The organism is Aeromonas sp. MR16, assembly GCF_022549315.1.
In the GTDB taxonomy this organism is placed as follows: domain Bacteria; phylum Pseudomonadota; class Gammaproteobacteria; order Enterobacterales; family Aeromonadaceae; genus Aeromonas; species Aeromonas aquatica.
On sequence record NZ_JAKZFK010000009.1, the window covers coordinates 1 to 55577 of the forward strand.

A 55577-nucleotide genomic window follows, 5' to 3' on the forward strand; every position below is an offset into this window, starting at 1 on the left:
AGGTGAGCAGTGGGAAGAGAGACAGCAGGTGTTGAAAGGCTTGAGTATCCATGATGGTGGCCTTCAGGGGGATGACCTATTTCAAGGTTAGCCTTTCAACACGTAATTGGGACAGCGCCATAAAAAAACCGAAGCCCAGGGCTTCGGTTTTTCGTTGCGGCAGCTGGCACAGGCCAGCGGCGCATTATTTCTTGATGCGGATCACCGGAGTCTCGCCCACGGTCACGGCGCCAGTCATCTTGATCAGCTCTTTGATCTCATCCATGTTGGAGATGACCACAGGCGTCAGGGTAGACTTGGCTTTCGCTTCCAGAACGGCCAGATCGAACTCGATGATGGTATCACCGCGCTTGACCTTCTGACCTTCCTGAGCGATACGGGTGAAGCCTTCGCCTTTCAGCTCGACGGTGTCGATACCGAAGTGAACGAACAGCTCGATACCAGAGTCGGATTCCAGAGAGAACGCGTGGTTGGTCTCGAAGATCTTGCCGATGGTGCCGTCGCACGGGGCAACCATCTTGTTGCCAGCCGGCTTGATGGCGATGCCGTCACCGACGATCTTCTCGGCGAAGACAACGTCAGGCACGTCTTCGATCGGTACGATTTCCCCTGACAGGGGGGCAAAGATTTCGATGCCACCGGTGTCAGAGCTGTCATCGGAAACCAGTTTCTTCAGTTTATCAAACAGACCCATAGTAAAAGCTCCTAGAGATGATTGTCGCTGTTTGCAGCCGATCTTAGCAGACTGCCTTCTGCTTAATAAAGTTATCTACACAGGCTTCGATTTCGGCGGCGGTCGCATAGCTCAGAGCCTGGTCTGCCATTGCCTTCACATCTTCGAAGTTGGTGTTACGGATAAGCTTCTTGATACGCGGTACAGAGATGGCGCTCATGGAGAACTCATCCAGACCCATACCCAGCAGCAGCAGGGTGGCACGTTCGTCACCAGCCAGTTCACCGCACATACCTGTCCACTTGCCATTGTCATGGGAAGCGTCAATGACCATCTTGATCAGGGTCAGGACGGAGGGTGACAGCGGGTTGTACATGGCGGAAATCATCTCGTTACCACGGTCGACGGCCAGGGTGTACTGGGTCAGGTCGTTGGTACCGATGCTGAAGAAATCCACTTCCTTGGCAAGATGATGAGCCATCACGGCGGCGGCCGGGGTCTCGATCATGATACCTACTTCGATGGATTCATCAAAGGCTTTGCCGTCGGCACGCAGTTCGGCCTTCAGCTGCTCCACGGTGGCCTTGAGGCTGCGGAACTCTTCGACGGAGATGATCATCGGGAACATGATGCGCAGTTTGCCAAAGGCAGAGGCACGCAAAATGGCCTTCAGCTGGGCGTGCATGATGTCTTCGCGATCGAAGAAAATGCGCACGGCACGCCAGCCCAGGAAGGGGTTCATCTCTTTCGGGAAATTCATGTAGGGCAGTTCTTTGTCGCCGCCGATGTCCATGGTACGGACGATGATCGGCTGATCCGGCATGGCCTCTGCCACTTCTTTGTAGGCCTTGAACTGCTCGTCTTCGGTCGGCAGCGCATCACGGTCCATGAACAGGAACTCGGTGCGGTACAGACCCACGCCTTCGGCGCCATTACGGATGGCACCCTCGGTATCCTTGACGGTACCGATGTTGGCACACACTTCGACTTGATGACCATCCAGAGTGATGGCGGGCAGGTCTTTAAGCTTGGCCAGCTCGTCTTTCTCGGCCTGGAACTGAGCCTGGAATTTCTTGGCTTCAGTCAGCTGCTCGGCGGTCGGATTGATGATGAGCTGGTTGTTGATCGCATCCAGTATCAGCATGTCACCATTGTTGACACGCGCTGTGATGTCGTTGGTGCCCACGATAGCCGGCAGCTCCAGGGAGCGGGCCATGATGGAGGTGTGAGAGGTACGGCCACCGATGTCGGTGACAAAACCCAGCACGTATTTCAGGTTGATCTGAGCGGTTTCGGACGGGGTCAGGTCTTTGGCGACCAGGATGACCTCTTCGTTGATGGTGCTCAGGTTGACAACGGCGATGCCCAGCACGTTCTTCACCAGACGGGTTCCGATGTCACGGAAGTCGGTGGCGCGCTCACGCAGATAAGGGTCATCCAGATCGGCCATCATCTTGGCGTACTGTTCGATCACCTCATAGATGGCTTTGTCGGCGGATGCCTTGTTGTCTTTAATGAAGGATCTGATATCCCCTTCCAGCTCCTCATCTTCGAGCAGCATGATGTGGCCTTCGAAGATGGCCTCTTTTTCCTCACCAAAGGTGCGACCGGCCATCTCTTTGATGGCTTCCAGCTGTGTGGCTGACTTGGTGCGGGCTTCGAGGAAGCGGTTGATTTCGGCGTCAATCTGGTCAACAGAAATCTTGCCCTGATTGATAACGATTTCATCTTCTTTCAGAAGAAGCGCCTTGCCGAATGCGATACCGGGGGACGCAAGAATGCCAGATATCATAATCCTTCCTATTAAAACGACTGTGGGGGAGGAATAAAGCCGGATTACTCCAGCTCGTCCATCAGGGCAACCAGCTTCTCAACGGCTTTCTGAGCGTCCGGGCCGTCGGCCTGGATGGTCACGTTGGTGCCTTTGGTCAGGCCCAGGGTCTGCAGCTTGAACAGGCTCTTGGCGCTGGCGGACTTGCCACCGGAGACCACAGTGATCTCGCTTTGGAATTCTTTGGCTTCTTTCACGAACTGAGCTGCGGGACGGGTGTGCAGGCCGTTTTCAGCAGTAATAACAACAGACTTCTCGTACATGGTTTCACCCCATATTATTGATATTGTGTGGAGAGATGGTCGCTTATGAGGCTACCTGTCTCACCGTGTCAGTATGGATATGTTGTAAAGTAACGAAATCAGACCCGCAATGGTTTAATCCAGGTCAATTTTCTGTGCAGTATTCGGCGTCCTGGCTAAGTCTTTTTCGTTATCGGGCTACAAGCCGCGTCAGGACTGGCCTGAAATTAATTTATAACGAAAAATAACACTTTGTTACCTTGTGATACCTAACCGGCAAACACCTCGTGACGCCGCACAGGATATGAGATTTATCACAGAATGTCTGCTTTTTTTGTCACTCTGAAATTTGTTATTTTACCCCAAAAAATAAGGGGTCGACTGAAACTAATGACGACTGAGTTTAGCTCATAAAGAAAAACGGCGCCCCGAAGAGCGCCGTTGTTTTGATGTAAGGAGATCAATTACTGCTGCAGTTCCTGCTCGCTGAACACACCGGCGAACAGCGCGCTGGAGAGGTAACGCTCGGCGGCGCTCGGCAGTATCACGACTATGGTCTTGCCCTCGAACTCCGGCAACTCGGCCAGACGAGCGGCGGCCACCACGGCGGCGCCAGAGCTGATCCCCGCCAGGATGCCTTCCTCTTCCATCAGGCGACGAGCCATCTCGATGGACTCCTCGCTGCTCACCTGCTCGACGCGGTCGAGCAGGGTCAAATCCAGGTTGCCCGGGATGAAGCCGGCGCCTATGCCCTGGATCTTGTGTGGACCCGGTTTGATCTCGAGACCGGCCAGTCTCTGGCTGATGACGGGGGATTCTGACGGCTCGACCGCCACCGAGACGATGGCCTTGCCCCTGGTCTGTTTGAAATAGCGGGAGACCCCTGTGATGGTGCCACCGGTGCCGACCCCTGCCACGAACACATCCACGTCACCGTCGGTGGCGTCCCAGATCTCGGGGCCTGTGGTCTTCTCGTGGATCTCGGGGTTGGCGGGGTTTTCGAACTGTTGCAGCAACACATACTTGCCCGGCTCGGATTCGAGGATCTCGTTAGCCTTGGCGATGGCACCCTTCATGCCGAGGGGACCTTCGGTCAGCACCAGGTTGGCGCCGAGCGCCTTGAGCAGCTTGCGGCGCTCCAGGCTCATGGTGGCCGGCATGGTCAGGGTGATGGGATAACCACGGGCGGCGGCCACGAAGGCCAGAGCAATGCCGGTGTTACCGCTGGTGGGCTCGATGATCTCCTTGCCCTTGGTCAGCACGCCGCGTTTTTCGGCATCCCAGATCAGGTTGGAACCGATCCGGCATTTGACGCTGAAGCTCGGGTTGCGGCTCTCGATCTTGGCCAGCACGCGGCCCTTGGTAACACGGTTGAGACGAACCAGCGGGGTGTTGCCTATGGTCTGGCTGTTGTCCTCAAAAATTTTGCTCATGGTGTTATCCCTGTGTTTGTTAAGGCGATGAAACCAGATTACCCTGTGATTTCTGAATGAGAAGTGACGAATCGTTATAACAATATGTTATTAGAACATATAGAACTTATTCTTTCTTACCGGAGCCCCGGCCGGGCCCTGTGCTACCAAAGGAATGGACCTCATGGGATTTGCAGGAAGCGATCGCTATCTCGCCTCAACGGCACTGAGTATGGCCGTCAATGCCGCCATCGTGCTGGAAAAGCCGCTGCTCATTAAGGGCGAGCCCGGTACCGGCAAAACGGTGCTGGCGGAGGCGGTGGCCGAATCCCTCGGCGCCGAGCTGATATCCTGGCACATCAAGTCCACCACCAAGGCCCAGCAGGGGCTCTATGAATATGACGCCGTGGCGCGGCTGCGGGACTCCCAGCTCGGGGATCCCCGGGTGGGGGACATCAACCACTACATCCGCCGCGGCAAGCTGTGGCAGGCCTTCGGCGCCGAGCAGAGACCCGTGCTGCTCATCGACGAGATCGACAAGGCGGACATCGAGTTTCCCAACGATCTGCTGCTGGAGCTGGATCGGATGGAGTTCGACGTCTACGAGACGGGCGAGCGGGTCAAGGCCCGCCAGCGCCCCGTGGTCATCATCACCTCCAACAACGAAAAAGAGCTGCCGGATGCCTTCCTGCGCCGCTGCTTTTTTCACTACATCCGTTTCCCCGACAAGGCCGAGATGCAGGCCATCGTCCGTCTGCACTATCCCAAATTGAAAGAGGCGCTGCTGGACGAGGCCATGGCGCTGTTCTTCGAGCTGCGGGAAGTCGAGGGGCTGCGCAAGAAGCCCTCCACCTCGGAGCTGCTGGACTGGATCCGGCTGCTGCTGGCGGATGGCATCTCCCCCGAGGCGATGCGCAATCGCGAGCCGGGCAAGCTGGTGCCGGCGATCTATGGCGCCCTGCTCAAGACCGAGCAGGACTTGCATCTGTTCGAGAAGCTCGCCTTCCTGGCCCGGCGCGGCGGCTGAATGCTGATCGACTTTTTCCTCCATCTGCGTCGCCACAAGCTGCCCTGCAGCCTGCGGGAATTGCTGGACCTGCACGGGGCACTCGCGGCCCGGCTCGTCAGCCTCGACATGGATGCCTTCTACCTGCTCGCCCGCTGCCTGTTGGTGAAAGACGAGGCGCACCTCGATCGCTTCGATCGCGCCTTCGCTGAGTATTACGACGGCTTGCAGGCCAGCCCCTTGTTGCCGGAAACCTTGCCGGATGACTGGCTGCGCCGGGAACTGGAGCGCTTGTTGAGCCTGGAAGAGCGAGATTTGCTGCGCTCCTTAGGGGGCCTCGACAAGTTGCTGGAGACCCTCAACCAGCGCCTGGCGGAACAGAAAGAGCGTCACGCCGGCGGCAACAAGTGGGTAGGCACGGGCGGCAGCAGCCCCTTCGGTCACGGCGGCTTTCACCCGGAAGGGGTGCGCATGGGGGGCGAGGGGCGTCACGGCCGTGCCGCCAAGCTGTGGGAGGCGCGCCACTATCGCAACTTCAGCGACGATGACTCTCCCTTGGGCCAGCGGGCTATCCAGCTGGCCCTGCGCAAGCTCAGGCGCTGGGTGCGTAAAGGGAGTCTCGACGAGCTGGATCTCGACGACACCATCCAGAGCACCGCCCGCCAGGGCTGGCTCGATGTGAAGCTGAGGCCCGAGCGCCACAACGGGGTCAAGCTGCTGGTGTTCTTCGATGTGGGGGGCTCCATGGACAGCCACGTGGCCGAGGTGCAGCGACTGTTCTCGGCCCTGCGCCACGAGTTCAAGCACCTGGAGTTCTTCTACTTTCACAACTGCCTCTACGACTTCGTCTGGCGGGACAACGCCCGCCGCTTCGAGGAGAAGTTCGATACCTGGCGCCTGCTGCGCACCTACGGCCACGACTACAGGGTGATCCTGGTGGGGGATGCCAAGATGGGACCCTACGAGATAACCTGGCCAGGGGGCGCCGTCGAATACTGGAACGAGGAGCCGGGTCAGTTGTGGCTCGCCCGCCTGCAGCAACAGTATCCGAAGCTGGTGTGGATCAACCCTCTCCCGAGGCGGGAGTGGCTCTGGCATCCCTCCATCAAGTTGATCAACGAATTGATCGGCGGGCGCATGCACCCGCTGACCCTGGCTGGTCTCGCCCAGGCGATCGATCAGCTGTAATCCTCTGACCCTACAAAACAGACAAGCCGGGATTGCACCCGGCCAGGAGCAAAGATGACTTCCATCGTAATCAGCGGCTCAGGCCTCTATACCCCGCCCTTTGCCGTCAGCAACGAAGAGTTGGTGGCTGCCTTCAACCAGTATGTGGATCTCTACAACGAGGAGAACGCCTCCGCCATCGACGCCGGCCAGCTGGACGCCAAGCAGCATTCGAGCTGCGAGTTCATCGAGAAGGCCTCCGGCATCAAGAGTCGTTATCTGGTGAGCAAGGAGGGGGTGCTGGATCCCGATATCATGCAACCGCTGCTCCCCGAGCGTCCCGATGACAAGCCCTCCATCATGGTGGAGATGGCGGTGGCGGCCGCCGAGCAGGCACTGATCGCCGCCGGTCGCGAACCCGGCGAGATCGATCTGGTGATAGTGGCGGCTTCCAATATGCCGCGCCCCTATCCGGCGCTCTCCATCGAGCTGCAGCACTATCTCGGTGCCGGTGGCATGGCGTTCGACATGAACGTGGCCTGTTCCTCCGCCACCTTCGGCATCAAGACGGCGGCGGATCTGCTGGCGGCGGGCACCGTCAAACTGGCGCTGGTGGTAAACCCGGAGATCTGCTCGGGTCACCTCAACTTCCGCGACCGGGACAGCCACTTTATCTTCGGCGATGCCTGCACCGCCGTGCTGCTGGAGCGGGAGGCCGACTGCAAGGTGGCGGCCCCCTGGCAACTGGTGGCCAGCAAGCTGGTGACCCAGTACTCCAACAACATCCGCAACAACTTCGGCTTCCTGAACCGCTTCAGCCCGCGCACCCGCTACGGCGATGACAAGCTGTTCCGCCAGCAGGGGCGCAAGGTGTTCAAGGAGGTGTTGCCCCTGGTGTGCGAGCAGATAGATGGTCAGCTCAAGGCGCAGGGCTGGGAGGCGGATGAGTTGAGCCGGCTCTGGCTGCATCAGGCCAACCTCACCATGAACCAGTTCATCGGTCGCAAGCTGTTGGGCCACGATGCCAGCCAAGCGGAGGCGCCGGTGATCCTGGACAGCTACGGCAACACCAGTTCGGCGGGATCCATCATCGCCTTCCACCTGTTCAATCAGGATCTGCCGAGCGGCGCCCGCGGCGTGCTCTGCTCCTTCGGCGCCGGCTACTCCATCGGCAGCCTGCTGCTGCAGCGCCGCTAAAGGCTCCGACCTCGTTCTTACAATGAAAAAACCACCCGCTCGGGTGGTTTTTTACACTGCATGACTCGCGTTTTTCATGTCGGTTCTATGGCTATAACGACACACTCTGGTTCCTTTATCTGGAACCTGACGTTCAAGTCGAACAATCTCACTCCGTACTCCTTCTCGTCCGGCTTGCCCTTCTTGTAGGCGGGACGGGGATCCTGGGCCAGCACCTCGCTCACCAGTTGGCGCAGCTCGGGATGGTGGCTCATGAGTTGAGCGAGCTGCTGCTCGGCCTCTTGGCCGAAGCTCACCGTCAGCGGCGGGGTGGGGGCATCCGGGGCGAAGCCGCCACGGGCGGCCGGCAGGCTGTCCGCATAGGGGATGTAGGGCTTGATGTCGACGATGGGGGTGCCATCGAGCAAGTCCACCGCACCGAGTTCGAGCCACAGCTTGCCCCGCTCGCGCCCCACCCCGTGCAGCTCGACCACCGACAGGCCCAGCGGGTTGGGGCGGAAGGTGGAGCGGGTGGCGAAGACTCCGACCCGCTCGTTGCCACCGAGGCGCGGCGGGCGCACCGTCGGGTGCCAGCCCTGGGCCATGGTCTGGTGGAACACGAAGCTGAGCCAGAGGTGGGAGAACTGCTCTATGCCGCGCAGCACGTCCGGCTGATCGTAGGGAGGCAGCAACTCGAGCCGGGCGCGGGCCGATTTGACCAGGCCGGGCTGGCGGGGGATGGCAAACTTCTCCTTGTAGGGAGAGTGGATGATCCCGAGGGTGTCGATTTCGAACTTCATGGCGGACTCGTGACTAAAAACCCCGGCAATTTAGCACAAGCGGCCCCAAAACGCAGGCTCCACCTCGCTCCGCTCATCTGCATCGCCCTGCCGTGATCCCTGTCTCATCCCGGCACTATGGCGGCTGTGCCACGGCGTCGACTTGCGTAGGCTGGGGCGAGAGTCATGTCGGCATGGCACTCGCACCTCATTCAAGGCAAGCGATCGCGCCGCATAGGGGGACAGGGATGAAACTGCTTGTTATCGGCGGCACCGGCTTTTTGGGGCGCCATCTCACCGCGCTGGCGCTGGATTGGGGCCACGAGGTGACGCTGTTCAATCGCGGCCACCGCCAGCATCCGGACTGGCGCGAGCTGACCGCGCTGCGAGGGGACAGAAGCCAGGATTTGAGCGCGCTGCTGGGGAAGGGATTGCACTGGGATCTGGTCATCGACACCTGCTGCTATCGACCCGAGCAGGCGGCCAGCCTCTCCGCGGCCCTGCTCGGGCGCTGCGAGCGGCTGATCTTCATTTCTACTATCAGCGTCTATCGCGACTTCGCCCAACCGGGAATGGACGAGTCGGCGCCGCTGCACCGGATCCCCGCAGGGGAGATGCCGGATGACTACGGCCCCCTCAAGGTACTGTGCGAGCAAGAATACCTGGCCCGCTGGGGGGAGCGGTTGTGCATACTGCGCCCCGGGGTGCTCTGTGGCCCCCATGATCACACCGGAAGATTGGCCTGGTGGGTGAAGCGGGTAGAGCGCGGCGGCCCCTGGCTGCTGCCGGGGGCGGGGCAGGACAGGCTGCAATATCTGGACGTGCGGGACTGCGCCGAGTTCGTGCTGCGGGCCGCCGAGCAGCGGTTGGGAGGGGTGTTCAACCTGCTCAAACCAGGCATAGCGCTAGGGGACTGGGTGGAGCGCCTCGCCGCGCGGCTGGCCCCGGCGGTGCCTATCCAGCCCGAGTGGCAGCCCTGGCCCGCACTGCTGGGGGCCGGGGTAGAGTCCTGGCAGAGCTACCCCACCCTGCTGCCGAGCGAGCTGGCGGAGTATGCAGGTTACGGCCGGATCAGCGCCGAGGCGGCCATAGTGCAGGGGCTCAACTTCCGGCCGCTGGAGGAGACGGTGGCCGATCTCGCCCAGTGGCTGGCAGAGGGAGGGCAGGGGGCGGTGACGGGGATGACGGCGCAGCAGGAGGAGGCCCTGCGTCAGCGCCTGCGGGTCAGCGCTCTGCCATAGGCTGTGGTTGGTCTATGTCATGCGATAAAGGGCGTCCCACGGGACGCCCTTTATCGCAATGAAACCACGAGATTTAGCGCAGGCTGGCGCCGCAGCCGACCAGCAGCTCTTTCAAGATGCTGCGATGACAGCGGGACTCCTGCTCGCAATAGCAACCCACCGACAGGTTGCTGTGGTGGGAGAGGGCGGCCAGCAGCGCGAGATCGTGCCTCGCGGCCGGGGTCGCCATCTCTGCCTTGTACTGCTTGCAGAAGGTGGCCCACTGAGCGGGGGTCTCGGCGCCCTGGCCCAGCTTCATGGTCTCGGGGCTGGGGGCCAGGTTGGGGAACCAGACGTCGTACCAATCCTGGTTAGCGAATTCGCTCTTGGGCACGCCACGGGGCGGGCGACGGACGGTGCCAATGCGCAAGCCCTCATCGGGCAGGCGGGGGCTGCCGAGCCGGACTATGGCCAGCGCCATTTCTGGTTACTTCTCTTCGGCCACTTTCAGCGCCTGGCCGTAGCAGATCACCTGCTTCAGGCAGCCCGGCACGTCGCTGAATTCGGCGCACTTGTCGAAGCTGACGCCGTTGCCGCCCATGTCGGCCACGCGGCGACGGGCCAGGGTGCGCGCCTCCCCTGCGTTGGGCACCGCCTGATTGGCGTCGCTCTGGCAGGATTCCCCCTCGACGGTGCCGAGGTAGAGGTAGTTGAGGTCGGCAAGCTGGCTCTGTTCATAGATCCGGACGCCGCCCGGCTTGAAGTAGTCGTCGAAGTTTTCCTTGTCCAGATTGCTGTTGAAGGAGAAGTAGGCGCAACCTGAGGTAAAAAGGGGCAGCAGCAATAGGGTCAGGCGTTTCATGTCGGCATCTTGTTGAACGGTGAGGGGGTCATTATAGGGGCCAGTTGCTGCCCGGGACCAGCCCCATTTTTAGCCAGCAAGACGGGGTGTGACGGGGATCGGGCCTGTGCTGGTCTTTGGGGGCTGGCGACGTTCGTCGTCATCGGACCGGCATTTTTTCAAAAGAGACAAAAGAGTGAGGGGGCATGAATGCCCCCTCTTGGGTTCATAGCGTTCAGGCTGGTGTGAGCCGCTGATGCAGGCTGCGGTAGTCGTCATCGGCCAGCAGCTCGGGGAGGAGGGGGCGCACAGGCGGCTTCCCCCTTCTTTCGTGCTTTTTCTGGCACGGGAATCAGATCGGCGCCAACCGCTGATGCAGGCTGCGATAGTCGTCATCGGCCAGCAGCTCGGGGAGGAGGGGGCGCACAGGCGGCTTCCCCCTTCTTTCGTGCTTTTTCTGGCACGGGGATCAGATCGGCGCCAACCGCTGATGCAGGCTGCGATAGTAGTCATCGGCCAGCAGCTCGGCGTGGGGCGCGCACAGACGGATCTGTCCTTCTTCCATCAGGGCTATCCTGTCCATCTGCTCCAGCCCGATCAGCCGGTGGGAGATGAGCAGCAGGGTGCGCTCGGCGCCGAGCCTGAACAGCAGCGCCATGATCTCCCGCTCGGTCTGGCTGTCGAGCCCCTCGGTCGGCTCGTCCAGCAGCCAGAGCGGGGCGTCGTGCAGCAGGGCGCGGGCGATGCCGATACGGCGGCGCTCGCCACCGGAGAGCGGACGACCGCCATCCCCGAGCCAGGCGTCCAGCCCGGCATCATCTTCCAGCCCAGAGTCATCTTCCAACAAAGTGCCGAGGCCCACCTGCTCCAGCACCTTGATGAGCCGTGCATCGTCGGCCTCTGGCGCGGCCAGCTTGAGGTTGTCCCGCAGGGTAGCGGCAAACAGGTGCACCCGCTGGCTCACTACCGAGAAGGAGGTGCGCAGTGCCGCCTCGCTGTACGAGGTCAAGGGTTTGCCACCCAGCAGGATCTCCCCCGCCTGCGGGTTCCACTCCCGGGTCAGCAGCCCCATCAGGGTGGACTTGCCACAGCCGGTCTGGCCCAGCAGCGCCAGCTTCTCACCGGCCTGCAGTCGCAGGCTGCAACCCCGCAGCACGGGCTGAGGGTTGCCGGGGTAGGCGAAGTGGAGATCGGTGATCCGCAGGGAGCCATCGTGGGCAGGCTGCTGCTCGTCACCCCAGTCGGGGGCCTTGGCCTCCTGCAGGATCTCGTTGAGACGACGGGCCGAGGTGAGGCTGGTGGAGAGGTGCTGGAAGGCCCCCGCCAGTGGCAGCAATGCCTCGAAGCTCGCCAGGGTGGCGAACACCATGAGCGCCGTGATGGGATCCGGCAACGCGCCGCCGACCCCGTGGCCGGCCAGCCACAGCATCAGGGTCAGGGTCCAACCACTCAGCAGCTGGACGCTGGCATTGGCCAACCCGCTCACCCTGGCCATGCGGGCCTGGGCGCGGATCAGGGCCTGCTCGGCCTGTTGCAACTCATCGAGCGCCTTGGGAGCGGCGGCAAACATCTGCAACTCGGCCTGGCCGTCCAGATAGTCCACCAGCCGGGTGCGCAGGCTGGATTTCTCGGCGATCAAGGCCTGGCCCGGCTTGCGACCGGCGAAGTAGAACACCAGCGGCAGGGCAATCATGCCGAGCAGCAGTATGGCGCCCAGGGTCAGTGCCAGCTGGCTGTCGAAGAAGGAGAGGAAGAACACCAGCCCGGCGCAGCTCAGCAGGGCCGCCCCTATGGGGGTGATGAGGCGCAGGTAGACGTGATCCATGGCGTCTATGTCGGTCACCAGCCGGTTGAGCAGATCCGCCTGGCGGAACCCGGCCAGGGTGCCGGCGGAGAGCGGCGAGAGTTTTTGCCAGAACCAGACCCGCAGCCGGGTCAGTACCCGGAAGGTGGCGTCGTGGCTCACCACTCGCTCGCCCCAGCGGCTGGCGGTGCGGATGATGGAGAAGAAGCGCACCCCACCGGCCGGGGTCATGTAGTTGAAAGTGTCGCGGGTGGCGGCGGCCAGTCCGGCCACCGCGGCGGCGGAGAGGAACCAGCCGGAGAGGGACAACAGCCCCATGCCCGCCACCAGGGTCACCAGCGCCAGCAGCAGGCCGAGGGAGAGGCTGAGCCAGTGCTGGCGATAGAGGCGCAAAAACGGCAGTAGATCACGCATCGAGAGAGTCCCCTTGGGAGAGGTGTTGTGACAAGAGGCGGGCAAAGGGCCCCTTGGCCTCACTGAGTTGCTGGAAGCTGCCTTGCTCCACCAACAAACCGCGTTCCAGCACCAGGATATTGTCCATCTTGGTGAGCTGATCGAGGCGGTGGGTGATCATCAGCAGGGTCTGGCCTGCCGCTGCCTGCTCGAGCGTGCTCATGATGGCGCGTTCCGAGTGGCGATCCAGGCTGGCGGTAGGTTCATCCAGCACCATCAACTGGGTCGACTTGAGCAGGGTGCGGGCCAGGGCGAGACGCTGGGCCTGACCGACCGAGAGGCCGCCCGCCTGATCACCGACTCGATAGTCAAAGCCCTTCTCCCTGGCAAACTCCCAGGCCTGGGCCCGTTTCAGCGCCGCTTCCAGCTCGGCGTCGCTCGCTGAGGGTTTGGCCAGCAGCAGGTTGTCGCGCAAGGAGGCGTGGAACAGCTGCGGGTTCTGGGATAGCCAGCCCAGTTGCAGGCGCCACTGGCTCATGTCCAGCTCGGCGAGTTCCTGGCCATCGACTTTCAGTTCACCGCGATAGGGGGCGAAGCCGAGCAGGGCGTTGACCAGCGAGCTCTTGCCCGCTCCGCTGATGCCGACCAGGGCCGTACGCGAACCGGCTGTCAGCTGGAAGTCGAGTGGGCCGACCAGCACCTTGCCCTCGGCGCTCAGCACCTCAAGCCCACGGGCTTCCACCCGGATGGGGTTATCTGCATGGAAGGGAGCATTGCCGGAAGCCGGTTCGCTGACCTCGGCCTCCAGGAACTCCAGCAACTGCTCGGCGGCGCCGATGGCCTGTGCCTTGGCGTGATAGTGGGCGCCAAGCTCCCGCAGCGGGGCATAGAACTCGGGGGCGAGGAAGAGCACGAACAGGCCGGTAAAGAGCGTGACCTTGACGCCATAGTTGCCAAAGTTCAGGTGATCTATGTAGGAGAAACCGAAATAGACCGCCACCAGTGCCACCGCGATGGCGGCGAAGAACTCCAGCACGGCGGTACTCAAGAAGGCGAGGCGCAGCACCTCCATGGTGCGCTCCCTGAAGTCTTCCGAGGCATCGCGGATGGCCTCGCCCTCGGCCTGGGTGCGCAGGAAGAGTTGCAGGGTGCGTAATCCCTTCAGGCGGTCGAGGAAGTGGCCGGAGAGGCGTGCCAGCGACTGGAAGTTGCGGCGGTTCGCATCGGCGGCGCCGACCCCCACCAGGATCATGAACAGCGGGATCAGGGGCGCCGTGCCGAGCAAGATGATGCCGGCGGCCCAGTTGACCGGGAACACGGCCACCAGGATCACCAGGGGGATGAAGACGGCAACGGCCATCTGCGGCAGGTAGCGGGAGAAGAACTCCTGCATGTCTTCGATCTGTTCCAGCAGCAGGCTGGCCCAACTGCCAGCGGGGCGGCGCTGGATGTAAGCCGGACCCAGGCGACCGAGGCGGGTGAGCACCAGCTCACGGATAGCCTGGCGCACCGCGCTGCCCGCCTTGAAGCTGGCGACCTCGCGGCCATAGGCGAGCCCGGCCTTGGTCAGCGTCACCAGCAGCAGGCTAATGAAGAGGGGAATGGATTGCTCGGGGGTCGTTCCCTCGATGATGAAGCCGTGGAGCAGGGTCGCCAGCAGCCAGGCCTGGGCCACCATCATGATGCCCTGGCCCATGCCAAGGCCGATGGAGAGACCGATCCAGCGTCGGCCATGGCTCGACTGCTTGCGCAACCAGCCATAGAGATGTTTCTGCGTATTCTTGTCCATTACCACCCTCCTCAAACGAGTGGCGCAAGACTATCGTCGCCCCCTGTGCTTGGCAACCTTGCCGTGCCGGGAGCCTGAGACTGTTTGCTTGAAAAACGACCTCCATGCTCATTAGTTGGTCGAACAGCTTGATTTACGGCAAAAAACACCCTGGCGGTGATTGCGCTCACCGGCAAAATGCATATAGTAGAGGCCACTGACGCGGGTGTAGTTCAATGGTAGAACGGTAGCTTCCCAAGCTGCATACGTGGGTTCGATTCCCATCACCCGCTCCACATTCCGATATCCGGTAGACGACCCGTCTCGTTATTGCCTCTGCCTAGCACGCTACCCCAGACGCAGATCTATCCCCGAATATCGACAGCAGTTTCTGAGCCTTGCGGGCATCGTATAATGGCTATTACCTCAGCCTTCCAAGCTGATGATGCGGGTTCGATTCCCGCTGCCCGCTCCAGATTTCATGCAAAAAGCCCACTCAATCGAGTGGGCTTTTTGTTTTCCGGCTCATTGGATGGGCCAGCTTCGCTTGCCTCGATCGCCGGAAACAGAAGAGGCGCCAACGGCGCCTCTTCTTACCACACAGGGATCTGACGAACAGGGATTATTCCTGCTCCAGCTCGCCGCAGAAGCGGTAGCCTTCGCCATGGATGGTGGCGATGATCTCCGGGGTGTCACCCACGCTCTCGAAGTGCTTGCGGATACGGCGGATGGTGACATCCACGGTGCGATCGTGAGGCTTGAGCTCACGGCCGGTCATCTTCTTGAGCAGCTCGGCGCGGGTCTGGATCTGGCCCGGGTTTTCGCAGAAGTGCAGCATGGCACGGAATTCGGAGCGCGGCAGTTTGAACATGTCGCCCGCCGGGCTGACCAGTGCGCGGCTGTTGATGTCCAGCGCCCAGCCGTTGAACAGGTAACGTTCGACCAGCTTCTTCTCTTCACCGCCCGCCGTCACGTTCATGGTGCGGCTCAGCAGGTTGCGGGCACGGATGGTCAGCTCGCGGGGGTTGAACGGCTTGGTGATGTAATCATCGGCGCCGATCTCCAGACCCAGGATCTTGTCCACCTCGTTGTCACGACCGGTCAGGAACATCAGGGCGATGTTGTCATCTTCACGCAGCTCGCGTGCCAGCAGCAGGCCATTCTTGCCCGGCAGGTTGATGTCCATGATCACCAGATTGATGGTATGAGTGGTCAGGGCCTGGTGCATCTCGTCGCCATTGTTGGCTTCAAGCACTATATAGCCTTCGGCCTCAAAGATGCTTTTGAGCGTATTGCGAGTGACCAGTTCGTCTTCGACGATCAGAATGTGCGGTGTTTGCATTGAGTATTCCCAGATTCTTATCAGTTAATTTTCGAAATTTTAACACTCTTTGGCGTTATCCGACCGGTCCTGAAAATTTATTACGTCATCCTGGATATGAAAATCAGGTCGAATCATCGCGAATGTGGTATCAGCGTTGGCAAACATCCCTGTGCCATGCATAGGCACTCATCAAGTCTGAGCGAGCAAAGCCTGAAAAGTCATCCATTACAAAAGTGGCTGCATTTTATCAGTTAACAGGCGCATAACAACACTCTTTGCCGTCAGATAGCAACTTTTTAACTCAGGTTTGATATAAGTCAATCCCTGAGTTCGCTGCATGATACTTGGGCTAGCCCGCTTTTTCGCCCCCATGAAATGTAATGGGATGTAACATGTGGTTGACATGGATTTGTGGGAAAACTACAGAAAACTGTGTCTTATTGCCCCTCGGTACCACCATCCAGGCCTGCCTGTGCCATGGTCAAGGCCCAGAATGCAGCCCATGTTCGAGCCTGGGTCGTCAGCGCTGCCTCTCTCTGGATTGTCAGCATAGCGGCTTGATGAAAGAATGAGCGGACTTACTCATTCCACGGAAGGATGCTGAATATGCTGGATTTACTGCCCGATCTTTGCGACCAACACGGTGATGCCCTGCAGGTGGCGCAGCCCCTGTTTCACGACTATGGCGGCAAGTCGCTGTTTTACGGCGAGGCGGTCACCCTCTCCTGTTTTGAAGACAACAGCCTGGTGCGTGAACTGGTTACCCGTCCCGGTCAGGGCAAGGTGATGGTGATCGACGGCGGTGGTTCCCTGCGCCGGGCGCTGCTGGGAGATCAGCTGGCCATCAAGGCGGTGGAGCAGGGATGGGAAGGGATCCTCATCCACGGCGCGGTGCGGGATCTGGGTACCCTGGCGACGTTGGCGTTAGGCGTCAAGGCGCTGGCGGCCTGTCCAGTCAAGACCGAGAAGCTGGGGCGGGGTGAGCTGGATGTCGTGGTCTCTTTTGCCGGGATGACCATAGCGCCGGGCGACTATGTCTACGCCGATCTCAATGGCGTGCTGGTGAGCGGCGCCCGGCTCCTCTGAAGGATCAGAAGTTGAGGCCCACCCCCAGGATGAGAAATTGCTCGGCACTGAAGGCGCTGACACCGTAGTTGGCGGTGAGGGCGAGCTGAGGGGTCAATAACAGGCTGCTGTTGAGCTCCACCAGGGTGCTGGGCTTGCTGGTTTCCAGTTGTTTGAGCTGGCTGCCGATGTTGAGCGAGGGGGAGAGCTGGTAGCGCACCCCTGAGCTGATATTGAAGCCAGCCTGTTCGCTGCGGGCGCCGATGGCGGGCCCTGCCTCCATGTAGAGGCTGACATTATCCTCGACCGGATATTGGTAGCCGGTGTTGATGAGCCAGAGATCGAAGTTGTCGCTGTGGTGGGTCTGAGTACCGAGCAGTACGCCGGAATAGCTTTTCACGTAGAGCTGGCTGTCTGATTCGTTCTGGAGAAAGCTCCAGTCGGCTGCCTGGGCCGAAAGCGCAAGGCTGGATGTGAGCACAATAATCAGAGACTTGACCATTCGTTTCCCCTCCCTGGGTCCGAACAGGACTACAAGCATGGCACAGGACTGCGGGGAGTAAAGGCAACCTCGCTCACAATAAAAGAGTTTTAATTGGCGCCACGCTCGTGGTACACAGGCCCCTCATTCCGCGTCTTCACGCTTTTTTCCATCGGGAGATGAACGCATGAACAAGAAACTGACCCTGCTGGCCGCCCTGGCCCTGGGAGGCTGCGCCATGGCAACGGGTTCCAATATGGCAGAGCTGCAGGCATCGAACTGGCAACTGCAAGGGGCAAGCGGCGACGCCTTCACCCTGCAGGTCGCCGGTGACAAGGTGGCCGGCAAGGGCGGCTGCAACCGCTACTTTGGCGCCATCACCCAGCAAGGTGACGGTGTCCTGGTGCTGGGCCCGCTGGGGGCGACCCGCATGATGTGTATGGGGGACTTGGCCGGTAAGGAGATGAGTTATCTGCAGACCCTGGAGAAGGTCGCGGCCTTCCAGATCAAGGGCCAGCAACTGGTGCTGAGCGATGCCAACAAGGCGACGCTGCTCACCTTCGATGCCGTGAAATAACCGGCACTGCCGTCAGCGTCTGTCGCAATCGGACGCTCGCATCGGTATTAGAAAGGGACGCCATGGCGTCCCTTTTTTGATGGTCATCGGGATGAGATGACTCATCCCCCCCGCTGAAACCGGAAGCGTTTCTTGCGTCTGTAGGGATAGACATCCTCGAACACCCCCTCCTTGATGTTGCCCTGCAGCATCTTCCAGTAGCTGGCATCGAACAGCTCCTTGTGCACCTGCATCATGATCGTTCGCACCTGGGGCTTTTGCAGCAGGAAGGTGGCGAATTCCTCGGGGAAGATGTCGTTGGGGGCGACCGAGTACCAGGGCTCGGCGCTCCACTCGTCCTCGGGATAGCGCGGCGGCGGGATCTGGCGGAAGTTGCACTCCGTCATGTAGCAGATCTCGTCGTAGTCGTAGAACACCACCCGACCGTGGCGGGTCACGCCGAAGTTCTTGAACAGCATGTCGCCGGGGAAGATGTTGGCCGCCGCCAGTTGCTTGATGGCGTTACCGTACTCCTCCAGGGCGAGCCGGGTCTGCTGCTCGTCCGCCCTGTCCAGGTAGAGGTTGAGCGGGATCATCTTGCGCTCGGTGTAAAGGTGCTTGATCACCAGCTTGTCACTGGTGATGGTGAGCGCCGAGGGGGCCACCGCTTTCAGTTCGGTGAGCAGCTCCGGTGAGATGCGGTCCAGCGGAAACTCGAAGTTGGTGAACTCCTGGGTATCGGCCATGCGGCCCACCCTGTCGTGCTGTTTCACCAGCCGGTATTTCGCCTTCACCTGCTCGTGGCTCACATCCTTGGGAGGGGTGAACTCGTCTTTGATCACCTTGAACACCACATCGTAGGAGGGGAGGGTGAACACGCTCATCACCATCCCCTTGATGCCGGGGGCGATGACGAACTGCTCCCGGCTCTGGGCCAGGTGCTGCTGGTAGTGGCGATAGAGCTCTGTCTTGCCGTGCTTCTGGCAGCCGATGGCGTTGTAGATCTCGTAATCGGGCTTGCGGGGCATGATCTGGCGCAGGAACAGCACGAACAGCGCCGGCACCGGGGCATAGACCATGAAGTAGGCGCGGGCGAAGCCGAATACGATGGAGGCCAGCTCCGGCTCGAAGATGACGGTGTCCACATAGATGCTCTGGCCCGTGCTGAGCAGGGGCAGGATGAAGGGATGCACCTCGCCTTTCACCCGAATGAGCCCCACCAGATAGGCCCCCTTGTTGCGGTAGAACACCTCCTTGAGCAGCTCGATGGCGAACGGCTCCTCGTGCAGAATGCCCGGGCCGTTCTCGGCCAGATGACGGTGGATGTCGACGATGTCCCGCTGTTTGTCCTCAAAGGGCAGGGTGAAGCTGTAATCCCCCAGCAGTTGGCTCAGGGTCTGCGGCAGATGGGCGAGATCGGTGCGATAGACCCGCAGCAGTGCGCTCAGATCGGGGTGATCCCCCCGGCTGCGGAACGGGTGTATGTAGAGGTTCTCGTCGCGGATGTTGCGATGGCGGAAGATGCGGCGGTAGACGGAGTTGAAGAAGGACTCCGCCACCTCGAAGTTGTCACAGCGGGGAAGCAGATCGCTGAAGGCTCCCTTCACCTGCTTGAGCAGCGCCTGGCTCGGCAACTGCTCCCCCATCATCTGCTTGATCAGGGCCGTGGTGGCGCCGACATGATGATCGTAGAGGCGGATGCGCTCGCGCCCGGCGAGCTGCACCCCCAGCCAGTCGCCGTGCTCGAAGCGGCTCTTGCTGCCCTGGGTGATTTCGAGAAACCGGCTGTAAAACGACTCGAAGCGCTGCAAGATCGTCTCGGCGACGGCCTGTTCCAATGGCTGCTGCATCTCTCTCTTCCTTGTGATGAGCCGGCCCGATAGCACGGCGGTGGTGGCCTGTCTGCCGGCTCGTTCCCGATCCGCACACCGCAGTTCCATCGCGGTATCTTTGCGGATCATTGACGGCAAGTTGGCCACCTATTGGGTCACTATGGCAACATTCAAACGTCTGTTCAAGTGGCAATTTTCGAGGATAAACGGTAGATTGCGCCCCTGTTTTGCCGATGCTTTACCCTTGATGAGAGAGGTCGGCCCTGCCCAAGAGGAAACCCAATGAAACTCTATTTTGTCCTGGTGGCACCAGCCCGGGCGGCCAACGTCGGGGCGGCCGCCCGCGCCATGAAAACCATGGGCTTCGATGCCATGCGCCTGGTGGCCAGCCGGGTACACGAAGAGGAAGAGGCGAGTTGGGTCGCCCACGGGGCGCAGGAGATCCTGACCGAGGCTGAGGCCTTTGATACCTTGCCTGAGGCCCTGGCCGACATGGATCTGGTGGTCGCCACCACGGCCCGCCAGCGTGGCCGCTATCAGCACTACCTCACCCCGGCCGAGATCCGCGATCAGATCCGCGCCAAGCCTTCCCTTGGGAAGGTGGCCATCGTCTTTGGTTGCGAGGAGTCGGGTCTCTCCAACGAGCAGCTTGCCCAGGTGGATCTCATCAGCTACCTGCCCCTCAAGGTGAGTTATCCCTCTTTGAATCTGGGGCAGGCGATCATGCTGTATGCCTACGAGATGAGTCCGCTGCTGGACGAGCCTCAGGCGGTAGCAGAAAATTTTGATGGTGCCGGGCAGGTTCGCGTACTCAAATCAAAAACAGCAGAATTACTTGGTGAACTCGGAGTTTATCAGGATGAAAAACTGCATCAATGGGTGATGGACCGAGTGCCCATGCTGCCGCAGCGGGATCTGAATATGCTGCATCTGCTCTGCAAAGACCTTGCGCGCCGATTTGGGCGTGAGTAGCAAAGAGGTTTAGGTTGACAGCCCAAGGTCCGGCAAGGTATTGCTAACAACCAGTTTCGTTCAAGAGTGTTCGTCATGCAGCTATTCACCAACATCATCACCACCACCATTATTACCGGTACCACCACAGGTGGCACTGGGGCCGGTTGATGCGCTGACGAACAAGCACAGAAATCTTAAAAGGCCCGTACCCACCCAGTACGGGCCTTTTTGTTGGATTGGTTTTTAGATTGAATTTCATAGATTTACAGGGAGAGAAAGCGATGAGAGTGTTGAAATTTGGCGGGTCGTCACTGGCCGACGCAGAGCGTTTCTTACGGGTCGCCGATATCGCGGTGAACACCCACGGCCAATCCCAGGTTGCCCTGGTGCTGTCGGCACCGGCCAAGGTGACCAACCACCTGGTCGCCCTGGTGGAGCAGACCAGTCGCGGCATGGATGCCAGCGCCACCCTGTTCGAGATCAACGGCATCTTCTCCCGTCTGCTGGCGGGCTTGAAGGCGGCCTACCCGGCGCTGGATGACAAGGCGCTGCAGTCTCGTCTCACCAATGAGCTGGATCAGGTCGAGCGCCTGATGCAGGGCATCCGCCTGCTGGGTCTCTGCCCGGACAACGTCCAGGCCCGCATCCTGAGCCGGGGGGAGAACCTCTCCATCGCCTTCATGCACGAGCTGCTGCGGGTACGCGGCCTCGAACTGGATCTCATAGTGCCGGAGCAGTTGCTGGTGACCGACGGCGGCTACCTCGAAGCCCATGTGGACATCGAGGCCTCCCGCCTGCGCTTTGCCGCCAAAGGCTTGCGCACCGATTGTCTCTACCTGATGCCGGGCTTCACCGGTGGCAGCGACAAGGGCGAAACTGTGCTGCTGGGCCGTAACGGTTCGGATTACAGCGCCGCCGTCTTGGCCGCCTGCGTGGACGCCGAGTGCTGCGAGATCTGGACAGACGTGGAAGGTTGCTACAACTGCGACCCGCGCCTGGTGCCGGATGCCTATCTGCTCAAAACCCTCTCCTATAAAGAGGCGATGGAGCTCTCCTATTTCGGTGCCAAGGTGCTGCACCCGAAAACCATCGCCCCCGTGGCCCAGTTCCACATTCCCTGCCTCATCAAGAACAGCTTCAACCCTCAGGGGCCTGGCACCCTGATCGGGGTCGATCAGGGGGATGATGATCTGAAAGTGAAGGCCATCTCGGATCTCTCCGGCATGTGCATGTTCAACGTCTCCGGCCCCGGCATGAAGGGCATGGTGGGCATGGCCGGTCGCATCTTCTCCGCCGTCTCCCGCGCCGGGGTCAGCATAGTGCTGATCACCCAGTCATCTTCCGAGTACAGCGTCAGCTTCTGTATCCACAGCTATGACAGCGACAAGACCCGCAAGGTGCTGGAGCGCGAGTTCGAGCTGGAGTTCAAGAACCAGCTGCTGGACCCGCTCGAGATCATGACAGATCTCGCCATCATCTCCCTCATCGGTGACGGCATGCGCACCAGCAAGGGGATGGCGGCGCGCTTCTTCACCTCCCTGGCGCAGGCCTCCATCAACATCGTCGCCATCGCCCAGGGCTCGAGCGAGCGCTCCATCTCCGCCGTGGTGCGGGATCGCAAGGTGGCGGAAGCCATCAAGGCGTGCCATCAGAACTTCTTCGGCAGCCAGCAGTTCATCGATCTCTTCGTGGTCGGTGTCGGCGGCGTCGGCGCGGCCCTGGTGGATCAGATTGCCCGCCAGCAGCCGGTGCTCGCCGAACAGGGCACCGGCCTGCGGGTGGTCGGCATCGCCAACAGCCGCCAGATGGCGGTCAACAAGGATGGCCTGAGCCTCGCCAACTGGCGTGAGCAGCTGGTGGAAGCCCGTGACAGCTTCAGCCTGGAAGCGGTGAAGAAGCTGGTGGAAGAGAGCCACCTCATCAACCCTGTGATCGTCGATTGCACCTCGAGCGAGGCGGTCGCCGTCCAGTATGCGGACTTCCTGGCCGCCGGTTTCCACGTGGTCACCCCGAACAAGAAGGCCAACACAGGGTCGCTGGATTACTACAAGGCGCTGCGCCGCACCGCCCGCCAGACACGCCGCAAGTTCCTGTACGAGACCAACGTGGGCGCTGGCCTGCCGGTCATCGAGAATTTGCAGAACCTGATCAAGGCCGGTGACAAGCTGCGTGCCTTCGACGGCGTCCTGTCCGGGTCGCTCTCCTTCATCTTCGGCAAGCTGGACGAGGGGATGGCCTTCTCCGAGGCGACCAAGATTGCCCGTGGCAACGGCTTTACCGAACCGGATCCTCGCGACGATCTCAACGGCATGGACGTGGCTCGCAAGCTGCTGATCCTGGCCCGCGAGGCCGGCATGGCGCTGGAGCTTTCCGATGTGGAAGTGGAGCAGGCGCTGCCCCCTGGCTTCGATGTGAGTGGCGATGTGGAGTCTTTTATGGCTCGTCTGCCCGAGGCCGATGGCTGGTTCCGCGATCAGTTCGCCCTGGCTCAGAGCGAGGGCAAGGTGCTGCGCTACGTGGGCTCCATCGAAGGAGGCAAGTGCAAGGTCGCCATCAAGGCGGTCGGTGCCGACGAGCCCCTGTTCAAGGTGAAAGACGGGGAGAACGCGCTCGCCTTCTTCTCCACCTATTACCAGCCCATCCCCCTGGTGCTGCGCGGCTATGGCGCAGGAACCGAAGTGACTGCCGCCGGTGTCTTCGCCGACGTGCTGCGCACCCAGAACTGGAAGCAGGAGCTGTAACATGAGTTCAGCGATGAACCCCGATTTTGAACAAGATGCCATGGCGCAGGGCGGCAGCGTGGTCGCCTATGCCCCGGCCTCCAGCGCCAATCTGAGCGTGGGATTCGATGTACTGGGGGCGGCGCTCGCCCCCGTGGATGGCTCCCTGCTCGGGGATCGCGTCCAGGTAAAGGCTGCCGATGTGGCGTTCGCCCTCTCCTCCGTGGGCCGCTACGCCCACAAACTGCCGGATGATCCCAAGAAGAACATCCTCTATGACTGCTGGCTTGCCTATGGGGAGGCCCTGGAGAAGCGCGGCCTGACCCTCAAGCCGCTGGCGATGGTGCTGGAGAAGAACCTGCCGGTCGGCTCGGGCCTGGGGTCCAGCGCCTGCAGCGTGGTGGCGGCACTGGAAGGGCTCAACGCCTTCCACGGCGCCCCCCTCAATGAACACGACATGCTGCTGCTGATGGGGGAGATGGAAGGCAAGATCTCCGGCTCGGTCCACTACGACAACGTCGCCCCCTGCTATCTCGGCGGTATGCAGCTGGTGCTGGAAGAGCACGGCGTCATCAGCCAGGGCATTCCGGTGTTTGACGAGTGGTATTGGGTGGTCTGCTACCCGGGCACTGTGGTCTCCACCGCCGCTGCCCGCGCCATACTGCCGGCCCAGTATCGTCGTCAGGATTGCCTCACCTATGGCCGTCGACTGGCTGCGTTTGTGCACGCCAGCTACACAGGGCAGGAGGGATTGGCGGCCAGCGTGCTCAAAGACGTGATTGCCGAACCCTACCGCGCGGCGCTGATCGAAGGTTTCAACGAGGTGCGGGCGCAGGCCGCCCAGAACGGGGCCCTGGCCACCGGCATCTCGGGCTCAGGCCCCAGCGTCTTCGTGGTGATGAAGGATCTGGCCCAGGCCGAGCGCATGAAGGATTGGATGGATGCACATTTCGTGCAGAACGAAGATGGATTTGCCCGGGTCTGCAAACTGGACATGGCCGGGGCACGGGTAACAGGAAGCGAGCTATGAATCTTTACAATATCAAGGACAAGAGTGAACAGGTGAGCTTCGCCCAGGCGGTGCGCCAGGGTCTGGGCCGCGAGCAGGGGCTCTTCTTCCCCGAAACCATCGCGCCCCTGGCCGATGTCGATGCCCTGCTGGACTTGCCGCTGGCCGAGCGCTCCGCTCGCATCATCAGCCACCTGCTGGGGGACGAAGTGCCGGCTGCCAAGGTCAGCGAGCTGATCGATGCCGCCTTCACCTTCCCGGCGCCTCTGGTGAAGCTCAAAGACGGCACCTATGCCCTCGAGCTGTTCCACGGTCCGACCCTGGCGTTCAAGGACTTCGGTGGCCGCTTTATGGCCCAGTGTCTGGCGACCTTCCGCACCAACGACAAGATCACCATACTTACCGCCACCTCCGGCGACACAGGCGCCGCCGTGGCCCACGCCTTCTATGGCCTGGAGGGGATAGAAGTGGTGATCCTCTATCCCAAGGGCAAGATCAGCCCCTTGCAGGAGGCGCTGTTCTGCACCCTCGGCGGCAATATCCGCACCATCGCCATCGACGGCGACTTCGATGCCTGTCAGGCGCTGGTCAAAGATGCCTTCGATGACGAAGGGCTCAAGACCGCCATCGGCCTGAACTCCGCCAACTCCATCAACATCAGCCGCCTGCTGGCCCAGGTTTGCTACTACTTCGAGGCGGTGGCCCAGCTGCCCAAAGCTGACCGCGCCAAAGCGGTCATCAGCGTGCCGTCCGGCAACTTCGGCAACCTCACCGCGGGTCTGATTGCCAAGGCGCTGGGGCTGCCGGTGAAGCGCTTTATCGCCGCCACCAACGCCAACGACACAGTGCCGCGCTACTTGAAAACCGGCAGCTGGGAGCCGCACCAGACGGTCGCGACCCTGTCCAACGCCATGGATGTGAGCCGCCCCAACAACTGGCCGCGCGTGGAAGAGCTGTGCCGCCGTGAAGGCTGGGCGCTGGAGACCCTGGGCTCTGGCATGCGCAGCGATGCCGAGACTCGCGATGCGTTGCAGCGCCTGCACCAGCTCGATTACCTGTGCGAGCCCCACGGCGCCATCGCCTGGGATCTGCTGAACGAGCAGCTCGCCGAGGACGAAGTAGGGGTCTTCCTCTGCACCGCCCACCCGGCCAAGTTCAAGGAGTCGGTAGACGAGATCCTGGGGTTGGATGTGCCGCTGCCCGGCCCGCTTGCCAAGCACGCCGAGCTGCCGCTGCTCTCCGTTAATTTGCCAGCGGAGTTTGCAAGGTTAAGAGCCTTTCTGCTTGGTTAAGTTGAAAGTCAATCCCCCGACCTCGGGGGATTTTTCTATCCGTTACAGGGCAAGCCGTCCCATATAAGGAGTGAAGATGAGCCAGCATCCCCTGCGTGCTCTTGCGACGCCCCCATCTCCCAGCGCTACCTCGGCGCCCTAGTGGCCTTTTGTGTCAAGGGAACAACAACTTGGTATGAACCAGTGGAGCAGATGCAGACAGACCTGGATAGCTACCTGGAGCACTACAACACCCAGCGGCCACATCAGGGCAGGATGATGGAAGGACAGACCCCCTACAGCATGTTCAAGAAGGGTCTGAAATTGATACCGAAGGAAGTGCGCACTAAAGTAGCGTAAATAAGACACCGGTTTGAGGCCGGAGTCGGGTGATAACTAGATCTGTACAGCGAAGGTGTAGCACCATGAGGGACTGGTTTTTATTTTCGCATATCACTAGGATTTAAGTATATCATCAAGAATATCTTCCTTTAGCTTAGATAATAAACTGTTTGCATGGTCTTTTATACTAGACACTCCAAATAAAATTTCCTTAAATTCATCTTCGCTTATTTTGGAAGACATGCATTGCTCTATCGACACTCTATATGCATCGGTATATAGTCGCCTTTTCTTTAATATTGTGGAAATGTCCGTGACATGATTTTGATAAATATCATGATGTCGGAAAAAAATGCTATTGCATTTATCATCTATATTTTTTGGTGTTAATTTTATTTGAAAGTCAGATGCGTCACCTAGAGTACCTTTCGAGGTTGTAAAGTGCAAGTTGAAATATTTGCTATTGTCTGGGTTATCTGAATATATTTTCCTCCACGGAAAAAGATGATCCCTTTTTATAAGGCAATTACAATGCGCACAAGCCGGTACAAAGTTGAGCAAACTCAAGGCGTATAAAGGATAAACGGACTTTGGATAAAAGTGATCTATATGAGCAATTGACCTTACTTTTCCTTCATGGATATATGTGTCAATATATTGCCTGTTACAATATGGGCAAACGCTTATTTTCATGTTGGAAAGTATCTCATTTCTTATATTTGGCGTTCCCTCCATGAATTCATTATAGTTAAATAGGTTAACGATACTTAAGTTTTCTTTTGCGAACGAGTTCTTTATTATATTATATATTATATTGTATTTCTCTTCTGACTTTATATTTTCTTGTATATTAATACCCATCGAGGTTAATATTTTGTTGTTTTTAAAAAGATTGACTATGCGCGTCCTTTCATTTAGTAAATAACTTCTGTAACTTATTGTGTCTTTTTTTTCTGAATATAATTGTTTAAATATGGAGAAATACTTTTTGCTATATAAAAGGAAGTCTGATAGTTGATTGTAATCATGCAGAAATTTCTGATGGTTTACTGATGCGGAATTAAAATTGGAAAAGGGATTGAACGCTATATGTCTTATTAGATTTTTAGTTTCTTGGTCATTTGTTTTTAAGGAGTAATTATAAAACCTTATATTTACCACCCCTTTGTTATCAATGTAATTCAGAACATTTTTCTCATGGGTTGCGATGTAAGCTTCATTAAATACATCATCTTTGTTAATTTCAATCACAATAACTCACCTAATATTTTCTTTTTTCTGTTTTCTAAATCTTTTATCTGCTTATCAATATCTTCAATTTGTTGCTTTTTATCATAGTCAAACTTTTTAGTGAGATTTTTCATTAGGTTTTTCATTATGAATGAATCATCAATCATAGCAATCATATTTGCGAGGTTATTATAATTCTCGATATCGTCATGTGGAGATATTGCATTTATGTCTTTTATCATTGAATCTATTTTTTTTACGGCAAAAGCTCCTATTGGTTGCGTCAAGAAAAAAGAATCACTTATAATATCGTATAAGTTACTCGCGAAGCCAAATTTAGACTTCGAACTAGAGAATGTTTTACTTATATTGTCATAATCTATTTTGATTATATTTTGCCTTGCCAAATCACTTATAATATAAGGCGAGTGACTAGATAAAATAATTTGAAAATGATAACGGCTATATTCTTTTGTCAAAAAAGAGATAAGTTGATCAAGGAAACACCTAGACCATTCTGGGTGTAAGTGTTCATCATACTCATCAAGTATAATAATGAAACCCTCCGTATTATTGTTTTCTGAAAGAGACAATTCAATTGAGCTGTTAATTCCAGCTAGTTTTTCAATTAGATCTCTTTCACCGGAGCTCATATCTGGCTGAATTAATTTCAGAGGTAAATTCATACTTGTAACTTTAGATATAAAGTCGAGGACAGCCCCTTCAAACACATTTATATTTAATTGACATGAATATACTACACTTACTGACCTGCGGTTTATGGTTATATTTGCATGGGGGCTGGTTAGGAACGAAAGAATATAATCCCATTCTATGTGGCCTAGATAACTTATTAACTCATCATTGTTTCTACGTAAGTTGTCTTTAATTTTATCTATCAACATGGCTAAGTGATTTTTAATTTTGTTGAAATCTAATAAATCATCAATGTAAACATGCTTGTTAATTATGCTAATATACGAAGTTAGTTGGTTTTTGTTAAATATATATTTTGTTATGTAAATAATGTAGTTTTCTAATAAGTCTATAAAAAATAATTGTGAAGGGACACTTATCTTCTTTTTTTTTCTAGTAAAGAAGTCGTCGTCTGAGTATTTATTAAATTCCTGATAAAACTGAATCTGGGGATCACTATCACTGGTCTTAATATTACTTGTGGTTATAGATATAAACTTATGCTCTAAATTGGAAAAAAATTCTCTGTTTGTTGTTGTTATAAAGCGATAGAAGTTAGCTGCATTTAGTTTTATATAATTACGTTTAAAACCATAGTTTCTATCATCATTAGTAGATTGGTTTGTGCGTAGTTTGTTTTCTATACTTGGTTTGTGTGTGATTATAAATTTATCTTGAATCATATTGTGGTTTTGAATGTGATCCATTATGGTTAGTTTTTCATCTGCTCGGTTAATGGCGTAAGCAATGAATTTTTTATGATTCAACTGGAGGTTTGTTATTATTTTATGTGCGTTCATGCCCTCTAAAAAATATTTTTCGTTATGTTCGTAAATTGCAATCCATTCACTATCAGAGTAATGCTCTAATAAATCTAGGCGTCTCAATCCAAGCAGATTTAATATGGTAGACTTTCCAGTTCCATTTTTACCAACAATAGCACTTATATTTAAAATATTTTCTCCATAAAAAGAGTTTATAAATTTCTCTTTCAAATCTACAATTTTAAGTTCATTTTTATTTATCAAAGATATCTTTTTTGTTTCTGAGAAGTTTATTTCCAAGTCAAACTTGATATTTGAACAACTACCCAAATAAAAGTAAATTAGTTTCATGATATATTCTTTTGTGGGACGTGATGAAAAATAATTATGTTCAAGATGATTATTTTAAACATACACATGGAAATCAATTATTAGGAAGTGAGGTGGTATGGCATTCCTAAATAATATATTTTAGCTGAACTAGTCCACTGTCAATCCTAGAGCTTGATCATGGGTGCGTTGATGTATGTAAAAAGTCCAATTTATCTTAAGAGGTAATACGTAAAGTCTACTTACCATAATAATGATATTTATAAAAATAAGTCTGATACAGCATTCTGCATTGAACCATACCTATTGACCAAGAACTATGAATGGCAAGTACGCTACCGCCCGTGGATTACAGCTTCCAATATGCTCCATTAACCAGCGAGGGAAGCAGGCCATCACAGATGAATAGGCACCGGATGGCTATGTTAAGCCAATCGAATCTAGTCTCACCAGTCAAAACTTGACGTAACCGCTGGGAAGCGCTGAATTTTTTGCGCCAGCTCACCAATCTTGTATTTCCTCTATTTAGCAGGGCGGGGCAGGCATAGGCCTTGCGAGCACGGCGGCACTTTGGTTGTCATCAAGCAAGGGGACTATAGTGCAGCGAGGCGAGGGTGCCTCGTTTGGCCCGCGTGAGTGGGGGCTAACCACAATGGATAGAACGAAGGGAGTTGGTCATATGAAGCGGATCCTGATGGTGTTGAGTCTGTGTGTGACGGTAATGGGCATGGGAATGGGGGTGGCCCAGGGCGCAACCTCTGGCGCGCAGCAGGAGTGCGAGGCCCAGGCTGCGGCCAAAAAGCTGGCGGGGGCCGCCAAGACCAGCTTCGTGGGCAAGTGCGTCAAGGATGCCTCGGCCAACGGCAAGGCAGCCCAGTGTGAGAAAGCCGCCGCCGACAAGAAGCTGGCGGGGGCTGCCAAGAACAGCTTTATCCAGAAATGCGTGAAGACGGATGCAGCCGCCGACAAGGCAGCCCAGTGCGAGAAAGCGGCGGCCGACAAGAAGCTGGCTGGGGCGGCCAAGAACAGCTTCGTGCAAAAGTGCGTCAAGACGACCTGATGCCATCGCTTGGCAAAGCGTGCGTGGAAAGCGGGGGCCTGATGGCCCCCTTCTTTTGGCTCGACGACCGCGACTTGTCTCACGAAGGCTCGCCGGGCCTATGGCTAGAGCCCAACTTTGGCAACTTCGGCCACCTTGGCTTCTTTAGCCCCTTTGGTCAGGGCGACCGCCAGGAGACCCTTAGGATCAGGACAGGGTCACCGCCGGATAGGCTTCCACATAGCACTCACCCAAGGCGCCGACGTAGCTCACGGTACGGGCGTTGAAATCGACCTCGTAGGTGACGACGCCAGCTTGCCAGGCGGCGCTCAGGAACTGCTCGAAGCTGCTCTGGCCCGCCTGATCGGTGCGCAGGGCGCGGATCAGAGCCTCCTGGTTGAAGCTCGGCACCTCGTCGATGCCGCTCACCAGCGGCGTGCCCTGCATCACCACATTACCCTGGGTGGTGAGGTAGAGACTCTGGCAGGAAGGCAGCGTCCAGCGGTTGTGGGTCACCCCGGCGGCGCGCAGCACCTCGGCGAGGTGGGGGAAGCCGCCCACCACGGGGCGGTTCTCCATGGCGTGTTGCATGGCGGCGGTCAGGTGATGGATGGCTTGGCTCATGGGGATCTTCTGTGGTTGGGCGTGCGAGGCGCACGGGAAGGATGCACGGATTGTGATCGACTCGCCGGCGCCTTGCAATGGCGGGGAAGGCGCCGGCATGGGGAGACCCTTGCGCGCCGGTGCGGTAATCTTCCGGGTCTGGCCATCTGCCCGGCCATGGTTTCGAGGAGAGAAACATGCTGGTTCGTGAGGCCAATATCGCCGATATTCCTGCCCTGGTGGCGCTGCGCATGAGGTTATTCTGCGAGGTGGGGGAACTCGACACACCGGGTGGGGATCCCGCGCTCTGGCAGGCGACCCGGGACTATTTCACCCGGGCAATGGGAGAGGGCAGTACCCGCTCCTGGGTGGTGGAGACCGAGGGCGCGCTGGTGGCGTGTGGGACCCTGGCGCTCTTCGTGCGCCCGCCCTATCCCGGCAATCTGAGCGGGCGGGAAGGCTATGTGCTCAATATCGTTACCCTGCCGGCCTGGCGCAGGCGGGGCATGGCCGGCGCCCTGCTCGATGCCATGCTGGTTTATGCCCGCGAGCAGCAACTGGGCAAGCTGTGGCTGCATGCCAGCGACGAGGGCCGCGCCCTCTATGAGCGGCGCGGTTTCGTGGCCAATACGGCCTATCTGGAGTGGTGCCCCGCGCTCTGAACGCCTGCCCCTGACCCTGGACGCTCCGGCATCGAGCATGCCGGATACTGGCGCCGCCTGGCGGCGTCATCGCTGCGCGCCCTGTGCGAGGCAACCTCATCTGACCACTCATATCGGCTCCCGATCGGCCGATACAGTCCGGCAGTGGGCGGGTGAGGTTGGCCCGGTTCGTCAGTTCAAAGGTAGGCAGGAGTATCATGTTCAATCACAAACTTAAGGCGCAGCTGCTGGCGTGCCAGAGTCAACTCGGCGAGCAGCGGGGCTTCGTCGAGGCCATCCAGCAGGGCATCGCGACCATCATCTTCACTCCGGAGGGGGAGATCCTGGAGGCTAACGAGGCGTTCCTGTCGCTGATGGGGTATGGGGCGGCCGAGCTGCAGGGGCGGCATCACGGCTTGTTCTGTCGTCCGGAGCTGTCCCGCTCGGCCGACTACCAGCAGTTCTGGGCCCGGCTTCGGCAGGGGCAGGCCCAGTCCGGCATGGTCGAGCGGGTCGACCAGCGGGGCGAGACGCGCTGGCTGGAGGCCAGCTATTTCCCGGTGACGCGGCAGGGCGGGGTGACCCGGGTGGTCAAGTTGGCCACCGACGTGACGGCCCGGCACCAGCGCCTGCAACGTCAGGAGGCGCTGGCCCAGGCGCTGGACAGATCCCAGGCGATGATAGAGTTCACCCCGAGCGGCGACATCATCACCGCCAATGGCAACTTCCTCGCCTGCATGGGGTACAGCCTCGGCCAGTTGCAGGGCAAGCATCACAGGATCTTCTGCGACGACGCCTTCTTGCGTGAGCAGCCGCACTTCTGGGCGGAGCTGGCCCGTGGCCAGTTCAAGTCCGGTCTCTTCATGCGCCACAACAGCCGGGGGGAGGCCATCTGGCTGGAGGCGACCTACAACCCGATCCGGGACGAGGGTGGCAGGGTGGTCAGGGTCGTCAAGTTTGCCAGCGACATCACGGCGCGCATCCATCAGAGCCATGCCACCCGGGAGGCGGCGCGGCTCGCCCACAGCACGGCGCAGGAGACTTTGACCAGCGCCGAGCAGGGGGCCGAGTTGCTGCGCGCCGTGGTCGATACCTCCTCCCTCATCGCCGCCCAGGTGGATCAGGCCATCACCCTCATCGGCCAGCTCAACGAGCAGTCCAGGCACATCGAGGCCATCGTCTCCACCATCAGCGCCATCGCCGATCAGACCAACCTGCTGGCGCTCAACGCGGCCATCGAGGCGGCGCGGGCGGGGGAGCAGGGGCGGGGCTTCGCGGTGGTGGCCGACGAGGTGCGCCAGCTGGCGGCCCGCACGTCTCTGTCTACCGGCGAAATCGCCAAGGTGGTGCAGAAGAACCGCGAGCTGACCGCCAGGGTGACCGACGACATGGCCGGGGTGGCGGGCAGCGCCGAGCTCGGCAAGCAGCAGATCGCCGGTGTGGATCGGCTGATGGCCGAGATCCGGCAGGAGGCGAACCGGGTCTCGGAGACGGTATCCAACCTCTCCAGCTGATCCGGGCGTTTTGTCGGTATCACAGACGGTCTTCAATCTTGCCAGCTGATCCGGGCGATTCGCCCAGCACCGGCCCCTGCGACGGCATCTGACAAGAATGTTTCTTGCACGCGCGGTCAGTTGCCCAAGCTGAACGCCGGCTGAATCGCCTCCGGATTGCGAATTGTCTCCCCCTACCGCCTTGTTTAGTCTGCCGGCTCATTTTCATTGAGCGGGTAGAGAACGATGGCAGTTGGACAGAAAAGCAGGGCCGCGGCGCTGCTGCTGGGGATGGTGGCGAGCCTGGGCCTCGGCGGTTGCATGGGGCAGATGGGGATCTCCGCCATGTTGACCAAGGGCAACCTCAGCGCGGTGGACAACCGCTACGGTCGCGCCGGCGTCTTCATGCTGCTCTCCCCCGTCTATGCCGTGGCGGCGACGGCGGACTTGTTCGTGTTCAACACCATCGAGTTCTGGTCCGGCAAGAACCCCATCACCGGCAAGGCACCGGCGCTGGTGGATCAGAAGGCCGATACGGTGATCAAGGTCAACCAGCACCTGGACCCGGCCCTCAACAAGGTGCCGCTCGCCATGCTGCCGCAAGGGGTTCGCGAGGTGGAGATCCATTATCCGGATGAGCACAGCGCCCAGATGGAGATCCACTACCTCGACGGCCGCAACAGCATGATGCGCGGTGAGAAGCGGGGCAAGCAGCTGGATATCTATCTCGATGGCAAGCTGGTCTCGACCCTGACCGAGCAGCAGCTGGCCGAGCTGAGCCGGGAGCAGCGTGGTTTCGCCTGATCCCCGCCTGGCCTTGAATTGACGGGTTGAGTGATCACCCTGTCAGCTGACGAAGCCCCGCCCTGGCGGGGCTTCTTCTATTTGCGGGCCGAGGACTTGCCGTAGGGCTGCAGCACCAGCCCGAGCAGGCGGCTCAGCTGGGTGAGCTGCTCGGTGAGCTGCACGTTGAGCCACAAATAGCCGCTGACGGTGGCATCGCCCTCGGTGCTGAGCCGTACCTGGGCGCGAACCCGGGTCGCCGCCTCGTGCAGGTTGGCGAGGGCGCGTTCGGCCTCCTGCTGATCGCCGCTCTTGAGCATGAGGGCGAGCTGGGTGATCAGCGCCTCGGTCGCCTGCTGGCAGGCCCGCAACTCCGGGGTGCTCTGCATCAGGAAGTGGCTTTGGCGATCGTTCCAATAGGTGCTCGCCAACATCTCCAGGGTACAGAGGGTGTTGCGCATCGTGGTCTGGATGGCCTCGAACAGGGGGGCGTTGAGGCGGGTCTCCTTGACGGCGGGGGCTAGCAGGGGGCGCAGGCTGACCATCTTGGCGAGCAGGTGAGCGTGATTGCGGGTCAGCTTGGGGCGCTCGAGCACATTGGGGGAGAGGTGAGTGTGATAGAGGCGATGGGCCATCAGCAGGGTGTCGTGCATCTGCAATCGCCAGTGGGTGTAGGCCCGCTGGGGGTAGATGCTGCAGAACATCAGCGCCAGCAAGGAACCCAGGATCACGTCGCCGCTGCGCCACAGCGCCGTCTCTATGTCCCCCGGCGCCCCCCCCATGATGACGCCCAGAGTGATGCCGATGAGCAATCCCACATAGGGATGCTTGCCGAGGGCCAGGTAGCCGCACAGGAACATGATGGCGCAGCTCCAGACAAGCATCAGCGGCAGGGAGTAGAGCTCAAGATAGAGCGCCACCACGCCGCAGGCCGCACCGAAGATGGTGCCGACCACCCGTTGCAGGGCCCGTGACAGCACGTTGCCCCAGAACGAGATGGGCCCCATCACCACCACCAGGGTGATGAGCGGCCAGGTGCTCTCCGGCAGCTTGAGCTCCCGGGTCAGCAGGAAGGTGAGGGTGAAGGCCAGGGCGATGCGCAGGCCATGCACCAGGCGATAGCGGCCATAGATCAGCAGATCGAATCGGGAGAGGGGAGCATTCAGGCGCAAGGGATCGTCTCATCTCGGGTGAATAGGGTATGTGCCCGCCGCAGGGGCCCTGTCAGTCCGGCAGCAGGCGGATCCAGACTCGCTCGCCTGGGGCCATGGCCCGCCCGCAGGCTGGCCGCTCGATCAGGCAGTTGGCTTGCTGCGAGGTTGAGGAGATAAGAGCATGTGTCGGGCGCACCCGCAAGATGCCGTTGGCATCCTGCTCGAGATGGCCGGGCAGCACAAGGTCGTCCCCCTTCAGGCCCGGTGTTGCCATCGGTATGGCCGCCGGTATTGCCACCAAGGCACGGGCGATCAGGCGCAGGGGCTGGCGCTCCGCCGACCCCACGGCGGGTTGTGATGGTCGCTCATCTTGGGCGGCGCTGCGTTCGGCCAGCCAGTGGCAGATGAAGTCGGCGATGGCGTCCAGCGCCTCGAAGTCGAAGCAGGGCAGGGTGCTGCGCTGGGGGCTGTCGCTTATCAGGGCCATCACATCCGGGTCATCCGAGAACAGCAGGGGCCGGCCGATGGCGCCGCGATGCAGCTCTATCTTGGGAAAATGTTCGTGCTTGAAGCCCTCGATCAGCAGCAGATCGAGGCGCTCCCAGTCGAAGCCAGCCAACAGATCGGCGAAGGGCGTCTCGCCGTCCGGGGTCTCGACGATACGCGCGTGGCGCAGGCTGGAGGCTGCCATCACCTGGCCGGCGCCGGCCTTGCGCAGGCGATGGCTGTCCTTGCCCGGCTGATCGATGTCGAACTGGTGGTGGGTGTGCTTGAGCACCCCGAGCCGCAGGCCGCGCCGATTGAGCAGGGGGATGAGCCGCTCCAGCAGGGTGGTCTTGCCGGTGCCGCTCCAGGCGACGAAGCCGAGCAGGGGAAGATGGAGGGTCATCAGGCTTGCTCCCTTGCCGCGCCGTTGCCGTCAGCCAGCAGCCGTGCCTCGTAGTCGGCGAGCTCGCTCGGGCTATTGAGATTGATGAAGGCATCCGGCTGGTCGGCAACGCTCACCACCGCCATCCGGTGGCGGGCAAACCAGGCGGCTGTCTTGCGCTCCCCCTCTGCCAGCGCCTGTTGCAGCGAGGGGAGCAAGGATTTGTGCAGCAGGGCGACCACGGGCTGCAGGTGACTGCCGTCGTGGGCCACTACCAGCTCGGACGTCGGTTGCTCGTTCAGGGCGCTGCGAAAGCGGGCCATCAGATCCCGTGGCAAACCGGGGCCGTCGCAGGGCACGAACAGCACCCAGTCATGGCGGGCGGCACTGAGCCCGGCCTGCATGCCGGCGAGCGGCCCGAGGAAGCCGGCATTGTCGTCACCGACCACGGGGGCGAGCGCCCGGTAGCGGGCCTGGTTGCGGTTGGCGTTGATCAGCACCTCGTCCACCTGGTGACGCAGTCGCTCGAGTACGTGTTCGACGAGGGGCCTGCCCGCCAGGGGCACCCAGCCCTTGTCGTCGCCTCCCATGCGGGTGGCGCGGCCACCGGCCAGGATCACGGCACTGACGGGAAAGGCGGGGGACTGGGGATCGCGGATGCTCATGGTGCTCCATAGGGTCGAGAGGGGGGGGCAGTGCGTTCATCCATCCAGACAGGGATTGAGCCCTGCGGAGGCGTTCGCTGCACCGACAATCCACCGATCTTGCGCCAAGAGTGGCGTCGGAGCAACCCGATGTCTGCCCCATGCCGAGTGCTTTGGCCGCAGGGTATGCCCAAGCTCACAAAACCGAATCCCCAAACGTCATATGATCCCCTGCAATCTGAGTCTTGCTCTCCTGCCTAATGGCAACTTCATGTAAATCAAAGAGAATGACTATGGCTACCGGACAATATCTGCTGTGGAAAGACGCACAGGGAGAGGATTTTCGCCCCGTTGCACTGACAGGCACCGATCTGCTCAACGATCGCAATCTCAACAAGGGCACCGCCTTCACCGAACAGGAGCGGGCCGATTTCGAGCTCGATGGCCTGCTGCCGCCCCAGGTGCAGACCTTCGAAGCCCAGCTGGAGCGGGTCTATCAGGGTTTCCTGAGCGCCTGCAGCGACATCGAGAAGTACCAGAACCTGCGGGCCTTGCAGGATCGCAACGAGACCCTGTTCTACGCCCTGCTGTCGCGCCACGTGGAGGAGATGACCCCCTACATCTATACCCCGACCGTGGGCAAGGCCTGTCAGGAGTTCAGCCACCGCTTCCAGAAGCCGCGCGGTCTCTACATCACCCCGAAGAACGTCGATGACATGGGCTCCCTCGCCCGCCACATGGACGCCAAGGCGGTGCGCATCATAGTGGTCACCGACAGCCAGGGGATCCTCGGCATCGGGGATCAGGGGGTGGGGGGCATGGGCATCCCCATCGGCAAGCTCTCCCTCTATACCCTGGGGGCCGGGATCCATCCCGCCTGCTGTCTGCCCATAGCGCTGGATGTGGGCACCGACAACCAGGCGCTGCTGGACGACCCCATGTACCTGGGTCAGCCCCACAGGCGTATTCGCGGCAAGGAGTACGACGACTTCATCGACAAGTTCGTGGCCGGGGTCAAGCGCCACTTCCCCAACGCCGTCTTGCAGTGGGAGGACTTCAGCAAGTCCAACGCCTTCAACAATCTCTCCCGCTACCAGCAGACGCTGCCCTCGTTCAACGACGACATCCAGGGTACAGGGGCCGTGGTGCTGGCGGGCATCATAGGGGCGGTCAAGTCCAAGGGCGAGACCCTGGGCCAGCAGCACTACCTGGTCTATGGCGCCGGGGCTGGCGGGGTCGGGGTGGCGGATCAGATCTGCGCCGGGATGATCCGCGAGGGGCTGGACCCGCAGGCGGCGCGGGATCGCATCTACATCCTGGATACCCAGGGGCTGGTGTGCGACAACCGCGAGGGGCTGGATGAATACAAGCGCCGCTACGCCAAGCCGGGCCTGCTGCTGGCCCAATGGGATCTGCAGGGCAAGGCGGGGCTGACCGAGGTGCTGCGCCACGTGCCCATCAGCGTGCTGCTCGGCACCAGCGGCGCCGGTGGCGCCTTCCAGGAGGAGCACATCCAGCTGATGCTGGCCCACTGCGAGCGCCCCATGGTGTTCCCCCTCTCCAACCCCACCGCCAACTGCGAGGCGCTGCCGGAGGACATCTTCCGCTGGAGCCAGGGCCGCGCCATAGTCGCCACCGGCAGCCCGTTCAAGGACGTGCACCATGAGGGCCAGACGTTCAGAATCGGGCAGGGCAACAACGTCTTCATCTTCCCGGGGGTGGGGCTGGCCGCCATCGTCAGCCAGCTTCGCGAGATAAGCCCGGAGATCTTCACCACAGCCGCCTTCGCCCTGGCCGAATGCGTGGATGAGGCGGATCTGGCCCGGGGCACCGTCTACCCGCGGATCAGCGAGCTGCGCAGCATCTCGGTACACGTGGCGACCGCCGTGCTCAAGGACATAGTGCGCCGCGACCCCTCACACCCGCTGATTGGCCAGGATCTGCAGCAACACATCCTGAGCCACATGTGGGAGCCTGTCTATCTGCCCTACCGCAGGGTCTGAGGAGAGCGCCGGGCCTGATGGCCGCGCGGATAAAATGAAAGAGGGTGGCCCTGGCCACCCTCTTTTTTGTCGGCAGACCGGCATCAGCCGATGCGTTCGATCCGCGCCATGTAGAAACCGTCGAAGCCGGTCTCGGCCGGGCTGACGGTATGGTCGTCACGCAGCCGGTAGTTGTCGTTGGCGGCCAGGAACTTGTCCACCTGCTGGCGGTTCTCCTGGGGCAGGATGGAGCAGGTTGCATAGACCAGCAGGCCACCGACCTTCACCATCTGGCTGTAGCGCTGCAGGATCTCCTCTTGCAGGGCGACCAGCACCGGCAGCCGCTCGGCGGTATCGCGCCACTTGGCATCCGGATTGCGCTTGAGCACGCCGAGGCCGGAGCAGGGCACGTCCAGCAGCACCCGATCGGCGGTGCCTTTCAGGCGCTTGACGGTCTTGCTGCTCTCGATGACGCGAGTCTCCACGTTGTGGGCACCGGCACGGCGCGCACGCTGCTTGAGGCTCTCCAGCTTCCACTCTTCTATGTCCATGGCCAGCAGGCGGCCCTTGCCGCTCATCAGGGCGGCGATGTGCAGGGTCTTGCCACCGGCACCGGCGCAGGCATCGATGACGCGCATGCCGGGGCTGACTTCCAACGCGGCGGCGACCAGCTGGGAGCCCGCATCCTGCTGCTCGAACCAGCCATCGGCAAAGGCCTTGGTGCGGAACAGGGCGGCATCGGAGGTGACCTGCAGGGCGGTGGCGACCCCCTCGACCGGAATGGTGGAGACATGCTCCTTGGCCAGCACGGCCTGCAGCTCTTCCCGGGTGCCCTTGAGGGTGTTGACCCTCAGGTAGCGCTTGGGCATCCAGGCCAGGGCGGCCCGCTCGGCAGGCCAGGCCTCGCCCAGCTGCTCGCTGCCCAGCTGCTCCAGCCAGCTCGGGCAACCATCCATCAGCACCGGGTTCTTCTTGGCCTCGGTGAGACGGCGGCGGAAGGCCTCTTCATTGAAGCGATCCAGGCTGGGGTGGTTAGACTGAGTTATCTTGTGGAAGGCGTGCCAGCTGTGCAGCAGCGGCCAGACGTTCTTGGCGGCCTGACGCACCTGAATGCCGGTGAGGAAGCAGTAGAGGCTGAGGCGGCGCAGCAGATCGCCGGTGACCAGGGCAATCCTTGCCTGTTCTTGCGGTTTGAGTTCGATGCCGGAGAAGTGACGGGCATAGGCTCTGTCCAGGGTGAGACCCTGAGCCAATACATCGTCAACGATGGCAACGACCAGATCCCCGGAACGGGGCAACAGTGGGGACTTGAGCATGAGATTAACCTTGGCCAAAAAAGGATGAACCGGCCCCGTTGCACAGGGGGTTCTGAAACGGACAAATCCGCGCAATGATAGGGGTTAGACCGCGTTGGCGCAACCGTCCCCATACGGGGAATGTACAGCGGATGGCGCTGGACTTATCGGCGCGGCGGGAAAATGATGCCGGGGCAGTTCGGGCGAACGCATTCAAAAAAGGAATTAAAAAAGATGCAGGTGATGAAATTTTCCCCGCTGGCCCTGATGGTGGCCGGCCTGATGGCCTCCAGCAGCCTTGCCGCCAAGGAGTGGAGCACGGTCGCGGCGCGTGCCACCGCCGCCGATGGCTACGAGGTGCGAGCCAGCCAATACAGAGTTGCCACCGTGCCTGCCGATTATTTCGCCGGCTTGTTGGCGGGGGAATCGCGGCTGACCCTGCCCTTGCCGGACGGCGATGAGGTGACTTTCAGCCTGCAACCCTATGATCTGTTGCCTGCGGATCTGGCCGCCAAGTACCCCGACATCCGGGCCTTCAAGGGGCATAATACGGCATCGCCGGTGGAGACGGGGCGTTTCGATCTGGGGCCGCAGGGCTTCCACGCCATGTTCAGCCATCAGGGCAAGATGGTGTTCGTCGATCCACTGCGCAATGGGGAAGGCTACGCCATCTATTACCAGCAGGACGCCCACAGCCGGCTGGAAGAGGAGGCGGACAGCGTCATAGGTAGCCAGGCCAGGACGCTGGCGCGGCAGGTGCTGGTGGATGGCAACGAGCGCAAGCGCTACGTCATCGCCATCTCGGCGGCAGGGGAGTACACCCAGTACCACGGCGGCACAGTGGTTGGGGGGCTGGGGGCCATCGCTACCCTGCTCAACCGGGTCAACGAGGTGTATCAGCGTGACGTCGCCGCCGAGTTCCAGCTCGCCAGCGGCAACGACACCATTATCTATACGGATACTGCTGCCGACCCCTTCCAGAACGATGACAACGACATCGATATCAACGTCCTCGTGCAGCAGCGGGCCCAGACCCAGGCCGGCCCCAAGCTCGGCCCCTTCGACATCGGCCACGTGGTCAACACCGGGGGCGGTGGCTTGGCACAGCTCGACTCGCTCTGCGGGGGCAGTGAGAAATCGGCCGGCATGACGGGCTCCCCCAACCCGGTGGGGGATGCCTTCTTCATCGACTATGTGGCCCACGAGATCGGTCACCAGTTTGGCGCCGAGCACACCTTCAACGGCACCACCGGCAGTTGTGGTGGCGGCAACCGTTCCCCCGGCCAGGCCTGGGAGCCGGGCAGCGGCAGCTCCATCATGGCTTATGCCGGGATCTGCGGGGCCGAGAACCTGCAGCCCAACAGCCTGCCCTATTTCCACAGCAAGTCCATTGAGCAGATGCGGGCCCGCATGGCGGCCGTGCCGAGCTGCGGCACCCGCCTGAGCCTGGTCAACAACGCCCCTCAGGCCGCCGCCGGCAGCGACTATGTGATCCCGGCCAATACCCCCTTCGTGCTCAAGGGCGCCGGGGCCGATCTGGACCAGGATCCCCTGAGTTACACCTGGGAGCAGATCGATCTGGGCACCGAGTCCTTCAGTCCGGCCAGCATGGTCGACGATGGCTTCCGCCCGCTGTTCCGTTTCGTGGCGCCGACGGCGGTGCCGGAACGTGTGCTGCCAAGCCTGCCCTCCCTGCTCTCCAATACTCTGGCGAAGGGGGAGGCCTGGCCCACCACCAACCGGGATCTCAACTTCCGTCTCACGGTGCGCGATGGCAAGGGCGGGGTTGTCAGCGATGACATGAAAATCCAGGTGATCGATACCGGCAAGGCGTTCGGCCTGACCAGCCCGCTCATCACGCCCCTGGCGGCGGGTCACAACCAGAGCATCGGCTGGGAAGTGGCGGGCACCAACGCGGATCCCATCAACTGCAGCAAGGTGGACTTGGCCATGACCCGGGACGAGGGGGTGAGCTGGATCCCGCTCGCCAGCGGCCAGCCCAATTCTGGCTCGGCCAGCGTCACCATTCCGGCCGGTAACGACGGCACCGCCAGATTGAGGGTCGCCTGCAGCGACAATATCTTCTTCGCCATCAGCCCGCTCAAGCTGTCGGTGACCCAGCGGGTGGAAGAGGGCGGTGGTGGTGGCGGTGGCTCCCTCGGGTTCGGGACCCTGGCATTGGCCCTGCTGGGCTGGGTGCGGAGGCGGGCATGAGGCTCGGCTACGCCCTGTCGCTGGTGCTGCTCGCGGGTTGTCAGGCCGATGCCGGCACCCTGGAGCAGGCGCTCGACGACAGCCTCGCCAGGCAGGATTACCGGCTGATCGTGCGGGCGGGGCGCGGGGAGGTGGCCCCCGGTATCCCGGCAGAGGCGCAGGCTGATGCCAAGGCTCGCTGCGGCGTGCGCTACCTCGATGGGCTGGGCGATGTCATCCGGCCCGAGCAGAAAGAGGAGCACGCCAAACTCAGCGCCTACGCCGCCGAGTACAACCAGCGGATGCTGGCGCACTGCCCCGGGGGGGCGCCGCTGGAGAAATAAGCCCGCCCTCGAGGTGACCACGATGAAGGGAGGCCAGAGCCTCCCTTCATTCATTTTCGGGTCCCCTGTTTTGCGGGCATTCGGGCTTGTACCCCCGGCGTGCTCGTCGCACAATGCCTGCATGCGTAGCCGCGCTGGCGGCAAAGAGAGAAGGAAAATCAAGATGATGGATGTAGCCGATCTGCGCCGTGAGTACACCAGGGGCGGATTGCACCGGGCCGATCTGCCGGCCCAACCCCTCGAGCTGTTCGAGAAATGGCTGGCCCAGGCCTGCGAGGCCAAGTTGACCGATCCCACCGCCATGGTGGTGGCGACCGTGGACGCCGATGGCCAGCCCTGGCAGCGCACCGTGTTGCTCAAGCACTACGACGCCCTGGGTATGGTGTTTTACACCAACATGGGCAGCCGCAAGGCGGGCCAGCTCGAGGGCAACCCCCGCATCAGCCTGCACTTCCCCTGGCACACCCTGGACCGGCAGGTGCATGTCACCGGTCGGGTGGAGAAGCTCGGCACCCTGGAGGTGATGAAGTACTTCCACAGCCGCCCCAAAGACAGCCAGATCGCGGCCTGGGTTTCCCAGCAGTCGTCCCGCATCTCGGCGCGCGGCGTGCTGGAGGCCAAGTTCCTCGAGCTCAAGCAGAAGTTTGCCAAGGGCGAGGTGCCGCTGCCGAGCTTCTGGGGCGGCTATCGCGTCGTCATCGACACCGTGGAGTTCTGGCAGGGGGGCGCGCATCGCCTGCACGATCGTTTCTATTACAGCCGGGAAGGGGAAGGCTGGCACATAGAGCGACTGGCGCCCTGATGAACATCGCCCGGCTCAAGAACTTCACCGAGATAGTGAAGAACAACTTCAATATCTCGGCGACGGCGGAGAAGCTCTACACCTCCCAGCCGACCCTCAGCAAGCAGATGAAGATGCTGGAAGACGAACTGGGGCTGGCGCTGTTCACCCGCAAGGGCAAGAACCTGGTGGGTCTGACCTCCATGGGGGTGCAGGTGATGGAGCTGGCCAAGGGGGTGGTAGCCCAGGTGGATCAGATAGGTCAGCTGTCGGTACGCGAGCAGCTTGCCACCAGTGGGGTGTTGCGCATCGCCACCACCCACACCATGGCGCGCTACAAGCTGCCGGCGGCGATCACCGCCTTCTCCCGCCGCTATCCCGAAGTCACCCTCCACCTGCATCAGGGAGCCCCAGCCCAGCTCGCGCAGATGGTGCAAAACGGGGACGTGGAGATGGCCATCGCTACCGAGTCCATGCACCTGTTCGACGAGCTGGCCGCCGTGCCTTGTTACCGCTGGGGGCGCAGCGTGGTGGTGCCCCACGGTCATCCGCTACTCGCGTGCCAGCCGCTCTCCATGGCGGATCTGGCCCGCTATCCCCTCATCACCTATGTGTTCGGCTTCACCGGCCGCTCCAAGATGGACAAGGCGTTCGGCCGCCATGGCCTCAGCCCTCGCATCGTGCTGACGGCGACCGACACCGACATCATCAAGCACTATGTGCGCCTCGGCATGGGGGTGGGGGTGATCGCTACCTCGGCCTTTGACGAGGGGGACAAGGGAAGCCTGGTCTGTCTCAACATCGACCACCTGATCGCCTCGAGCGTGGCCCATGTCTGCCTGCGCAGGCATGCCCATCTGCGGGACTACATGTATGATTTCATTCACCTCTTCGCCCCCCACGTGAGCCGGGAGACGGTACAGCTCTCCCTCCTCAACCAGCCGCAGGCGACCAATCCGGCGACCCTGCCCTGGCTGTGAGAGAGACGCTCATGCGGTGGATAAAACCACTGCCCAGAATAAAAAAATAGAGGCCATTGGCCTCTCTTTTCGTTAGGTGGCAGGGTTTTACTCTGCCTGGGTCGCCATATTGAAGACGATCCAGATACCGATCAGCGGGCGTCGTCATTCAGCTAGTCGAGGGCTTGGTGCGGATTGCGTCTAATCTCCCTGGCTTGGCCGACGTCTGCTGTCGAGGGCGGTATTTAATCCGCCAGGGTCGCCAGATTGACAAATATCTGGGCGCCGATGAGCAGGCAGTCGTCGTCCAGGTAGTAGGGGTTGGCGTGCAGGTAGTTGCAGATCCCCTTGGCCTGGCAGCCGCTGCCGAGGAAGAACATGGCGCCCTTGCGGTCCGGGGTGGCGTTGATCATGTAGCTGAAGTCCTCGCTGCCGGTCATGGGCTGGCCCTGAGCATTGATGCCCTCGGCGGGCAGCACGCTGGCAGCCGCCTGTTGCAGCCGAGCGCAGGCGGCGCCGTGGTTCTCCACCGCCGGGTAGCCGGCGTAGCTCATGCTGGTCTTGAAGCCGCGCAGCTCGCTCTGGGCGACCATGTCCTTGAAGCTGTTTTTCAGGATCTGATCGGTCTCGGCGTCCATGGCACGGATGGTGCCACGGGCCTGCACGTGATCGGCCACCGCATTGGGGATGGTGCCGCCGTTGATCATGCCGCAGCCAAACACCGCCGGGCTGAACGGACTGGTGCGCTTGGCGACGATGTAGTCCATGTCCTCTATGATGCGCACCGCCTCGCGGATGGCGTCCAGCCCCTTGTGGGGGGTCGAGCCGTGGGCGGAGATGCCGTGCACCTCCAGGGTCCAGGCTGAGCCCCAGGAGGACATGACGCCGCGGTTGAACTTGATGGTCCCCGTCTCCATGGCGCCGTCGTTGTGCAGGGCGTAGACCTCGTCCACCCCCTCCATGCAGCCGAGCTCCACCAGCTTGCCGGCGCCCGGTACCCGCATGTCCTCCTCGGCCATCTGGAAGATGATGCGCACATTGTATTGCAGCCGCTCCCTGTGCTGGGCCAGGAACCGGGCTGTGGTGAGGGCGATCGCCATGTGGGAGTCGTGGCCGCAGTTGTGGGCCATCCCCTCGTGGGTGGACTTGAACGCCACCTCGCTCATGTCGTGCATCTCCAGGCCGTCCATGTCGGCCCGAAAGGCGATGGTGGGCAGGCTGGGGTCGACGTTCAGGTCGCCATGAAAACCGGTGAAGCCGGGGTAGTCGGTGATCTTGTAGCCGAACTCTTCCATCAGGGCGCGGCAGTAGGCCGAGGTCTTGAACTCGGCCCCCGAGTATTCCGGGATGCGGTGCAGGTGGTGGCGCACCTCCCGGCTGAAGTCACGCAGGGCGAGCAGATCCGGTTCGATGTGGTAGTGGTGCATCAGATGATCCCTTGAATGGAGAAGCCGAGTTGGGCAACCAGCGAGGCGCCGAAGAAGCAACAGGTGGAGACGATCATGAAGATGAGGATCACCTTCCAGGACATCTTCTTGAGCTCCTCGAGCTGACCGCCCACGGAGAGGCCGGCGAAGGCCAGCAGCGGCACGCAGCAGGAGAGGAAGGAGATCTTCGCCACCGCGTCGATGAAGAGGCCGCGCACCGGGGTCTGTGGCAGGCAGATAAGGATGCCGATGATGGTGGCATAGGCAAAGGCCGGCAGGGAGGAGGGCAGGTAGCGCTTGGCCACCAGGGAGGCGAACACCACCAGGGACATGGCGATGAAGCTGTCACCCATCAGCCAGAGCGGGGTGCCGGTGGTCAGGGTCTGGGTAAACATGGCCAGCAGGATCGCCAGAAAGACGAACCGCATATCCATCACGATGCTTTTCATGCTTTCTCTCCTTTGTCAGTCAGGGCATAGATCTTTTCGGCGAGGGGCAGCCCCAGGTAGGTGAGGGAGAGGGCACCCAGCGCCGACGAGAGCAGATTCGAGGCGGCGGCGATACTCAGCACCTGCTGGGCCATCGCCTCGTCGAGGCCGTTGATGAGGGCGCCGGAGGCGGCACTCAGCATGGAGCCGGAGCCGACGCCAGAGCCGGCGGCCAGGGCCAGCGGATGCAGCCCGGTGAGCGGCGCTATGCTGCCGAGCACGCTGAACCAGAGAGTGCCGATGACGGAGCCGCACAGGTAGATGGCGAGCACGCCTATGTACTCCTGGGAGCCGGTGCCGAATTTGCCCTGGATCACCGCGACCGATGGCTCACGGCTGATGGAGGAGCAGGCCCCGATGGCGCGGCGACCGAAGCCGAACTTCACCGCCAGCGGGATGGCGATGAGGATGGGCAGCAGGTTGCCTATCTCCTGCAGGAACAGCGGCACCCCGACGCTCAGGATCATTTTCAGGTTGGGAATGATCATGCCGGCGTACTGGGTACCCAGGATCAGCAGGCTGAAGCCCACCATCTTGCCGCAGAAGCCCTCTTCCTTGTCGCTGAAGAGGCGCTTCCAGCCCGGGATACGATCCTTGACGGGCTTGGCGGAGACGATCATGCCGATGATGACGGCGAACAGCATGGGCAATATGGGGATGATGGCGATGCCTATCCTGATCTCCTGTTTCCCGATCAGGTATTGGGCCACGAAGATCAGCAGGGCGGTCGCCAGGGTACTGACTAACACCGTTTTGAAGGGGTTGGATTGCTGCATAGTGTGTTCTCTTGTTATGCGTTGTCATTCATGACCGGCGCTGGCCGGTGCACGATGGGGGCATGATAGGAAGGGCGGGACCCCATTAATGTGACGTTCATCAAGCCTGGCATATGGCATTTTTTCATGGGGTATGCCGTTTAACCGTGTTAAACATGGGGGTTAACAGTGAATTATCAGCAGCTTGTGCTGCCTGTTTGAAAGGATGTCCCGACGGTGGAGGATGGCGCGCCGCCTGGGACCAGGATCTGGTTCGCGTGACGGCAGGTCATCGCCGGTGCGCGGCTCACAGGGGGAGTGATGGAGTTGTTGATCGAGGGGGGGCTCTGGCAACCCCACTGGCAGGGCGCGCTGCAGGCGTGGCGAGGGCAGGGGCACCGCTGGCAACTGCTGCAGAGCAAGCGGGCCGCGCACTATCCCGAGGGGGAGGCGGCCCCCTGGGCCGCTTGCCCACCCGACGGAACCCTCTCGGCCAGCGCCTTGCTCGCCGCCTGGCTGGACGGGGACGAGGCGCCCTGCATGGGGGCGGATCCAAGCCAGCGGATCCTCATCAGCGCCTCATCCGCCCTGCTGATCCTGGCCAAGGAGAGCGGTCTGCTCACCCTGGGCCCCGTGGGGGCGGATCTCGCGCTCAATGCCGGCGACGATCTGGCCGCTGTGCTGAGGCAGCTACTCGCCCGGCGGCTGGTCATCCCCGAGCTGCGTGAGCCTGAAGGCCCCGGTGCCCTGGTGCTGCGGCCATTGCGGCCGGAAGATGAGGCCGACATAGCCCGTTACTGCTCTGACGAGGCGCTGGCCCGCTACACCCTCAATATGCCTCACCCCTATCCACCCGAGGCGGCCCGTGACTGGCTCGCCCTGAGTGGGCGAAAAGCAGCGCTGGGCTTGGGCTGGACCTGGGCCCTGACGCTGGATCCAGCGGATGAGCCGGCCCCCCTGATCGGGGTCATCTCCCTGCACTGGAACGGCGAGCTCGCCTGGTGGGTGGGGCTGCCCTGGCAGAACCGGGGGCTCGCCACCCGGGCGGCGGCCCTGGTCAGGTCATTCGCGTTCGAGGCGGCGAAGTTGCCTGCGCTGACGGCCCGCCATATGCCGGACAACCTCGCCTCAGGCCGGGTGATGGCCAAGCTTGGCATGCACTATGGCGGCCGCAGCACGGGGACGGATCGCTATCCCGGTGAGTTGAGCCACTGGCGGCTGGACCGCAGCCTGGCGCTGCCCGAGCAGGTTCTGGCGAGGTTGGCGCCGCTGCTCGCGGACCCGCAGGTGGCGGTGGTCATACTGCACAGTGCCTGGGCCCGGGGAGAAGACGGCGGCGCGCTGGAGCTGGCCCTGTTTATGGACAATGCCGACCTGGGGAGCGAGCGGGCCAGGATAGCGGGGGTCGAGCTGGTGATCCGGCGTCATCCCTTTGCCTGGCTGGCGCGCCGGGATCCCTGGCAAGAGTCCCACTGTGGCGGCGCCTTGCTCAAGGATCGGGGGGAATCGGGGCTCGATTACCTGCGGCGGCGGCTCGGTGAGCGGCAATAGCGGCCTGTTTTGATTGGATCTGTCGTCCATGCCATTCGTTTTCCTGAGTCCGCCCTCCCATTTTCGAATAAAGGAATTCAAGTCGGGCCCAACTTCTGTGAAATAATGGTCGCCCTGCTGTACGAGGAGTAATGCCCTATGTTGAGAACCGAGCGCCCCGGCGACATGCTGCCAGTCTATGAGCTGGTGAGTGCCGCCTTTGGCCGTAGCGACGAGGCCGAGCTGGTCAATCGCCTGCGCGAGTGCGGCGCCGCCGTGGTCACCATGGTCGAAGAGGAAGAGTACGAGTTCATGGGGCACCTGATGCTGAGCCCGATCACCATTAACGGGCAGGACGGTCCCTGGCTCGGGCTGGCGCCGGTGGCCGTGCATCCCGACTGGCAGGGGCAGGGCATCGGCTCTGATCTGGTGCGAGAGGGGCTCGATACGGCGCTGGAGATGGATTGGAAGGCGGTGGTGGTGCTCGGCGATCCGGCCTACTACGCCCGGTTCGGCTTCCGCCCGGCCAGCGACTTTGGCCTGCACTGCATCTACGAGGTGCCCGCCGACTGCTTCATGGCGATGGAGCTGCAACAGGGTGGCCTCAGCGGCATGCAGGGTGAGGTGCTCTATCACCCCCTGTTTGACGAGATGGAAGAAGAGTAGGGCCAGGGCAATCCGTCCCAACATGCTGATGAGACAATGCCGTTCACTTTCGGGTGAACGGCATTGTCCTGTATGGCGGCCCGATATCGGCACGGCGCCGTTTCAGGCGCCCGGGCTGGTACATCACGGGTGCGGCCGTTGCTCCTGATGGCCACCCTGCATGTGGGTAGCCGACGAGCTCGGTTATTGAGCCAGGGATTTCAGTTGCAGCTTGTCCGGCGGATTGTTCCAGTCGATGGGGCCGTGGGTGAAACGGTATTGCAGCCTGGGCAGGCTCAGCTCCAGCCACTCTTCCCGGAAGTAGGCATAGCCCTGATCCCAGTCCGGATCCTTGGCCCAGCCGGTCTGCAAGAAATAGAGCCGGGTACCCTGACCCTCCGGCACGAAGCGCAGGCTGACCTGGGTCTTTTGCTGGCGGATATGGTGGAACTGGGGAGGGAAATTCCAGCTGAAGCTGAACAAGTCATGGGGCATGACCGCCATCACCCGACAGCCTTCACTGCCACGCTCTCCCAGCGGGGCATCGGGCCTGAAATAGATTTCGAAAGGGCCGTTGGGCTCTGGCACCATCAGGCACTCCGGTGCCAGGAAACTGCACAACCCGCTCTCGGTGGTCCAGGCCCGCCAGACATCATCGATGTGGGCCGGAACCAGAATGCTGCCTTCTATCTGTTTGTTATCCATAAATCAGTGAACCTCAAACCAGTCATGGACGGGGCTCAGGCAGTATAGCCCCTGAGGCGATTAAATTGGCAGTCATCTGTCACAGCATTAGGTATTCAGGAGGGTCTACTTTGCCCATTTGACATGGTGACAGGATCCATCGAAAGTGGGAGTTCATGGTCACGTGAATCAAGGATGCAGGCATGATTAGAAGGATGCGAGAGGCGGATGCACCCGTGCTGGCACAGCTGTTTCTCAAAGGGCGGCGACAGGCTTTTCATTGGGTCGAGCCCTCCCTGTTCTTGTTGAGTGATTTTGCCGAACAGACCCGGGGCGAGCAGATCTGGGTGGCCGAGCAGGGTGGCACCCCCTGTGGTTTCGTCTCAATCTGGGGCGAGGACAGCTTCGTGCACCATCTGTACGTGTCGGCAGACTGGCACGGGCAGGGGGTGGGGCGGGCCTTGCTGGCCGAGGGAACGGCAGGCTTTGCAAAACCGGCATCCCTCAAGGTGGCCACCCGCAACACCACGGCGCTGGCGTTTTATCATCGACTGGGCTGGCAGAATACGGACGAGACGGGCCACTGCGATATCACCGGCCCCTGGCGGACATTGATGCTGGTGGCTGGCGACTAGCCTCCCGGTGCCCTGCAGGGCACGAACACCAACCTTGGTGCCCTGACGGCAGGTTCTGCTGCGGAGACCGTGATAAAAAAAGCCACTTCTTGCGAAGTGGCCTTTCCAAACGTGTTGGGGGAGGCTGAATTAAGCTGGTAAATAATTGATATGATGTGTTTTTATTGATGATTGAAATCGTTTGATGTTACTGCTGGTGCTACCGTTATCAAGGCCGCTTCCTTGAATAGCCATCCCTAATCTAGGCACTTCCCGCTCGCGCCGTGCTTCCCTCCTGACCAAGGCATGTTCAAGAATGCCTGTCAGTCATAGCAGCATTGGCTATCCAGTCCAGAATACCATCCGTACTTGCACACCCAGCTTACGTAGCCAATTAGGTTAAAGTACCCTGCGGGATGACCCCCTGGGGGATAATGGCAGGGAAAAAGCGCATCCCGAGGTGAGCTTAGAATGCGCTGCAATGGACCTCAGTGTCAGGCAGTGCTTTGCCAAGACTCGCCCAACAACAATGCCAGCTCCAAAGAGTGCGCGCTGCTTGCGGTGCTTGGCCAAGATTTGCCTAACAGGTATGCCAGAGCCAAAGACTGTGTGCGATTGAGGCGTGGATCTGAATCGCCCCGGGTTATGTACGATGTCGAACAGAACTTCCCGCAACCCCGTGTTAAACCTTCGTCACCGCGAGCGGATTGCATTGATGCTGCCGGGCGCGCGCTTTTTTCACCCTCAGGGAAGGACCCATCATGAACCACACACTCAGAACCCCTTTGCTCGTAGCCGGTCTGTTGCTGCTGCCGGTAGCTGGCCAAGCTGCCGAGACTTCCTACGGTGCCGATGCCACGACATCGACGACAATGGAATATGTCGAGGATTCGATGATCACCACCCAGATCAAGGCTGAACTGGCCGCCGAGCAGATCTCCAGCCTGGTCAATATCCATGTCGATACCGACCAGGCCGGGGCGGTTGTCCTGAGCGGTGGCGCGGCGGATCAGGCGGCGGTGGACAAGGCCGTCTCGATTGCCGAGGCCGTCGAGGGGGTGACCTCTGTCAAACATGATATCAGGGTCGAGGTCGACCAATAGGCAAGCGCTGCTACCCACAGCTATCTCGTGCAGTAGGCCCGCTGACCGTGGCGCGTCGGCGGGTCCTTTGCTCAGGCGAGTCACTCCATCGATGGTGGCGCGTTGGCGCGTCGCCTGTTCGGGTCACTCAAGCTATCAACAGGCGGGCGGGCCATGATCCTGACTGTGGTAACGCCGGCTGCCATCACCCTGACGACACCGCAGGCGTTGGCGTTATCGGGTGCGTGGACGGCGCGCGGCATTGGCCGGCTCACCGGCGAGCTCGATGCGCTGTCGGCTCCGGCGGGTTCGGCCTGGATCATCGACGCTTCGGGCATCGAGTCCTTCGACATGGTCGGTGCCTGGGTCGTGCAAAAACTGCTGCACCGGCTGCGTGGCGACTCGGCCGGTGTCGAGCTGCGCCAGTTGCGCCCCGAGTTCGCCAGACTGCTCGATGTCCTCGACCAGGATCTGGAAGCCGGCCAACCGCCCACCCCGGCTCCCGCCCCTGTTCTTTCCCATCTCGACAGCCTCGGCCGCGGCACGGCCAGCGCCCTGGCACAAGGCTGCGCCCTGCTCGCCTTCATCGGCGAATGCACGCTTGCCCTGGGCGGCTGGCTGGCTCACCCGACGCGCATTCGCTGGCGTCCCATCCTCTACAACATTCGTAGCGCCGGCTTCGATGCGCTGCCCATAGTCGGCCTGCTCTCCTTCCTGCTCGGCATCGTCGTCGCCTATCAGGGGGCCAATCAGCTGCGCCAATACGGCGCCAACATCTTCGTCGCCGATCTGATCGGCCTCTCGATGCTGCGAGAGTTCGCGCCGCTGATCACCGCCATCATAGTCGCCGGCCGCTCGGGCTCGGCCTACGCGGCGCAGATCGGGACCATGGCGGTGACCGAGGAGATCGATGCCATGCGCACCATCGGCATCCCGCCGCTCGACATGCTGGTCCTGCCCAAGGTGCTTGCCCTGCTGGTCGCGCTCCCGCTGCTCACTATCTTCGCCGACCTGCTCGGCGTCCTGGGTGGCATGCTGATGGCGCGCGTCCAGTTGGCCGTCGGCGCCGCCGAATTCCTCGATCGCTTCGTCAAGACGGTCAGCGTCACTGACCTGATGCTCGGCATCGGCAAGGCGCCGGTCTTTGCCGCCATCATAGTGACCATCGGCTGTTTTCAGGGATTTCGCACCCGGGGCGGGGCAGACAGCGTCGGGCGGCAGACGACGCGCAGCGTCGTCCACGCCATCTTTCTGGTGATCGTGGCCGACGCCCTGTTCTCGGTCGCCTTCAGTGCCCTGGATCTCTGAGATGAACGACCAGACCGGCAGCCTCATCCCGGCCATCGCCATCAGCCAGCTGACGACTCGCTTCGGCGAGCATGTCGTGCATGCCGGGATCGATCTGGTCGTCGGCCGCGGCGAGATCTTCGCACTGATCGGCGGTTCGGGCTCGGGCAAATCGACCCTGCTGCGGGAGATCATCCTGCTCCAGCAACCCGAATCGGGCTCGATCCAGGTGCTCGGTGTCGATCTGGCCAACATCGACGACACCGCAGCGCTCGCCCTGCGCCAGCGCTGGGGCGTCATGTTCCAGAGCGGCGGCCTGTTCGGCTCGCTGACCGCCAGGGAAAACGTTGGCCTGCCGCTGCGCGAGCACACCGCGCTGGTCGACGGGTTGATCGACGAGATCGCCGACTGGAAACTGGCGCTGAGCGGCCTGGAGCCCGCCGCCGGCGCTCAGTATCCGGCCGAGCTGAGCGGCGGCATGATGAAACGCGTCGCACTCGCTCGCGCCCTGGCCCTCGATCCTGAGCTGCTCTTTCTCGACGAGCCGACCGCCGGCCTCGATCCCGAAAGCGCCGGCGAGATCGATCAGCTGATCCGCAAACTGCGCGACCTGTTCGGCCTGACCATAGTCCTCATCACCCACGATCTCGATCTGCTGTGGCAGGTGGCCGACCGTGTCGCCGTGCTCGGCGACGGCAAGGTGCTGGGGGTCGGCTCCATGGCCGAGCTGGCGGAGATAGATCTGCCAGCAATCCGGACATTCTTCGACGGTCCTCGCGGGCGGGCCGCCCAGCAACAGAGCGGGGCCATATGATGGAAACGAAAGTCAATTACACCCTGGTCGGCAGCTTCGTCGTCATCCTCGGCGCCATGCTGATCGCCGTCATACTCTGGCTTGCCTCGGGCGGCGCCTTCCAGAAGACATACGATCTCTATCTCGCGATCTCGGAGGAGTCGGTCGCCGGCCTCAACCTCGATGCGCCGGTCAAATACAATGGCGTCGATGTCGGCAAGGTGCGGCAGATCCAGCTCGACCCGACCAATCCCGAGTGGGTCAATCTGCTCTTCGCCCTCGATCACGGCACGCCGATCAAGCAGGACACAGTGGCCGTCCTCAAGACGCAGGGGCTGACCGGCATCGCCTACGTCGAATTGAGCGGCGGCGCCGACGATCAGCCCCTGTTGCAGGCTACCGCCGGTTACGCCTATCCGGTGATCCGCACCAAGCCCTCGCTCGCCGCGCGCCTCGAGAACGTCCTGACCAACGTGCTGGCCAAACTGGACAGCACCTCGAACAACCTCAATACCTTACTCGGTCCGGAAAACCAGGCGGCCTTCAAGAGCACCCTGGCCGACCTCGCCCAGGTGGCGCACACCCTGGCCGCCCGCACCGAGAGCATCGATGCCGGCCTCATCGATGCCGCCCAGACGATGAAAAATAGCGCGCGCGCGAGCTCCGAACTCGAGCCGCTGATCGCGCGTATCGGCCGAGCGGCCGACGCCGTCGATAAAATGGGCACTGAACTCGCCGGCACCAGCGCCAGCGCTGGCAAGACCATCAACGCGGTCGGTAGCGACATCAACCGCTTCACGGCGGAAAGCCTGCCCCAGCTGGAACGCCTGCTCGGCGAACTCAGCGTGCTGAGCAGCTCGCTGCGTCGTCTTAGCGAACAGACCGAGCGCAATCCCTCGGGGCTGCTGTTTGGCCGCACACCTGTGCCGGATGGCCCTGGAGAATCATCCGAAAGGAGCCCAAAGCCATGATCCGCCAAGTGCAATTCCCCCTGTCCCGGCTCGCCGTCGCCGCCCTGTTGCTGGCCCTGCTCGGCGCCTGCAGCATGCTGGGCGGGACCGAGGAGCCACCACCGGCCTTCTATTCGCTTTCCGGCGTCGGGCCTGTCCCACCGGTGACCGCCTCGCCGGCGGTCCGATCGAACAGGGCGCCGACGCTTGTCGTCAATCCGCCGCGTGCAGCGCCCGGTTTCGACAGCCAACACATCATCTACGTCCGCGAGCCCTACCGGCTGGCGTATTTTGCGCACAGTGAATGGATCGATACGCCGGCCAGGATGATAGCCCCGCGCATCGTCGCCGCGCTCGAAGGCACCGGTGCCTTCCACGCCGTCGTCCTGGCCCCCAGCGTTGCAGCTAGTTCCCTGCGCCTCGATGTCGACATCATCCGCTTGCAGCATGAGTTCGACCATTCGCCCAGCCGTGCCCGCTTCACCCTGCGTGCCTACTTGGTCGATAGCGACAGCCGCCAGGTGCTGGCCTGGCGCGAATTCGACGAAGCGGTGGTGGCGGTCGAGGATAATCCCTACGGCGGTGTGATGGCGGCCAATAGCGCCGTACAGCAGGTCTTGCAGCGTCTGGCCAATTTTTGTGCCGACGCGGCGGGCAACTGGCAGCCGGCGCCAGAGACGAGCCAGCAGACCGGAGAGGCACCAAAGCGCGGCAAGAGTAAAGGCAGGCAAGAGAAGAGGACTTCACAGGGATAGATGGGCTCGATGACGGCCAGCATCCTGGGCCAGGGGAGCCATTGCTCCAGTCGAGACAGGAGTATTTCTTTGCGGGTCTGGCGGCGTTTGCCGTTGAACTCGCCGTTAGCAAAAGTCAGTTGATGACTCACGCTGGTTCTCGTTCATGGTACCAAGAGGATATTGTGACCTCATGGGAGGGACTTTTTCGAGCCTCTTCCTGACTCGGTAGAAAAACGTATCCCCGGTCTGTGTGGTGGCGAACAGACCCGGTCGGTGGACTCGTTGCACTATCACCATGAAATGGGTCGTGTATATCACCCCATATGCAACGCTTAGGCGAAGGAAATGACCATGGGAACCATTCTACTGATCGTGCTTGTTCTGCTATTGATCGGTGCTATTCCAAGCTGGCCGCACAGCCGGAGCTGGGGTTACACCCCTAGCGGCCTCATCGGACTGGTGCTGATCATCATGCTTATCCTTGTTCTGCTCGGCAAAATCTAGGCAACCTAATCCAGGCAACCTGGCACCGGAGAAATAAACAGATGAAACACAGCAACACTATTCTCGCCATCTCGCTGCTGCTCGCGTTCGGGATGAGCGGATGTGACAAACCGGGGACGGCCGAACAGGCCGGCAAGAAAATAGACGACGCGGTCAGCGATACCGGCAAGAAAGTCGACGAAACCGTTGACGAATATGAAGGCAAGATATCGGAACAAAGCGCCAAAAACGCCCAATCCTGGGATGACACCGAAGTGACCGCCAGGGTCAAAACCGGGCTCCTCGGCGAACCCGGTCTGAAATCGATGAAGATCAGTGTCGACACCGTCGGCGGTGTGGTCACGTTGACCGGTACGGTCGACTCACAAGCCAACAGCGAAAAGGCCAATGCGTTAGCGATGGCGGTAGACGGCGTC

51 protein-coding genes, 2 tRNA genes and 3 pseudogenes (1 of these 56 running past the window's edge) are annotated in these 55577 nt (G+C 60.6%); 32 read left to right on the forward strand and 24 right to left on the reverse strand.

Annotated features, from left to right (window positions below):
* Positions 1 to 184: 184 nt before the first annotated feature.
* The 4 genes from crr to cysK all read right to left on the reverse strand — a co-directional run bounded on the left by crr (position 185) and on the right by cysK (position 4179).
* Positions 185 to 694, reverse strand: coding sequence for a PTS glucose transporter subunit IIA (gene crr / locus MM194_RS08745; protein WP_005325875.1), 510 nt, complete (start codon positions 692 to 694; stop codon positions 185 to 187).
* 43 nt (positions 695 to 737) lie between these two features.
* Positions 738 to 2465: a phosphoenolpyruvate-protein phosphotransferase PtsI gene (gene ptsI / locus MM194_RS08750; protein WP_033130453.1), complete on the reverse strand. Its 1728-nt coding sequence runs from the start codon at positions 2463 to 2465 to the stop codon at positions 738 to 740.
* 44 nt (positions 2466 to 2509) lie between these two features.
* A complete protein-coding gene (locus MM194_RS08755; protein WP_005303128.1) occupies positions 2510 to 2767 on the reverse strand; it encodes an HPr family phosphocarrier protein in 258 nt (85 codons plus the stop codon).
* A gap of 443 nt (positions 2768 to 3210) precedes the next feature.
* Positions 3211 to 4179, reverse strand: coding sequence for a cysteine synthase A (gene cysK, locus MM194_RS08760; protein ID WP_033130452.1), 969 nt, complete (start codon positions 4177 to 4179; stop codon positions 3211 to 3213).
* Between the two features lie 163 nt (positions 4180 to 4342).
* Between cysK and MM194_RS08765 the strand changes: the two genes are divergently transcribed.
* From MM194_RS08765 to MM194_RS08775, 3 genes are read left to right on the forward strand one after another with little or no spacing between them, the layout of a single operon-like run.
* Positions 4343 to 5185 (forward strand): MoxR family ATPase, encoded by an 843-nt coding sequence (locus MM194_RS08765; protein WP_241343350.1) that lies wholly within the window; start codon positions 4343 to 4345, stop codon positions 5183 to 5185.
* Positions 5186 to 6352, forward strand: coding sequence for a VWA domain-containing protein (locus MM194_RS08770; RefSeq protein WP_241343351.1), 1167 nt, complete (start codon positions 5186 to 5188; stop codon positions 6350 to 6352).
* A gap of 54 nt (positions 6353 to 6406) precedes the next feature.
* On the forward strand, positions 6407 to 7528 hold the full coding sequence (locus MM194_RS08775; protein WP_033130449.1) for a beta-ketoacyl-ACP synthase III: 1122 nt from the start codon (positions 6407 to 6409) through the stop codon (positions 7526 to 7528).
* Between the two features lie 74 nt (positions 7529 to 7602).
* On the opposite strand, the gene tsaA is transcribed toward MM194_RS08775, so the two are convergent.
* Complete coding sequence (tsaA, locus tag MM194_RS08780; protein WP_033130448.1) at positions 7603 to 8307, reverse strand: tRNA (N6-threonylcarbamoyladenosine(37)-N6)-methyltransferase TrmO; 705 nt, start codon at positions 8305 to 8307, stop codon at positions 7603 to 7605.
* A gap of 227 nt (positions 8308 to 8534) precedes the next feature.
* Between tsaA and MM194_RS08785 the strand changes: the two genes are divergently transcribed.
* Complete coding sequence (locus MM194_RS08785) at positions 8535 to 9527, forward strand: NAD-dependent epimerase/dehydratase family protein (RefSeq protein WP_033130447.1); 993 nt, start codon at positions 8535 to 8537, stop codon at positions 9525 to 9527.
* Positions 9528 to 9600: 73 nt separating this feature from the next.
* On the opposite strand, the gene MM194_RS08790 is transcribed toward MM194_RS08785, so the two are convergent.
* The 4 genes from MM194_RS08790 to cydD form a co-directional block, all read right to left on the reverse strand.
* Positions 9601 to 9987: a DUF488 family protein gene (locus MM194_RS08790; protein WP_033130446.1), complete on the reverse strand. Its 387-nt coding sequence runs from the start codon at positions 9985 to 9987 to the stop codon at positions 9601 to 9603.
* 6 nt (positions 9988 to 9993) lie between these two features.
* The gene (gene rcsF / locus MM194_RS08795) at positions 9994 to 10368 is read right to left on the reverse strand and encodes an Rcs stress response system protein RcsF (RefSeq protein ID WP_033130445.1); all 375 of its coding nucleotides are present in this window, start codon (positions 10366 to 10368) and stop codon (positions 9994 to 9996) included.
* A 448-nt stretch (positions 10369 to 10816) separates the two neighbouring features.
* Positions 10817 to 12565, reverse strand: coding sequence for a cysteine/glutathione ABC transporter ATP-binding protein/permease CydC (cydC, locus tag MM194_RS08800; protein WP_241343352.1), 1749 nt, complete (start codon positions 12563 to 12565; stop codon positions 10817 to 10819).
* Positions 12558 to 14333, reverse strand: coding sequence for a cysteine/glutathione ABC transporter permease/ATP-binding protein CydD (cydD, locus tag MM194_RS08805; RefSeq protein WP_241343353.1), 1776 nt, complete (start codon positions 14331 to 14333; stop codon positions 12558 to 12560). The genes cydC and cydD overlap by 8 nt, the downstream gene beginning before the upstream one ends.
* A gap of 201 nt (positions 14334 to 14534) precedes the next feature.
* Between cydD and MM194_RS08810 the strand changes: the two genes are divergently transcribed.
* Both MM194_RS08810 and MM194_RS08815 read left to right on the forward strand, forming a co-directional pair.
* Positions 14535 to 14608, forward strand: a tRNA-Gly gene (locus MM194_RS08810).
* 104 nt (positions 14609 to 14712) lie between these two features.
* Positions 14713 to 14787: transfer RNA gene (locus MM194_RS08815), tRNA-Gly, on the forward strand.
* Between the two features lie 147 nt (positions 14788 to 14934).
* On the opposite strand, the gene arcA is transcribed toward MM194_RS08815, so the two are convergent.
* Positions 14935 to 15654, reverse strand: a complete 720-nt coding sequence (gene arcA / locus MM194_RS08820; protein WP_033130442.1) for a two-component system response regulator ArcA — start codon at positions 15652 to 15654, stop codon at positions 14935 to 14937.
* Between the two features lie 588 nt (positions 15655 to 16242).
* On the opposite strand from arcA, the gene MM194_RS08825 reads away from it, so the two are divergent.
* Positions 16243 to 16722, forward strand: a complete 480-nt coding sequence (locus tag MM194_RS08825) for a putative 4-hydroxy-4-methyl-2-oxoglutarate aldolase (RefSeq protein ID WP_241343354.1) — start codon at positions 16243 to 16245, stop codon at positions 16720 to 16722.
* Between the two features lie 4 nt (positions 16723 to 16726).
* Here the strand turns inward: MM194_RS08825 and MM194_RS08830 are convergent, their stop codons facing one another.
* Positions 16727 to 17203, reverse strand: a complete 477-nt coding sequence (locus MM194_RS08830; protein WP_033130440.1) for a hypothetical protein — start codon at positions 17201 to 17203, stop codon at positions 16727 to 16729.
* Between the two features lie 166 nt (positions 17204 to 17369).
* Between MM194_RS08830 and MM194_RS08835 the strand changes: the two genes are divergently transcribed.
* Complete coding sequence (locus MM194_RS08835) at positions 17370 to 17759, forward strand: META domain-containing protein (protein ID WP_033130439.1); 390 nt, start codon at positions 17370 to 17372, stop codon at positions 17757 to 17759.
* A gap of 101 nt (positions 17760 to 17860) precedes the next feature.
* Here MM194_RS08835 and aceK read toward each other — a convergent pair whose 3' ends face one another.
* Positions 17861 to 19588 (reverse strand): bifunctional isocitrate dehydrogenase kinase/phosphatase, encoded by a 1728-nt coding sequence (gene aceK, locus MM194_RS08840; RefSeq protein WP_241343355.1) that lies wholly within the window; start codon positions 19586 to 19588, stop codon positions 17861 to 17863.
* 264 nt (positions 19589 to 19852) lie between these two features.
* On the opposite strand from aceK, the gene MM194_RS08845 reads away from it, so the two are divergent.
* The 5 genes and pseudogenes from MM194_RS08845 to MM194_RS08865 all read left to right on the forward strand — a co-directional run.
* Positions 19853 to 20542, forward strand: coding sequence for a tRNA/rRNA methyltransferase (locus MM194_RS08845; RefSeq protein ID WP_241343356.1), 690 nt, complete (start codon positions 19853 to 19855; stop codon positions 20540 to 20542).
* Between the two features lie 263 nt (positions 20543 to 20805).
* On the forward strand, positions 20806 to 23265 hold the full coding sequence (gene thrA, locus MM194_RS08850; RefSeq protein ID WP_111910044.1) for a bifunctional aspartate kinase/homoserine dehydrogenase I: 2460 nt from the start codon (positions 20806 to 20808) through the stop codon (positions 23263 to 23265).
* Between the two features lie 40 nt (positions 23266 to 23305).
* Positions 23306 to 24274: a homoserine kinase gene (gene thrB / locus MM194_RS08855; RefSeq protein WP_241343429.1), complete on the forward strand. Its 969-nt coding sequence runs from the start codon at positions 23306 to 23308 to the stop codon at positions 24272 to 24274.
* Complete coding sequence (thrC, locus tag MM194_RS08860; RefSeq protein ID WP_241343357.1) at positions 24271 to 25545, forward strand: threonine synthase; 1275 nt, start codon at positions 24271 to 24273, stop codon at positions 25543 to 25545. The genes thrB and thrC overlap by 4 nt, the downstream gene beginning before the upstream one ends.
* A gap of 153 nt (positions 25546 to 25698) precedes the next feature.
* A pseudogene (locus MM194_RS08865) lies at positions 25699 to 25884 on the forward strand (integrase core domain-containing protein); the annotation flags it as partial.
* 96 nt (positions 25885 to 25980) lie between these two features.
* Here the strand turns inward: MM194_RS08865 and MM194_RS08870 are convergent.
* On the reverse strand, positions 25981 to 27117 hold the full coding sequence (locus MM194_RS08870) for a hypothetical protein (protein WP_241343358.1): 1137 nt from the start codon (positions 27115 to 27117) through the stop codon (positions 25981 to 25983).
* The gene (locus MM194_RS08875; protein WP_241343359.1) at positions 27114 to 28907 is read right to left on the reverse strand and encodes an AAA family ATPase; all 1794 of its coding nucleotides are present in this window, start codon (positions 28905 to 28907) and stop codon (positions 27114 to 27116) included. Before MM194_RS08875 ends, MM194_RS08870 begins: the two co-directional genes overlap by 4 nt.
* Before the next feature lie 658 nt (positions 28908 to 29565).
* On the opposite strand from MM194_RS08875, the gene MM194_RS08880 reads away from it, so the two are divergent.
* Positions 29566 to 29946 (forward strand): hypothetical protein, encoded by a 381-nt coding sequence (locus MM194_RS08880; protein ID WP_163154169.1) that lies wholly within the window; start codon positions 29566 to 29568, stop codon positions 29944 to 29946.
* Positions 29947 to 30132: 186 nt separating this feature from the next.
* On the opposite strand, the gene MM194_RS08885 is transcribed toward MM194_RS08880, so the two are convergent.
* Entirely contained in the window at positions 30133 to 30549 is a 417-nt protein-coding gene (locus MM194_RS08885; RefSeq protein WP_241343360.1) for a DUF1398 family protein, read from the reverse strand.
* A gap of 176 nt (positions 30550 to 30725) precedes the next feature.
* Between MM194_RS08885 and MM194_RS08890 the strand changes: the two genes are divergently transcribed.
* The 3 genes from MM194_RS08890 (at position 30726) to MM194_RS08900 (ending at position 33466) form a co-directional block, all read left to right on the forward strand.
* Positions 30726 to 31190 (forward strand): GNAT family N-acetyltransferase, encoded by a 465-nt coding sequence (locus MM194_RS08890; protein ID WP_241343361.1) that lies wholly within the window; start codon positions 30726 to 30728, stop codon positions 31188 to 31190.
* A gap of 197 nt (positions 31191 to 31387) precedes the next feature.
* Entirely contained in the window at positions 31388 to 32683 is a 1296-nt protein-coding gene (locus MM194_RS08895; protein WP_241343362.1) for a methyl-accepting chemotaxis protein, read from the forward strand.
* Between the two features lie 225 nt (positions 32684 to 32908).
* A complete protein-coding gene (locus MM194_RS08900) occupies positions 32909 to 33466 on the forward strand; it encodes a DUF3332 domain-containing protein (protein ID WP_241343363.1) in 558 nt (185 codons plus the stop codon).
* Positions 33467 to 33543: 77 nt separating this feature from the next.
* Here the strand turns inward: MM194_RS08900 and MM194_RS08905 are convergent, their stop codons facing one another.
* The 3 genes and pseudogenes from MM194_RS08905 to mobA all read right to left on the reverse strand — a co-directional run bounded on the left by MM194_RS08905 (position 33544) and on the right by mobA (position 36132).
* Positions 33544 to 34617: an FUSC family protein gene (locus tag MM194_RS08905; protein ID WP_241343364.1), complete on the reverse strand. Its 1074-nt coding sequence runs from the start codon at positions 34615 to 34617 to the stop codon at positions 33544 to 33546.
* A gap of 367 nt (positions 34618 to 34984) precedes the next feature.
* Positions 34985 to 35488 (reverse strand): annotated as a pseudogene (gene mobB, locus MM194_RS22025) (molybdopterin-guanine dinucleotide biosynthesis protein B); the annotation flags it as partial.
* Entirely contained in the window at positions 35488 to 36132 is a 645-nt protein-coding gene (mobA, locus tag MM194_RS08915; RefSeq protein WP_033130426.1) for a molybdenum cofactor guanylyltransferase MobA, read from the reverse strand. The pseudogene mobB and the gene mobA, both read right to left, overlap by 1 nt.
* A gap of 272 nt (positions 36133 to 36404) precedes the next feature.
* On the opposite strand from mobA, the gene MM194_RS08920 reads away from it, so the two are divergent.
* Positions 36405 to 38114: an NAD-dependent malic enzyme gene (locus MM194_RS08920; RefSeq protein ID WP_241343366.1), complete on the forward strand. Its 1710-nt coding sequence runs from the start codon at positions 36405 to 36407 to the stop codon at positions 38112 to 38114.
* 83 nt (positions 38115 to 38197) lie between these two features.
* On the opposite strand, the gene MM194_RS08925 is transcribed toward MM194_RS08920, so the two are convergent.
* On the reverse strand, positions 38198 to 39409 hold the full coding sequence (locus MM194_RS08925; RefSeq protein WP_033130424.1) for a methyltransferase domain-containing protein: 1212 nt from the start codon (positions 39407 to 39409) through the stop codon (positions 38198 to 38200).
* Positions 39410 to 39622: 213 nt separating this feature from the next.
* Between MM194_RS08925 and MM194_RS08930 the strand changes: the two genes are divergently transcribed.
* From MM194_RS08930 to MM194_RS08945, 4 genes are all read left to right on the forward strand, one after another.
* On the forward strand, positions 39623 to 41602 hold the full coding sequence (locus MM194_RS08930) for a reprolysin-like metallopeptidase (RefSeq protein WP_241343367.1): 1980 nt from the start codon (positions 39623 to 39625) through the stop codon (positions 41600 to 41602).
* Entirely contained in the window at positions 41599 to 41925 is a 327-nt protein-coding gene (locus MM194_RS08935; RefSeq protein WP_241343368.1) for a hypothetical protein, read from the forward strand. Before MM194_RS08930 ends, MM194_RS08935 begins: the two co-directional genes overlap by 4 nt.
* 163 nt (positions 41926 to 42088) lie before the next feature.
* Entirely contained in the window at positions 42089 to 42727 is a 639-nt protein-coding gene (gene pdxH / locus MM194_RS08940) for a pyridoxamine 5'-phosphate oxidase (protein ID WP_033130421.1), read from the forward strand.
* Complete coding sequence (locus MM194_RS08945; RefSeq protein ID WP_033130420.1) at positions 42727 to 43686, forward strand: LysR substrate-binding domain-containing protein; 960 nt, start codon at positions 42727 to 42729, stop codon at positions 43684 to 43686. The genes pdxH and MM194_RS08945 overlap by 1 nt, the downstream gene beginning before the upstream one ends.
* A 224-nt stretch (positions 43687 to 43910) precedes the next feature.
* Here MM194_RS08945 and MM194_RS08950 read toward each other — a convergent pair whose 3' ends face one another.
* From MM194_RS08950 to MM194_RS08960, 3 genes are read right to left on the reverse strand one after another with little or no spacing between them, the layout of a single operon-like run.
* Positions 43911 to 45092: a M20 family metallopeptidase gene (locus tag MM194_RS08950; protein WP_241343369.1), complete on the reverse strand. Its 1182-nt coding sequence runs from the start codon at positions 45090 to 45092 to the stop codon at positions 43911 to 43913.
* Entirely contained in the window at positions 45092 to 45541 is a 450-nt protein-coding gene (locus MM194_RS08955; protein ID WP_241343370.1) for a hypothetical protein, read from the reverse strand. The genes MM194_RS08950 and MM194_RS08955 overlap by 1 nt, the downstream gene beginning before the upstream one ends.
* Positions 45538 to 46356 carry a DUF3100 domain-containing protein gene (locus MM194_RS08960; RefSeq protein ID WP_241343371.1) on the reverse strand — a complete coding sequence of 273 codons (819 nt, stop codon included), beginning with the start codon at positions 46354 to 46356 and terminating at the stop codon, positions 45538 to 45540. The genes MM194_RS08955 and MM194_RS08960 overlap by 4 nt, the downstream gene beginning before the upstream one ends.
* Positions 46357 to 46656: 300 nt before the next feature.
* Here MM194_RS08960 and MM194_RS08965 point away from each other — a divergent pair, with 300 nt between their 5' ends.
* Entirely contained in the window at positions 46657 to 47886 is a 1230-nt protein-coding gene (locus tag MM194_RS08965; protein ID WP_241343372.1) for a GNAT family N-acetyltransferase, read from the forward strand.
* A 138-nt stretch (positions 47887 to 48024) separates the two neighbouring features.
* On the forward strand, positions 48025 to 48531 hold the full coding sequence (locus MM194_RS08970) for an N-acetyltransferase (RefSeq protein WP_241343373.1): 507 nt from the start codon (positions 48025 to 48027) through the stop codon (positions 48529 to 48531).
* 183 nt (positions 48532 to 48714) lie between these two features.
* Here MM194_RS08970 and MM194_RS08975 read toward each other — a convergent pair whose 3' ends face one another.
* Entirely contained in the window at positions 48715 to 49215 is a 501-nt protein-coding gene (locus MM194_RS08975; protein ID WP_033130415.1) for an SRPBCC domain-containing protein, read from the reverse strand.
* Positions 49216 to 49397: 182 nt separating this feature from the next.
* On the opposite strand from MM194_RS08975, the gene MM194_RS08980 reads away from it, so the two are divergent.
* The 6 genes from MM194_RS08980 (at position 49398) to MM194_RS09005 (ending at position 54675) form a co-directional block, all read left to right on the forward strand.
* Positions 49398 to 49829, forward strand: a complete 432-nt coding sequence (locus tag MM194_RS08980; RefSeq protein WP_241343374.1) for a GNAT family N-acetyltransferase — start codon at positions 49398 to 49400, stop codon at positions 49827 to 49829.
* 740 nt (positions 49830 to 50569) lie between these two features.
* The gene (locus tag MM194_RS08985; protein ID WP_241343375.1) at positions 50570 to 50911 is read left to right on the forward strand and encodes a BON domain-containing protein; all 342 of its coding nucleotides are present in this window, start codon (positions 50570 to 50572) and stop codon (positions 50909 to 50911) included.
* A 153-nt stretch (positions 50912 to 51064) separates the two neighbouring features.
* On the forward strand, positions 51065 to 52198 hold the full coding sequence (locus tag MM194_RS08990) for an MlaE family lipid ABC transporter permease subunit (RefSeq protein ID WP_241343376.1): 1134 nt from the start codon (positions 51065 to 51067) through the stop codon (positions 52196 to 52198).
* A gap of 1 nt (position 52199) precedes the next feature.
* Entirely contained in the window at positions 52200 to 52991 is a 792-nt protein-coding gene (locus tag MM194_RS08995) for an ATP-binding cassette domain-containing protein (protein ID WP_218290791.1), read from the forward strand.
* The gene (locus tag MM194_RS09000) at positions 52988 to 53941 is read left to right on the forward strand and encodes an MlaD family protein (RefSeq protein ID WP_241343377.1); all 954 of its coding nucleotides are present in this window, start codon (positions 52988 to 52990) and stop codon (positions 53939 to 53941) included. The genes MM194_RS08995 and MM194_RS09000 overlap by 4 nt, the downstream gene beginning before the upstream one ends.
* 74 nt (positions 53942 to 54015) lie before the next feature.
* Positions 54016 to 54675, forward strand: coding sequence for an ABC-type transport auxiliary lipoprotein family protein (locus tag MM194_RS09005; RefSeq protein ID WP_241343430.1), 660 nt, complete (start codon positions 54016 to 54018; stop codon positions 54673 to 54675).
* On the opposite strand, the pseudogene MM194_RS09010 reads toward MM194_RS09005, so the two are convergent.
* Positions 54669 to 54806: pseudogene (locus tag MM194_RS09010) on the reverse strand (IS5/IS1182 family transposase); the annotation flags it as partial. The gene MM194_RS09005 and the pseudogene MM194_RS09010 sit on opposite strands and share 7 nt — an antisense overlap.
* A gap of 202 nt (positions 54807 to 55008) precedes the next feature.
* On the opposite strand from MM194_RS09010, the gene MM194_RS09015 reads away from it, so the two are divergent.
* Together MM194_RS09015 and MM194_RS09020 are read left to right on the forward strand one after the other, a co-directional pair.
* Positions 55009 to 55161, forward strand: coding sequence for a DUF3309 family protein (locus tag MM194_RS09015; protein WP_202963148.1), 153 nt, complete (start codon positions 55009 to 55011; stop codon positions 55159 to 55161).
* Between the two features lie 41 nt (positions 55162 to 55202).
* Positions 55203 to 55577: the 5' portion of a BON domain-containing protein gene (locus MM194_RS09020; protein ID WP_033130412.1), read on the forward strand. Its footprint extends 42 nt past the window's final position; 375 of the gene's 417 nt are visible here — the first part of the coding sequence; it begins with the start codon at positions 55203 to 55205; its stop codon lies off the right edge, out of view.

Coding starts and splice junctions, on each gene's coding strand:
- MM194_RS08875 (WP_241343359.1), bottom strand. CDS start 28,907: ATGAAACTAATTTACTTTTATTTGGGTAGTTGTTCAAATATCAAGTTT.
- MM194_RS08960 (WP_241343371.1), bottom strand. CDS start 46,356: ATGCAGCAATCCAACCCCTTCAAAACGGTGTTAGTCAGTACCCTGGCG.
- thrB (WP_241343429.1), top strand. CDS start 23,306: ATGGCGCAGGGCGGCAGCGTGGTCGCCTATGCCCCGGCCTCCAGCGCC.
- cydD (WP_241343353.1), bottom strand. CDS start 14,333: ATGGACAAGAATACGCAGAAACATCTCTATGGCTGGTTGCGCAAGCAG.
- MM194_RS08825 (WP_241343354.1), top strand. CDS start 16,243: ATGCTGGATTTACTGCCCGATCTTTGCGACCAACACGGTGATGCCCTG.
- rcsF (WP_033130445.1), bottom strand. CDS start 10,368: ATGAAACGCCTGACCCTATTGCTGCTGCCCCTTTTTACCTCAGGTTGC.
- MM194_RS08955 (WP_241343370.1), bottom strand. CDS start 45,541: ATGAAAAGCATCGTGATGGATATGCGGTTCGTCTTTCTGGCGATCCTG.
- MM194_RS08925 (WP_033130424.1), bottom strand. CDS start 39,409: ATGCTCAAGTCCCCACTGTTGCCCCGTTCCGGGGATCTGGTCGTTGCC.
- MM194_RS08995 (WP_218290791.1), top strand. CDS start 52,200: ATGAACGACCAGACCGGCAGCCTCATCCCGGCCATCGCCATCAGCCAG.
- MM194_RS08900 (WP_241343363.1), top strand. CDS start 32,909: ATGGCAGTTGGACAGAAAAGCAGGGCCGCGGCGCTGCTGCTGGGGATG.
- MM194_RS08990 (WP_241343376.1), top strand. CDS start 51,065: ATGATCCTGACTGTGGTAACGCCGGCTGCCATCACCCTGACGACACCG.
- MM194_RS08835 (WP_033130439.1), top strand. CDS start 17,370: ATGAACAAGAAACTGACCCTGCTGGCCGCCCTGGCCCTGGGAGGCTGC.
- ptsI (WP_033130453.1), bottom strand. CDS start 2,465: ATGATATCTGGCATTCTTGCGTCCCCCGGTATCGCATTCGGCAAGGCG.
- MM194_RS08770 (WP_241343351.1), top strand. CDS start 5,186: ATGCTGATCGACTTTTTCCTCCATCTGCGTCGCCACAAGCTGCCCTGC.
- pdxH (WP_033130421.1), top strand. CDS start 42,089: ATGATGGATGTAGCCGATCTGCGCCGTGAGTACACCAGGGGCGGATTG.
- MM194_RS08775 (WP_033130449.1), top strand. CDS start 6,407: ATGACTTCCATCGTAATCAGCGGCTCAGGCCTCTATACCCCGCCCTTT.
- MM194_RS08790 (WP_033130446.1), bottom strand. CDS start 9,987: ATGGCGCTGGCCATAGTCCGGCTCGGCAGCCCCCGCCTGCCCGATGAG.
- MM194_RS08755 (WP_005303128.1), bottom strand. CDS start 2,767: ATGTACGAGAAGTCTGTTGTTATTACTGCTGAAAACGGCCTGCACACC.
- MM194_RS08980 (WP_241343374.1), top strand. CDS start 49,398: ATGATTAGAAGGATGCGAGAGGCGGATGCACCCGTGCTGGCACAGCTG.
- arcA (WP_033130442.1), bottom strand. CDS start 15,654: ATGCAAACACCGCACATTCTGATCGTCGAAGACGAACTGGTCACTCGC.
- MM194_RS08785 (WP_033130447.1), top strand. CDS start 8,535: ATGAAACTGCTTGTTATCGGCGGCACCGGCTTTTTGGGGCGCCATCTC.
- cydC (WP_241343352.1), bottom strand. CDS start 12,565: ATGCGTGATCTACTGCCGTTTTTGCGCCTCTATCGCCAGCACTGGCTC.
- MM194_RS08985 (WP_241343375.1), top strand. CDS start 50,570: ATGAACCACACACTCAGAACCCCTTTGCTCGTAGCCGGTCTGTTGCTG.
- cysK (WP_033130452.1), bottom strand. CDS start 4,179: ATGAGCAAAATTTTTGAGGACAACAGCCAGACCATAGGCAACACCCCG.
- MM194_RS08920 (WP_241343366.1), top strand. CDS start 36,405: ATGGCTACCGGACAATATCTGCTGTGGAAAGACGCACAGGGAGAGGAT.
- MM194_RS08880 (WP_163154169.1), top strand. CDS start 29,566: ATGAAGCGGATCCTGATGGTGTTGAGTCTGTGTGTGACGGTAATGGGC.
- MM194_RS08970 (WP_241343373.1), top strand. CDS start 48,025: ATGTTGAGAACCGAGCGCCCCGGCGACATGCTGCCAGTCTATGAGCTG.
- MM194_RS08885 (WP_241343360.1), bottom strand. CDS start 30,549: ATGAGCCAAGCCATCCATCACCTGACCGCCGCCATGCAACACGCCATG.
- aceK (WP_241343355.1), bottom strand. CDS start 19,588: ATGCAGCAGCCATTGGAACAGGCCGTCGCCGAGACGATCTTGCAGCGC.
- thrA (WP_111910044.1), top strand. CDS start 20,806: ATGAGAGTGTTGAAATTTGGCGGGTCGTCACTGGCCGACGCAGAGCGT.
- MM194_RS08895 (WP_241343362.1), top strand. CDS start 31,388: ATGTTCAATCACAAACTTAAGGCGCAGCTGCTGGCGTGCCAGAGTCAA.
- crr (WP_005325875.1), bottom strand. CDS start 694: ATGGGTCTGTTTGATAAACTGAAGAAACTGGTTTCCGATGACAGCTCT.
- tsaA (WP_033130448.1), bottom strand. CDS start 8,307: ATGAAGTTCGAAATCGACACCCTCGGGATCATCCACTCTCCCTACAAG.
- MM194_RS08765 (WP_241343350.1), top strand. CDS start 4,343: ATGGGATTTGCAGGAAGCGATCGCTATCTCGCCTCAACGGCACTGAGT.
- MM194_RS08935 (WP_241343368.1), top strand. CDS start 41,599: ATGAGGCTCGGCTACGCCCTGTCGCTGGTGCTGCTCGCGGGTTGTCAG.
- MM194_RS08965 (WP_241343372.1), top strand. CDS start 46,657: ATGGAGTTGTTGATCGAGGGGGGGCTCTGGCAACCCCACTGGCAGGGC.
- MM194_RS08930 (WP_241343367.1), top strand. CDS start 39,623: ATGCAGGTGATGAAATTTTCCCCGCTGGCCCTGATGGTGGCCGGCCTG.
- MM194_RS08890 (WP_241343361.1), top strand. CDS start 30,726: ATGCTGGTTCGTGAGGCCAATATCGCCGATATTCCTGCCCTGGTGGCG.
- MM194_RS09015 (WP_202963148.1), top strand. CDS start 55,009: ATGGGAACCATTCTACTGATCGTGCTTGTTCTGCTATTGATCGGTGCT.
- MM194_RS09000 (WP_241343377.1), top strand. CDS start 52,988: ATGATGGAAACGAAAGTCAATTACACCCTGGTCGGCAGCTTCGTCGTC.
- MM194_RS08830 (WP_033130440.1), bottom strand. CDS start 17,203: ATGGTCAAGTCTCTGATTATTGTGCTCACATCCAGCCTTGCGCTTTCG.
- MM194_RS08975 (WP_033130415.1), bottom strand. CDS start 49,215: ATGGATAACAAACAGATAGAAGGCAGCATTCTGGTTCCGGCCCACATC.
- MM194_RS08945 (WP_033130420.1), top strand. CDS start 42,727: ATGAACATCGCCCGGCTCAAGAACTTCACCGAGATAGTGAAGAACAAC.
- MM194_RS08845 (WP_241343356.1), top strand. CDS start 19,853: ATGAAACTCTATTTTGTCCTGGTGGCACCAGCCCGGGCGGCCAACGTC.
- thrC (WP_241343357.1), top strand. CDS start 24,271: ATGAATCTTTACAATATCAAGGACAAGAGTGAACAGGTGAGCTTCGCC.
- MM194_RS09005 (WP_241343430.1), top strand. CDS start 54,016: ATGCTGGGCGGGACCGAGGAGCCACCACCGGCCTTCTATTCGCTTTCC.
- MM194_RS08950 (WP_241343369.1), bottom strand. CDS start 45,092: ATGCACCACTACCACATCGAACCGGATCTGCTCGCCCTGCGTGACTTC.
- mobA (WP_033130426.1), bottom strand. CDS start 36,132: ATGAGCATCCGCGATCCCCAGTCCCCCGCCTTTCCCGTCAGTGCCGTG.